Origin of the sequence: Prosthecobacter fusiformis, from assembly GCF_004364345.1 — a bacterium.
Lineage (GTDB): Bacteria > Verrucomicrobiota > Verrucomicrobiia > Verrucomicrobiales > Verrucomicrobiaceae > Prosthecobacter > Prosthecobacter fusiformis.
The window spans coordinates 403,699-461,369 of the sequence record NZ_SOCA01000001.1; the positions used below are offsets into that span (position 1 = coordinate 403,699).

50 protein-coding genes and 2 pseudogenes (2 of these 52 only partly in view) are annotated in these 57,671 nt (G+C 57.7%); 35 read left to right on the plus strand and 17 right to left on the minus strand.

Annotation, left to right across the window (positions count from 1 at the left end; genetic code table 11):
• A protein-coding gene (locus EI77_RS01335; protein ID WP_166646956.1) for a caspase family protein crosses the window boundary here: on the plus strand, positions 1-1,345 show its 3' portion. Its footprint begins 14 nt before the window's first position; the window shows 1,345 of its 1,359 coding nt (coding positions 15-1,359); its start codon lies beyond the left edge, outside the window; the stop codon is at positions 1,343-1,345.
• A gap of 19 nt (positions 1,346-1,364) precedes the next feature.
• Here the strand turns inward: EI77_RS01335 and EI77_RS01340 are convergent, their stop codons facing one another.
• The gene (locus EI77_RS01340) at positions 1,365-2,687 is read right to left on the minus strand and encodes an ABC1 kinase family protein (protein WP_133792957.1); all 1,323 of its coding nucleotides are present in this window, start codon (positions 2,685-2,687) and stop codon (positions 1,365-1,367) included.
• 2 nt (positions 2,688-2,689) lie between these two features.
• Positions 2,690-3,352, minus strand: coding sequence for a TetR/AcrR family transcriptional regulator (locus tag EI77_RS01345; RefSeq protein WP_133792958.1), 663 nt, complete (start codon positions 3,350-3,352; stop codon positions 2,690-2,692).
• A 153-nt stretch (positions 3,353-3,505) separates the two neighbouring features.
• Here EI77_RS01345 and EI77_RS01350 point away from each other — a divergent pair, with 153 nt between their 5' ends.
• On the plus strand, positions 3,506-3,841 hold the full coding sequence (locus tag EI77_RS01350) for a hypothetical protein (RefSeq protein ID WP_133792959.1): 336 nt from the start codon (positions 3,506-3,508) through the stop codon (positions 3,839-3,841).
• The gene (locus EI77_RS01355; RefSeq protein ID WP_133792960.1) at positions 3,813-4,364 is read left to right on the plus strand and encodes a DUF6036 family nucleotidyltransferase; all 552 of its coding nucleotides are present in this window, start codon (positions 3,813-3,815) and stop codon (positions 4,362-4,364) included. Before EI77_RS01350 ends, EI77_RS01355 begins: the two co-directional genes overlap by 29 nt.
• Positions 4,365-4,442: 78 nt before the next feature.
• On the opposite strand, the gene EI77_RS01360 is transcribed toward EI77_RS01355, so the two are convergent.
• Positions 4,443-6,290 (minus strand): GreA/GreB family elongation factor, encoded by a 1,848-nt coding sequence (locus tag EI77_RS01360; protein WP_133792961.1) that lies wholly within the window; start codon positions 6,288-6,290, stop codon positions 4,443-4,445.
• 140 nt (positions 6,291-6,430) lie between these two features.
• Here EI77_RS01360 and EI77_RS01365 point away from each other — a divergent pair, with 140 nt between their 5' ends.
• From EI77_RS01365 to EI77_RS01470, 22 genes and pseudogenes are all read left to right on the plus strand, one after another.
• Positions 6,431-7,465 carry a hypothetical protein gene (locus EI77_RS01365; RefSeq protein WP_133792962.1) on the plus strand — a complete coding sequence of 345 codons (1,035 nt, stop codon included), beginning with the start codon at positions 6,431-6,433 and terminating at the stop codon, positions 7,463-7,465.
• Positions 7,466-7,501: 36 nt separating this feature from the next.
• Entirely contained in the window at positions 7,502-8,668 is a 1,167-nt protein-coding gene (locus EI77_RS01370; protein ID WP_133792963.1) for an aminotransferase class V-fold PLP-dependent enzyme, read from the plus strand.
• A gap of 109 nt (positions 8,669-8,777) precedes the next feature.
• Positions 8,778-9,401 (plus strand): hypothetical protein, encoded by a 624-nt coding sequence (locus EI77_RS01375; protein WP_133792964.1) that lies wholly within the window; start codon positions 8,778-8,780, stop codon positions 9,399-9,401.
• 156 nt (positions 9,402-9,557) lie between these two features.
• A complete protein-coding gene (locus tag EI77_RS01380) occupies positions 9,558-10,223 on the plus strand; it encodes a c-type cytochrome (protein WP_133792965.1) in 666 nt (221 codons plus the stop codon).
• Between the two features lie 18 nt (positions 10,224-10,241).
• Positions 10,242-11,615, plus strand: coding sequence for a hypothetical protein (locus EI77_RS01385; RefSeq protein WP_133792966.1), 1,374 nt, complete (start codon positions 10,242-10,244; stop codon positions 11,613-11,615).
• A gap of 8 nt (positions 11,616-11,623) precedes the next feature.
• Positions 11,624-12,100: a hypothetical protein gene (locus EI77_RS23520; protein ID WP_208300236.1), complete on the plus strand. Its 477-nt coding sequence runs from the start codon at positions 11,624-11,626 to the stop codon at positions 12,098-12,100.
• Between the two features lie 18 nt (positions 12,101-12,118).
• On the plus strand, positions 12,119-13,597 hold the full coding sequence (locus tag EI77_RS01395) for a cbb3-type cytochrome c oxidase subunit I (protein ID WP_133792967.1): 1,479 nt from the start codon (positions 12,119-12,121) through the stop codon (positions 13,595-13,597).
• Positions 13,594-14,280 (plus strand): cbb3-type cytochrome c oxidase subunit II, encoded by a 687-nt coding sequence (locus tag EI77_RS01400; RefSeq protein WP_133792968.1) that lies wholly within the window; start codon positions 13,594-13,596, stop codon positions 14,278-14,280. The genes EI77_RS01395 and EI77_RS01400 overlap by 4 nt, the downstream gene beginning before the upstream one ends.
• A 27-nt stretch (positions 14,281-14,307) precedes the next feature.
• Positions 14,308-15,030: a c-type cytochrome gene (locus EI77_RS01405; protein ID WP_133792969.1), complete on the plus strand. Its 723-nt coding sequence runs from the start codon at positions 14,308-14,310 to the stop codon at positions 15,028-15,030.
• Between the two features lie 245 nt (positions 15,031-15,275).
• On the plus strand, positions 15,276-17,231 hold the full coding sequence (locus EI77_RS01410) for a cytochrome c oxidase subunit I (RefSeq protein ID WP_133792970.1): 1,956 nt from the start codon (positions 15,276-15,278) through the stop codon (positions 17,229-17,231).
• Positions 17,232-17,270: 39 nt separating this feature from the next.
• Positions 17,271-17,600: pseudogene (locus tag EI77_RS24155) on the plus strand (cytochrome c oxidase subunit 3); the annotation flags it as partial.
• An 816-nt stretch (positions 17,601-18,416) separates the two neighbouring features.
• A pseudogene (locus tag EI77_RS24160) lies at positions 18,417-18,680 on the plus strand (cytochrome c oxidase subunit 3); the annotation flags it as partial.
• Between the two features lie 36 nt (positions 18,681-18,716).
• Positions 18,717-19,046, plus strand: coding sequence for a cytochrome C oxidase subunit IV family protein (locus tag EI77_RS01425; RefSeq protein WP_133792971.1), 330 nt, complete (start codon positions 18,717-18,719; stop codon positions 19,044-19,046).
• 14 nt (positions 19,047-19,060) lie between these two features.
• Positions 19,061-19,267, plus strand: a complete 207-nt coding sequence (locus EI77_RS01430) for a hypothetical protein (RefSeq protein ID WP_133792972.1) — start codon at positions 19,061-19,063, stop codon at positions 19,265-19,267.
• 21 nt (positions 19,268-19,288) lie between these two features.
• Positions 19,289-19,480 carry a hypothetical protein gene (locus EI77_RS01435; RefSeq protein ID WP_133792973.1) on the plus strand — a complete coding sequence of 64 codons (192 nt, stop codon included), beginning with the start codon at positions 19,289-19,291 and terminating at the stop codon, positions 19,478-19,480.
• A gap of 20 nt (positions 19,481-19,500) precedes the next feature.
• A complete protein-coding gene (locus EI77_RS01440) occupies positions 19,501-20,298 on the plus strand; it encodes a cytochrome c oxidase subunit II (RefSeq protein ID WP_133792974.1) in 798 nt (265 codons plus the stop codon).
• A 169-nt stretch (positions 20,299-20,467) separates the two neighbouring features.
• A complete protein-coding gene (locus EI77_RS01445) occupies positions 20,468-21,499 on the plus strand; it encodes a COX15/CtaA family protein (RefSeq protein WP_133792975.1) in 1,032 nt (343 codons plus the stop codon).
• Positions 21,500-21,511: 12 nt separating this feature from the next.
• Positions 21,512-22,456 carry a heme o synthase gene (cyoE, locus tag EI77_RS01450; RefSeq protein ID WP_133792976.1) on the plus strand — a complete coding sequence of 315 codons (945 nt, stop codon included), beginning with the start codon at positions 21,512-21,514 and terminating at the stop codon, positions 22,454-22,456.
• 14 nt (positions 22,457-22,470) lie between these two features.
• A complete protein-coding gene (locus EI77_RS01455; protein WP_133792977.1) occupies positions 22,471-23,187 on the plus strand; it encodes an SCO family protein in 717 nt (238 codons plus the stop codon).
• 22 nt (positions 23,188-23,209) lie between these two features.
• The gene (locus tag EI77_RS01460; RefSeq protein WP_133792978.1) at positions 23,210-23,644 is read left to right on the plus strand and encodes a DUF420 domain-containing protein; all 435 of its coding nucleotides are present in this window, start codon (positions 23,210-23,212) and stop codon (positions 23,642-23,644) included.
• Between the two features lie 70 nt (positions 23,645-23,714).
• Positions 23,715-25,118 (plus strand): ATP-binding protein, encoded by a 1,404-nt coding sequence (locus tag EI77_RS01465; protein ID WP_133792979.1) that lies wholly within the window; start codon positions 23,715-23,717, stop codon positions 25,116-25,118.
• A 5-nt stretch (positions 25,119-25,123) separates the two neighbouring features.
• On the plus strand, positions 25,124-26,416 hold the full coding sequence (locus EI77_RS01470; protein ID WP_133792980.1) for a tetratricopeptide repeat protein: 1,293 nt from the start codon (positions 25,124-25,126) through the stop codon (positions 26,414-26,416).
• Positions 26,417-26,442: 26 nt separating this feature from the next.
• Here EI77_RS01470 and EI77_RS01475 read toward each other — a convergent pair whose 3' ends face one another.
• From EI77_RS01475 to EI77_RS01490, 4 genes are all read right to left on the minus strand, one after another.
• Positions 26,443-29,472, minus strand: a complete 3,030-nt coding sequence (locus tag EI77_RS01475) for a DUF7133 domain-containing protein (protein WP_133792981.1) — start codon at positions 29,470-29,472, stop codon at positions 26,443-26,445.
• Positions 29,473-29,693: 221 nt separating this feature from the next.
• The gene (locus EI77_RS01480; RefSeq protein ID WP_133792982.1) at positions 29,694-32,624 is read right to left on the minus strand and encodes a M28 family peptidase; all 2,931 of its coding nucleotides are present in this window, start codon (positions 32,622-32,624) and stop codon (positions 29,694-29,696) included.
• Positions 32,625-33,143: 519 nt separating this feature from the next.
• A complete protein-coding gene (locus EI77_RS01485; RefSeq protein ID WP_133792983.1) occupies positions 33,144-33,764 on the minus strand; it encodes a phosphatase PAP2 family protein in 621 nt (206 codons plus the stop codon).
• 25 nt (positions 33,765-33,789) lie between these two features.
• On the minus strand, positions 33,790-35,358 hold the full coding sequence (locus tag EI77_RS01490) for an ArnT family glycosyltransferase (RefSeq protein WP_133792984.1): 1,569 nt from the start codon (positions 35,356-35,358) through the stop codon (positions 33,790-33,792).
• Positions 35,359-35,472: 114 nt separating this feature from the next.
• Between EI77_RS01490 and EI77_RS01495 the strand changes: the two genes are divergently transcribed.
• The gene (locus tag EI77_RS01495; protein WP_166646957.1) at positions 35,473-36,027 is read left to right on the plus strand and encodes a YqgE/AlgH family protein; all 555 of its coding nucleotides are present in this window, start codon (positions 35,473-35,475) and stop codon (positions 36,025-36,027) included.
• Positions 36,028-36,128: 101 nt separating this feature from the next.
• Here EI77_RS01495 and EI77_RS01500 read toward each other — a convergent pair whose 3' ends face one another.
• Positions 36,129-38,363, minus strand: a complete 2,235-nt coding sequence (locus tag EI77_RS01500; RefSeq protein WP_243838633.1) for a heavy metal translocating P-type ATPase — start codon at positions 38,361-38,363, stop codon at positions 36,129-36,131.
• A 111-nt stretch (positions 38,364-38,474) separates the two neighbouring features.
• Between EI77_RS01500 and EI77_RS01505 the strand changes: the two genes are divergently transcribed.
• Positions 38,475-39,125: a Uma2 family endonuclease gene (locus EI77_RS01505; RefSeq protein WP_133792986.1), complete on the plus strand. Its 651-nt coding sequence runs from the start codon at positions 38,475-38,477 to the stop codon at positions 39,123-39,125.
• 104 nt (positions 39,126-39,229) lie between these two features.
• Positions 39,230-40,567, plus strand: a complete 1,338-nt coding sequence (locus tag EI77_RS01510) for a DUF1552 domain-containing protein (protein WP_133792987.1) — start codon at positions 39,230-39,232, stop codon at positions 40,565-40,567.
• A 33-nt stretch (positions 40,568-40,600) separates the two neighbouring features.
• Here EI77_RS01510 and EI77_RS01515 read toward each other — a convergent pair whose 3' ends face one another.
• The 3 genes from EI77_RS01515 to EI77_RS01525 all read right to left on the minus strand — a co-directional run bounded on the left by EI77_RS01515 (position 40,601) and on the right by EI77_RS01525 (position 42,666).
• Positions 40,601-40,930 carry a type II toxin-antitoxin system RelE/ParE family toxin gene (locus EI77_RS01515; protein WP_133792988.1) on the minus strand — a complete coding sequence of 110 codons (330 nt, stop codon included), beginning with the start codon at positions 40,928-40,930 and terminating at the stop codon, positions 40,601-40,603.
• Complete coding sequence (locus EI77_RS01520) at positions 40,914-41,126, minus strand: addiction module protein (RefSeq protein ID WP_133792989.1); 213 nt, start codon at positions 41,124-41,126, stop codon at positions 40,914-40,916. The genes EI77_RS01515 and EI77_RS01520 overlap by 17 nt, the downstream gene beginning before the upstream one ends.
• Before the next feature lie 94 nt (positions 41,127-41,220).
• Entirely contained in the window at positions 41,221-42,666 is a 1,446-nt protein-coding gene (locus EI77_RS01525) for an ATP-binding protein (RefSeq protein ID WP_166646958.1), read from the minus strand.
• 233 nt (positions 42,667-42,899) lie between these two features.
• On the opposite strand from EI77_RS01525, the gene EI77_RS01530 reads away from it, so the two are divergent.
• Together EI77_RS01530 and EI77_RS01535 are read left to right on the plus strand one after the other, a co-directional pair.
• Positions 42,900-43,844: a helix-turn-helix transcriptional regulator gene (locus EI77_RS01530; protein WP_133792991.1), complete on the plus strand. Its 945-nt coding sequence runs from the start codon at positions 42,900-42,902 to the stop codon at positions 43,842-43,844.
• 109 nt (positions 43,845-43,953) lie between these two features.
• Entirely contained in the window at positions 43,954-44,325 is a 372-nt protein-coding gene (locus EI77_RS01535) for a VOC family protein (protein WP_133792992.1), read from the plus strand.
• A gap of 45 nt (positions 44,326-44,370) precedes the next feature.
• On the opposite strand, the gene EI77_RS01540 is transcribed toward EI77_RS01535, so the two are convergent.
• Complete coding sequence (locus tag EI77_RS01540; RefSeq protein WP_133792993.1) at positions 44,371-45,819, minus strand: FAD-dependent oxidoreductase; 1,449 nt, start codon at positions 45,817-45,819, stop codon at positions 44,371-44,373.
• 80 nt (positions 45,820-45,899) lie between these two features.
• Here EI77_RS01540 and EI77_RS01545 point away from each other — a divergent pair, with 80 nt between their 5' ends.
• Positions 45,900-47,081 (plus strand): cysteine desulfurase family protein, encoded by a 1,182-nt coding sequence (locus tag EI77_RS01545; protein WP_166646959.1) that lies wholly within the window; start codon positions 45,900-45,902, stop codon positions 47,079-47,081.
• A 70-nt stretch (positions 47,082-47,151) separates the two neighbouring features.
• Complete coding sequence (locus EI77_RS01550) at positions 47,152-48,738, plus strand: sulfatase-like hydrolase/transferase (protein ID WP_133792995.1); 1,587 nt, start codon at positions 47,152-47,154, stop codon at positions 48,736-48,738.
• A gap of 15 nt (positions 48,739-48,753) precedes the next feature.
• Here EI77_RS01550 and EI77_RS01555 read toward each other — a convergent pair whose 3' ends face one another.
• Positions 48,754-49,668 carry a dihydrodipicolinate synthase family protein gene (locus EI77_RS01555; protein ID WP_133792996.1) on the minus strand — a complete coding sequence of 305 codons (915 nt, stop codon included), beginning with the start codon at positions 49,666-49,668 and terminating at the stop codon, positions 48,754-48,756.
• 93 nt (positions 49,669-49,761) lie between these two features.
• Here EI77_RS01555 and gpmI point away from each other — a divergent pair, with 93 nt between their 5' ends.
• Positions 49,762-51,312 carry a 2,3-bisphosphoglycerate-independent phosphoglycerate mutase gene (gpmI, locus tag EI77_RS01560; RefSeq protein WP_133792997.1) on the plus strand — a complete coding sequence of 517 codons (1,551 nt, stop codon included), beginning with the start codon at positions 49,762-49,764 and terminating at the stop codon, positions 51,310-51,312.
• A gap of 140 nt (positions 51,313-51,452) precedes the next feature.
• Here the strand turns inward: gpmI and EI77_RS01565 are convergent, their stop codons facing one another.
• Positions 51,453-52,340: an AraC family transcriptional regulator gene (locus EI77_RS01565; RefSeq protein WP_133792998.1), complete on the minus strand. Its 888-nt coding sequence runs from the start codon at positions 52,338-52,340 to the stop codon at positions 51,453-51,455.
• Between the two features lie 112 nt (positions 52,341-52,452).
• On the opposite strand from EI77_RS01565, the gene EI77_RS01570 reads away from it, so the two are divergent.
• Positions 52,453-53,313, plus strand: coding sequence for a phosphoenolpyruvate hydrolase family protein (locus EI77_RS01570; protein WP_133792999.1), 861 nt, complete (start codon positions 52,453-52,455; stop codon positions 53,311-53,313).
• Positions 53,314-53,392: 79 nt separating this feature from the next.
• Here EI77_RS01570 and EI77_RS24165 read toward each other — a convergent pair whose 3' ends face one another.
• A complete protein-coding gene (locus EI77_RS24165; protein ID WP_425606503.1) occupies positions 53,393-53,995 on the minus strand; it encodes an REP-associated tyrosine transposase in 603 nt (200 codons plus the stop codon).
• 170 nt (positions 53,996-54,165) lie between these two features.
• Complete coding sequence (locus EI77_RS01580; protein WP_133793000.1) at positions 54,166-54,378, minus strand: YHS domain-containing protein; 213 nt, start codon at positions 54,376-54,378, stop codon at positions 54,166-54,168.
• Between the two features lie 156 nt (positions 54,379-54,534).
• Between EI77_RS01580 and EI77_RS01585 the strand changes: the two genes are divergently transcribed.
• A complete protein-coding gene (locus EI77_RS01585; protein ID WP_243838634.1) occupies positions 54,535-56,697 on the plus strand; it encodes a RecQ family ATP-dependent DNA helicase in 2,163 nt (720 codons plus the stop codon).
• Positions 56,698-56,760: 63 nt separating this feature from the next.
• Here EI77_RS01585 and argS read toward each other — a convergent pair whose 3' ends face one another.
• On the minus strand, positions 56,761-57,671 hold the 3' portion of the coding sequence (gene argS / locus EI77_RS01590) for an arginine--tRNA ligase (RefSeq protein WP_133793001.1). The gene runs 850 nt beyond the window's last position; 911 of the gene's 1,761 nt are visible here — the last part of the coding sequence; the start codon falls outside the window, past its right edge — the gene reads right to left on this strand; it ends in the stop codon at positions 56,761-56,763.

Consider the following 57,671-nt stretch of genomic DNA (forward strand, 5'->3'; position numbering starts at 1 on the left):
GCACATTCTTTCCTGGCTCTGTCTGATGGTGATGATGGCACCAGGGGAAACGCTAACCAAAAACCGTACTGCCTTGGTTATTGGCAATGCTCGCTACGAACCTCTCGTGGGTCCACTGCGCAATACGGGCAACGATGCCAAAGCCATGGCCAAAACCCTCCGCGAGTTAGGATTCGCCGTCATCGAAAAGCACAACGTCACACGCGACCAGTTGCTCAGCTCAGTGCTGGAATTTCGCAGCACACTGGCGGGTGCCGAAGTGGGTTTATTTTACTTTGCCGGTCATGGCATCTCCCTGGCAGGGGCTAATTACCTCATTCCGCTCAAGTCAGGCTATGCCCCCGGTGAAGCAGATGATGTCACCCTGCGCCTGCTGGCGGAGACCCGGCTTTTTAATGTGGAGCAGGCCGTGGCCGATATGAGCGCTGCCGGGGCCAGGTGCAATCTCGTTATCTTGGATGCCTGCCGCAATACCGCCGTGGCCCGCACCAGCCGCACCCGCGATGCAGCAAGCGCTGGCGGTCTGAGTGAAATGAAACCGCCCGCTGGCTCTCTCATCGCCTTTGCCACGGATGCAGGGCAGACGGCTCTGGACGGAGATACCGACAACGGACTTTATACCGAAGAACTGCTCAAGAACCTGCGCACGCCTGGCCTCACCATCGAGCAAGTCTTCAAGCGCACACGGGCCGGTGTCCTTGATCGTTCCGAAGGCGGCCAGATCCCCGCAGAATACTCACGGCTGGTCGGCGATGATATCTTTCTCGCAGGCCCTGTGGCGGAAGATACACCTGTCCCGGTGATGAAAGCTGAACCTGTCACCCTGCCCACTCAGGCACAGATTCTCGATCTAGCCAAAGCCGGGCTGGCAGAAGAATGCGCCGACGCCCTCCTGGCCGTGGCCGAGGAAAAGGGCACCGGAGACTATGCCACCGAGCCGCTGTCCCTTCTCCTGGACCAGGTGAAAAACGACCTCAAGGAAGCAGCCCACGGCAGTCGCCAGGCGGAGGTGTCCGCCATTACTTGTGAACAGGTTCTCCGCGCTCTGCCTGGCTGCCTTCCACCTAACCACAAAGATTTCAAACAGCTCAACGCGAAAGCCCACAACCGCCATGGCGATGCTCTTCTTTTGCAAGGTCGCACCGAGGAAGCCCTCACCGCTTTCGACGCCGCCATCGCATTCACCCCAGAGGATTCTTACATCCTCTATAACCGTGGCCGGGCCTTTTCAGCCTTGGGAAAAACGGAGCAGGCACACCTTGATTTCACCGAAGCAAGCTCCCTCAAATACAAACAGCCTGGAGCCAGGAAGCTGGCACTCGAGGCCCTGGCAGAGCTGCGTTAAACGGCTGCGCAGCGATACCTTACACTGCCGGTGGCGACTTTGTTTCCACCGTCGCTCGCAGACGATGCAGCAGGCTGAACAGGCCAAAGAAAGCACGGTTTAAATACACGCTTTCCGAGCGGCCACGGGCTCCACGCAATGAGCGCAGGCTGCGGTCCTGGCGGTTGGCATCCCCCATGAGATAAATGGCCTGCATGAAGGCTGGATCGCCAAAGTCAAAGCGCTCTGTCTGGAAAGGTCGCGTGAGCAGTTCAATGGACTGGCGTGCTAGATCCATGATTTTTCCTCGCTGGGCAGGACCATCCGCAGGCAGCAATACATCCATATCACGAAGTGCCGCCTCCAATGCCGCATCGGATTCCAGCAGCGCCGGATTGAGGAAGGCAAATTGCTTCTCATGAAACTCCGGCGTGATAGCACGTGTGCAGCCAAAATCCAAAACGATCAGTTCTCCATCCACCACCAGGAAGTTCCCCGGATGTGGATCCGCATGGAAGAGATGCAGGACGTGAATTTGATACTGATAAAAATCCCACAGCGCCTGACCGATGCGGTCGCGTTCTTCTTGGGTGGCAGAACTGGCGGCAAAGCGGTCCAGCGTCACCCCTTCCATCCAGTCCATCGTCAGCACTCTGGCAGAGCAGCGGTCTGGATAAAAAGCGGGAAAGCGTAACCCTGTCAACCCGGCACAGGCAGCCGCGATCTCCTGACTGCGCTTCAATTCAGCCACATAGTCCGTCTCTTCCAGCAGGCGGGTTTCCACCTCGGTAAAATAATGCGCGATGTCTTCCTCACGCAGGCCCAGGATTTGCAGCGCCACAGGTTTCACGACTCGCAGATCACTGCGCATGGAATCCGCCACGCCAGGATACTGGACTTTGACCGCCAGTTTTTTTCCATCTCGCGTCGCTTGGTGCACTTGGCCTATGGATGCACCATGAGCCGCTTCAGGTGAAAACGAATCGTAGAGCGCCTCGACCGTTTGACTAAATTCACGCTCCAAAGTACGCCGAACCAGCGGCCAAGACAGCGGCGGCGCGGAATACTGGGCCTGGGAAAACTGGGCAGCATAGGCAGGCGGCAATAAATTATCATCGATGCTGAGCATCTGCGCCAGCTTCAACGGACCACCTTTGAGCCGGCTAAAGGAGGCATAGACATCCCGGGCATTCACCTCATCCAGTTCACGGCGCAACGCAGGCTTGGATGCATCCGAACTAACGGCGCGCTGACCATAATATTTGAGATAGTTCATCCCCACACGCGCCCCGGTGCCAGCCAGATCCGCCATGCGGGTCAGCGGGGTACTGCGGATGCTTTCTTGGGCAGGTTGAGCAGCCATGATCAGGCCCGTTTCAATCCCCCAGGTAAAAGAAAGCGCATGAGGTCAAATCCAGAGTCCAGAGCCTGACGTCCCATCAGGTCAAAAAGCACCGTGACCGATTTTTCGATGAAGGCATCCGTCCGCTCAAACTTAGGACTGTCATCCTTCAGGTGAAAGGCAACGACGCTCCTCAGGAGCAGCCGCAACACTTTTGGATAGGTCGAAGAGAGAGGCCCGCGTGCCATGATCTCCCCCCGGTTGCGACCATGCATGAGAATGCCATTCACAAATTCCTCATACCGCTCCTCCAGGGCAGTCCATTCAGGCACCGGCTTGATCGGCATCACCTGGCCAAGCCTCAGGAAAAGAAGACTACGGTGATCCAGAGACGCTTCCGCGAAACCGAACATGAAGGCGAGCATCCGCTGGCGGGCACTGAACTCCTGCCACTCCGGGCCGCTTTCCACTGAATGGATGACTTTATCCATCACCCCACGCCACCATTGACGCTCCACAGCCTCCAATGAGGAATACTCACCAAAAAACTCCCGCTCCGTGATGCCCAGCCCCTGGCAAAGACGGTAAACAGAAACCGGCGGTCGGCCTTCCGCGCGGAACTCATGCAGATAGGCTTCCTCAATGCGCTGACGCAGAGGCGGTAATTCGTGAGAATGTTCGTCCATGACGGCATGAGATACGCCCCACGCAAAAAGGGCGATGCTTTAGTAACCACCCGATTCTCACCCGAGAGAGCCTGTTGATTCCGGCAGGACCGAGTGCATACTAGCTGCATGTCCGCCCTGGCACCACCTGCGACTCCGCCTCGGGAAATGCCCATGTTTCCTGATTGGCTGGATCTACCAGAGGGTTATTTGATCCAAGACTGGATGCAATGGCAACGGGGCAAATTGATCGCTGAGAGATTAAGAACTCAGCCGGAATTAGTTAACACGGCCATCGGACGGTTAAAAGATCGCCACGGGGGACTTTATGCGGCCGAACAAGAATGGCTGGACCTTCTACAAAAATTGGACGTCCAAGAAATAGCGTCTCTTCTGGAAGATGCCGGCGATGAAGGTCAACGACTGCGTTCCTCATCCCCTTTTCACGGCTTTCCCTTTATCACCCAACAAGAAAACGAAGATGTACGGCAAAGAGCTTACCCTTGGTGATCTTGAAACTGTAGCCAAAAAGCTAAAATGGTGCGTCCCGGCTCTGATGGAGGCCTACGTTATAGGGACGGGTGCGGTGGCTGCTGCGCACGAAAAGCTGCCTGGTTCACTCCGTTTTTCCGTCGATTTTGATTTTGTTCCCAAAAACCTTCCCATTTTATATTACGACAGCTTAATGGTGGATCGATTCATTGGCCCGGAAAGTGAGTTCCGTGATGAAACCAAAGTTTACGCAGACTATGCGACGCCTGAAACTGTCCGCTGCACACCGGCTGGATGGCTTGAGAGAACTTGGGTCATCAATGTCACTGATGGATTAACTTTGTATTGCCTCAGTGCCCACGATGTCGCCTACAACAAGCTCTATGCGGGACGGCCCAAAGACATTGTCTGGGTGCGCGAGCTTTTAAAAACGGAGATCATCACTTGGGAAAGCTTGAACGAGCTGCATGCAGGCAACCCTCTGGCAACGGTTGATCGGGAAAAAGTAGAGCGTTCCATGTCAGCGGTACGCGGCCAGTAATTCAATAATTAGTTAACAAAAAGGGCGACGCTTTCGCATCGCCCTTCTTCAAATGAACTTCTGGAGTATCCCTGCGGATTATTCGCCAGTGTTATACGCGCGGATCGCCGTGACCTTGACCTTGCGGCCGCCGCCTTCATCCGTTGGGATTTCGGCTTCTTCACCCACCGTTTTACCGATGAGGACTTTGGCGATTTCAGAGAGGTAAGAAACGATGCCTTTTTCGAGGTCGCCGTCCCAGGCTCCCAGGATGCTGTAGGACTCAGAAGCGCCTGTGGAGACGTCTTCAAAATCCACAATGGTGCCGATGCCCACTTTATCCGTAGCCACGTTGGCGAAGTCGGTTCCGCGGGAAAGTCCCACTTCACGTTCAAGCTGTTCCTTCATGCGGTTCAGTACGGCCTGCTGGTCACGGGCCGCTTTGTATCCGCCATTTTCACGAAGGTCACCTTCTTCTTTGGCGATCTGGATCTCGCTCTTGTTATGAGGGATCTTGACGTTAACCAGGTCATCCAGTTCAGCCTTCTTCTTCTCCAGGCTGTCCCAGGAAACGATGAGGCGGTTGTCTTCACGGGACTCCGCACTCTCAGAAGTCATTGCTTCCATTTCAGGGCGTGCCTTGATGACGCGGGCCAGCAGAGACCGGCGGGTCAGCTCGTCAAGGACAGAGCTGTTCATCAGACGCTTGGCAAAGTTACGCAGAGATTCGTCATCCGTGTCCACCACCAGTTCATGGACCAGTGTCTTGTCATCGGAAAGCTGGTCAGCCAGACGGCCGGTGCGCTTTGGTCCGCCCTGCACATGGTCGTCTTCGCAGGCGTCCAGGATGGCGTTTCCAAGGTCGATGCTGAAGACGGAAGAGGCCAACCCCTTGCGCTCCTTGCAGATCCAGATCAGCAGATCCGCGCTCAGCGTACGGTTACGGACAGACTTCTTCAGGAACTCGGTCAGTACTTCCAGCTCGCCATTGGCATCCAGCACCACGGCAATTTCAGCCACAGCACGGCCACCCGTGCGGGTAAGGTGATTCAGGATTTCAGGCACCCAGACGCGCTCAGGGAAGGCTTCCGGGAAAGCACGGTACATGCGGCCAAGCTGGCTCACAGGCAGACCGCCAATATTTTCAGCCAAAAGTGGTTTAGCCTCGCAGACGAGGTCCGCCACTTTCATGGAGCCCATCGGTGCAGAAGCTCCTTCGATGGATTCGATGAGTTCATCGCGGGCCAGGAGAAGTTGCAGACTGTCTTTGAGATGGAGCTTCCAGGCCTTGCGGACGGTATCGGAGATGTCTTGGAAAACAGGCACCAGTTCCACGCCGGGATTTTCAAAAAGGTCCAGATCCTTCTGGATGAGAGCCAGCACACCCAGCTTGCCTTTCAGGTCGCGCTTAGCCAGGAAGTTCTGCACCATCACACCACCGGGCTTTTCAGCACTGTCACGCAGCACCAGCGGCTCTGTCCGCTTGGATGGGACCACGATGTGACGGGCAGTCTTGAGGGTCTTCTTGGCGGATTCCCACCATTTTTTATATTCACCTTCCGTGATGATCCGGGGCTTCAGCAGCCTTTCCAGATCATCCAGGGACATCGAACTGCCGGAGGACTTGAGCGCCAGCTCCACCAATTCCGTGACCTTGGTTTTCGCCAGGTTTTTGAGACCTTCAAGATCGGAAAGACGGCGGCTCAGCAAATGCTCAGCGGATAGAACTTCCAAAGAGGTGATGGCAAAGGACAGCTTCAGACCATGCCCAGGCTTGTCTTCGAAATCCAGGATGATGCGATCACCCAGCAGATCCCACTCCACCACTTTTCCCACTCCCCAGCTTTTGTGCAGGCAGAAGGTGCCGGGTTCGAGTTTAGATAATTTTTCGCCGTCAGCGGAGGCAAGTTTGCCTGCCGCGACCAAGTTTTGGACCTCAGAATTCATGGGAGGTTGATGCTAGCGCGCTGCGACGGTGTAGCAAAGGAAACATTTACCGTATGCTGCCATGAGCAGTTTCCGGCAGATTTTGGGGTAACTTTGACTGCAAACTTGCCTTCTCGCTTAAAATCTAGTGTGTTTTACCCATGCGCACCTTTGCTCTTGGTCTGGCTTTACTCTCCTGGTCCTGCTTCTCCCCAGCGGCCTCGCCGGAAGACGCGGCTGACTATTATGACGAGGCCACTAGGCGTTACCTTACCCTGGAAAAGGGAGAATTTGGACAAACCCGCCTCACCGTCCGCTTCGCCGGGGACCCCGGATCCGGCGCACTTTGGATGGGGCAGGGGCAAAGGACGGATAAGGAATTGATCTTCACCCGCATCGTCGGTGAGGGCGAGGCCCAAGGCACCGCCTTCATTGCGAAGATCAGCGAATCAAGAATCGAAATCGATTATAAGCCCCAGCAAAAAACACCTCAAGATGCAGGCATCAACGGCACCTACCGCCGTTTGAATGAGAGCAAACTGCTCCAGCTCGCCAAAAAAGAGTTTCAGGCTGCCGACGAACGCCTGCAAAATTCCCTCCGCACGGCCGCTAAAAACTGGGACCGCAAAGACCGCCCCGCGCTGGATCTTTGGAAGGATCAATGGCCCTCAATTAGACAGCGCTGGCTAGATGTCTTTACCGCTCAGGCCAAAGGCACCACACTCTCCCCGGCCGAAAACCAGCCCACCGCCCCAAAAACAGCCAAGGACTGGGTCGTCGCCGCCCAGGCCACCGCACGGGGTTATTACTTCGTCGAAGCCATGCCCGATTCCAAAACTGGCCTGGGCTGGGACGGTGAATACGATGACCTCGGCGCCGGACACGCCAGCCTTCGCCTGGGTGCAGACGGTCGCCTGCGCGTCAGCCTGGCCAGCTACCGCGTGCCGGGAGACGAAGCCGCCACCTTGGAAGGCACTGCCAAGCCTGAAAGCATCACCGAAAATAAAGACGGCTCCCTCACCGCCCAATTCACCCTCGAAGATCCAGAGGTGAAAGACCCCTCCAAACAGGCTCAGGTGCGGCTGACCAAAATCGGTCGCTACCTGCATGTGGAAACCCAAAATGCCGAGCGCTACGCGGGACGCGGTTGGTTCAGCGGCATTTATCGCGGCTCTCCAGTCCCCGCCGCGCCATAACCTTGCACGCCTGCATTTCTCAGGCGTAAATCAGGCATGTCTCTTTTCCCCGACGAAGCCTCCCGGCTGGCAGAATTCCCCATCGCCCGTGAAAGCATCTTCCTGGCCCATGCTGGCGTGACCATTCTACCCCGTCGGGTAACACGGGTCATGCAGGAATACCTGGAGGAAAGCTGCACACGCATGCAGGAATTCCCCGAAGCGTGGCGCGCCGTCAATGAATGCCGAGTCGTTGCAGCCCAGATGATCGGGGCCAAAGCTAGCGAAATCTCCCTCCTCGGCCCCACTTCCCTGGGCCTCAGCCTCGTCGCCAACGGCCTGGACTGGCAGCCGGGAGATGAAGTGGTCTGCTATCAGGATGACTACCCAGCCAATGTCTATCCCTGGACGGATCTCGTCCGCCTGGGCGTCACCGTCCGCCTCTTAAAACCCCAGGCTCCCGGTGCCATCACTCCAGAACTGGTGGAATCCATGCTGACCCCCAAGACCAAGCTGGTCGCCCTCGCTTCCTGCCATTTCCTCAGTGGTTACCGCATCCAGATAGATGCCATCGGCCAGATGCTGCGGGCTCGCGGCATACTGTTTTGCCTGGATGCCATCCAGACACTCGGTGCTTTTGAAACGCGGGTGGACCATGTGGACTTTCTCTCTGCCGACTCTCACAAATGGATGCTCGGCCCCATGGCCGCAGGCATCGTTTACGTTCGTGAAGAGGTGAAGGAACGCCTCCGCCCGACCCTGCTTGGCTCCTGGAACGTCCAAAGCCCCAATTTTATCGCCCAAGAGCAGATCACCTTTGAAGAAGGAGGCCGTCGATATGAACCCGGCGTCCTCAACGTAGCAGGCATTCTCGGCATGAAAGCCGGCCTGGAACTGCTTTTGGAAAAAGGCATCCCCGAGGTCAGCGCCCAGCTCCTCAGGCTGAAAGCTCGCCTGTTGGAGCGGCTGACCCCGCTGGGCTTCCGTTCCCTTGGCCCCACGACGGGCCCCAATGCCTCCGGGATCACCACCACCTGGAGGGAGGAAGGCAGTGGCCCGTCACTGGCCAAGGTATTCGATCATCTGACCGCGCAAAAGATCAGCCCATCCCTGCGTTATGACCGCGCAGGCCAGCCGTTCATGCGTTTCAGCCCCCATTTTTACAATACGGAAGCTGAGATGGATCGGGTGGCCGAGGCCATCGCCTCAACACCTGAGGCATAGGTTTTCCATCCTGCCTTACAGAGCGGACGGGATTCCCATGCCCAAGACGGGACTCGACACTTTAGGCCGTTCTCGCATAGCCTAACCGGAAATCTGAAAATTCCGCGCCATGGCCAAATCCACCACGCCCAAGAAAGCGGCAGCTAAAAAATCCGCCGCCGTCCTTTCAAAAAAGCCGGTTCCCCAGGCTAAAGTCGGCCCTGTCGCCAAAAAAGCCCTGAAACCAGCCTCGAAAGCTGCGGTCAAGCCTACCCTTGAGCGCCCTTCTCCCGCCAAGAAAGCTGCCATCAAAGCCACGTCACAGGCCGGAATCCCCCTTCCGGCCGTCTCCTTGCCACCGCCGCTCGAACTGCCGCCGGAACCATTCATCCCTGCGAGTCCGCCGAAAACCATCCCCCTGACCGTCAATGTACAGACCTCTCAGGGAATGGCTGCCAACGGCAATAACCAGCCCGCCAACCTCCTCGTCATCGTCACCTGCGCAGGCTGGCCTGTCACCGAGCTGGATAAAAATCATTTCACGCTCATGGAGCATTTTGAGGTCCCTGGACAGGAAGCTTCCTTCAGCAACAGCATCACCACTTTCCGCAATGCGGGCACTGGAGCATACCTCATCCAGACCAAGCCCATCAACGGTGCCCCCTGGCGCACCGGGCATCATCTGGGGCAGCTTCTTGTCTCAAATTCAGAGGATCAGCAGGGGCAGGCGGCATTCAAAATCATCATCCGCTGATAAAGCCTGCCGGAAATTCTCAGTTTTTTTTCACCTTTCAAATAGGCCTGAGAAAATCGAAATCGTCCTTGCAATGTGACCGCGAGTTTTTAATCTTCGCGTGCTTGTGAAATTTTTCACAAGCCCCTGTCCAGGCACACCCTGCCAGCTCGCTCCATGAAATATTTTTTCCTCAGCTACCTCTTTGTTGCCGCGATCATCGTCGCCGCATTTGGCTCTCGTGGCAGCAAGTCCGAATTGCCGCCCCTGGAAATCTTTCAGGACATGGATCACCAAGCCAAAGTGAAGTACCAGGCCCACAGTGACTTTTTCGCCGATGGACTCGGCGCACGCCGTCCTGTCAAAGGCACCGTACCTATTGGTTTCGAAGTCCCCGCCAAAGCTGCCTCGGCCCCTGACTTCAAGCCCCCGCAGTACGGCTTCGCCAATGGCCTGGACTATTACAGCACAGGTAAAATCGGCGATTATTACGGCGACGGCCTGCCCAAGGAAGTGACGCTGAACAAAGCCCTTCTTGAGCGCGGCGAGCGCCAGTACAACATCTATTGCGCCGTCTGCCACGCTGCCTCCGGCAATGGCAAGGGCATCACTTCGAAGTACGGCATCATGACCGCCTTCAATTTCCACCAGCCCGGCAGCACCGATCCCGCCAACGCTGGTGCCTACCGCGCAGACGGAGCCATTTACGATGTCATCACGAACGGCAAAGGACTCATGGGTCCCTACGGTGGCAACATCATCGTTCAAGACCGCTGGGCCATCGTGGCCTACATCCGCGCCATGCAGGTGGCGGTGAAGGAAAACAACGTGTCCGTCCAGTAACAGCAGGCATTTCAAGGCATGAGTCACCACGTCACATTCAATGATCTGCCTCCGGGCGGTGAGAAATTCGAAACCGCCAAGGGCAGCAAGCTCATCGGTGCCTTTGGGGCCACCGGTGCGGTTGGCCTCCTTGGCTCCGCCTATCTGTTCTTTACCCAGACGGATGTCTTTGCTTATAGCTGGCTGTTCGCCTTCTTCTTTGCCTTCACATTCGTGTGCGGCGGCTGCTTCTGGATTCTTCTCCATAGCGCTTCCAATTCAGGCTGGGGCGTTGCTGTCCGCCGTTTGTGGGAACAGTTGGCCAACATGGTCCTTCCTCTGGCTTTCCTTGGCCTTCCCCTTCTCGTTCCGCAGGTGCAGACACATCTTTACGAGTGGATGAACCATCATCGTGAAGCGAAAACACAGCTTCACGCTGCTGATCATGGTGACTCCGCTCACAAGGCCGAAGCGACGGACGCCACTCACGCAGCCGATGCAGACCATCACGAAATGCACAGTGTGAAGGACGCCCTCCATCACATGTCCCTTTCCAATCCTCATCTTCACATCCTTGTGGAGAAATATGGGTATCTGAATATCAACGGCTGGTATCTCCGCTTCGCTTTCTACTTCTTCATCCTCTGGCACATCGCCCGCACCCTCCGCAAGAAGTCGGTAAAACAGGACGGAGATGGTGACATCCAGCACACCATCAAATCCCGCACCTTCTCCTGCCGCTGGCTGCTTTTCTACGCTTTGACTGTCACCTTCGCCGCTGTGGATTGGCTGATGACCCTGGATTACTCCTGGTTCTCCACCATGTGGGGTGTTTACATCTTCGCCGGTTGCGCCTGGGCATCCATGGCCCTGACCATCCTTCTCGTCACTTGGCTCAAAGGCCTGGGCTACCTGAAACTGGTCGTCACACAAGAACATTACCACTTGATGGGTAAGCTGCTCTTCGCTTTCACGGTGTTCTGGGCATACATCGCCTTCAGCCAGTATTTCCTCATCTGGTACGCTAACATCACAGAAGAAACTCGCTTCTACCTCACCCGTAACACTGAAGGCTGGCGCTGGGTTTCCATCTTCATCGTCATCGGCCACTTCATCGGCCCCTTCGTTCTTCTCCTGTCCCAGCCCCGCAAAAAGAATCCGGCCGTCATCTCCCTCGTCTGCCTTTGGATTCTCTTCATGCACATGGTGGATATTTATTGGAACGTCATCCCTGAGCGTGGCCCTTCCCTCGGCATCGGCTGGTGGGTGGATGGTGCTTGGATCGGCGACATCGTTGCCCTCCTCGCTGTTGTCGGCACCTCCGGCTTCATCTTCCTCCGCAGCCTTTCCCGTTACAGCCTCTATCCCTGCCGCGACCCGCGCCTGCTTGAGTCCGCCAACGTCATCAACTGATTCCCTTCATGTCACCGACCGTTCCATCTTCGAGAGCCGGAGCCACCTTTCTTTGGGTGCTGGCCGCGTTTGCGAGTTTCGCCGTCCTCTTTTACCTCATCCAGGTCACCTTTGCCACCCAGGGTGCCGTTGACCCGCGCATCCCCGACCGCCTAGCCAACAAGGAAGAAATCCTCAAGGCTCAAAGCGAGATCATCGCCAAGATGGGCCTCAATGACGGCAGTAAAAAAGCCGCCATTTTCGACAAAACGCTCGAGACCCTGAAGGCCAAACCCGAAGGCGTCAGCCCGCAGGTCGTTCCAGGCTCTCCCACACAGTTGAAACTGGCCGCTGCACCAGCCCCTGAAGCTGCGGCTCCCGCTCCAGCCCCTACACCGGAAGCTTCGATTCCAGCCGCTGCTGCTCCTGAAGCACCTGCCGCTCCAGCTCCGGCTGCCCCAACCGCTCCCGCCGCCCCGGCACCCACCCCTGCTCCCGCGAACTGATTTTTGCCCTTGGACCCTATGCAGACCTCCCCAGCATCCACGGACACCCAGGCTGACAACCTTCGCCGCGCGGCGATTGACAAGTCGGTCAAAGGCCCGGTGCTCTTCCTCTTCCTGAACGGTGCCTTCTGGCTCATGGCCTCCACCATCCTTGGAGTCATCGCCGCCATTACCCAGTTCGCTCCTGATTTCCTCGGCCCTTGCAGCGTATTTCAATATGGCCGCATCCAGCCCACCCACATCAATGCTCTTGTTTACGGCTGGGGTGTCCAGGCAGGCCTTGGTGCCATGCTTTGGATCATGGCACGGCGCTCTGGACAGGAACTCCGCAGTGGAAAAAGCATCCTCTATGTTGCGGCCATTTTCTGGAACATCGCTGTCACCATCGGCCTCGTTGCTATCCTTCTCGGCAAAAGCACCTCCATGCAGTGGCTGGAAATGCCCTCCTTCATCTGGCCCGTCCTGTTGATCTGCTTCCTCGCTTTTGCCTGGCCCATGGTATTCATGTTTGGCCGCGCCTTCCGTCCTGAAGGATTCATGGTCAGCACTTGGTATATCCTCGCTGCCTGCTTCTGGTTCCCCTGGATCTTTGTCACCGCCAACGTTGCCCTGCATTGCCTTCCTGGTCTGGGTGCTCTTGGCGCTGGTATCAATGCCTGGTATGTGCACACGGTCATCCTTCTCTTCTTTGCCCCTGTTGCCCTCGGTGCCGCTTATTACTTCATTCCTAAAATCACGGGTCAGCCCATCGCCAGTTCCCAGCTTTCCCAGATTGGTTTCTGGCTCCTGGCAGTTCTCGGTGGCTGGACGGGTATGCAACAATACATGGGCGGCCCTCTTCCCGCCTGGATGCCTGCCGTCGGCGCCGCCGCCAGCATGCTCCTTCTGATTCCCGTTGGTGTCGTCGGTCTCAACCATCACCTGACCACCCTGGGTAAGCACAGCATGGTCGCCTCCAGCCCGACTCTGCGCTTCGTTTTCTTCGGTGCTCTGTTCTATCCCGTCAGTGGTGCCATCCTGGCCCTGATCTCCAATTTCTCCACCGGTGCCGTCCTCCAGTTCACGCAGGCCTCCTACGGGTTCCAGATCGTCGCAGTCTATGGCTTCTTCAGCATGACCATCTTCGGTGCGATTTACTACATCGTGCCACGCCTCACCGGCTGTGAATGGCTCTCCGTCAGCCTTATCCGCAACCACTTCTGGTTCTCCGTTTACGGCATCGGTGCCATCGTCGTGACCAGCCTCGTCGCAGGTGCCCAGCAGGGCGGCGACCTCAACTCTCCAGAAATGTGGGACCAGGACTTCATGCAGCTCGCTCTGAACCTTCGCCCTTACATCATCGCCCGCGCCATCGCCTGGGCCTTGATCACCTGGTCCAATGTTTGGTTCCTCATCCATCTCATGCTCATGGTGGCCGGTCTTGGCCGCCGCAGCTCCTCCCCGACGCTGCTTGAACATGACCACGACGAAGCCCTTTCCCACGCCGCCCACGCATGAGCCAGTTCCGCACGTTTATCCTCGCCCTCGTCGCCAGCTTCGGACTCCCCTGGCTGTGCCTGATCGTCATCCCGGCGGTCAAATATCAGGCACTCACCCAGGTAGCCTATGACAAGGACACCGATGGCATTGAAGGCCTCTATCCTCCCGCCCCCATCAACCGCCAGGGACAGCTCGTCTATGCCCGCGAAGGTTGTGTTCAGTGCCATACCCAGATGATCCGCCCGACCCAGCTCGCCCTGGATGGCTGGCGCAAAGGATGGGGCATGGACCAGGACGCACGTCCACCGGCCCCTGTCCGCTCCAACAACATGCGTGATTACCTCGGCGAGCCTTTCGCTTTCCTCGGTGTCCAGCGCAACGGTCCTGATCTTTCCAATTACGGCTGGCGCGCCCCTGAGCGTGCTCTCATCCATCAGATGCTCTATGCTCCCCGTACCCTTCACGACTGGTCCAACATGCCCGCCTTCACGCATCTCTACAAAGAGCGTCTGGCTCAAGGCCCTGTATCTTCCGTAGCCCTGAAGCTGCCGAAGAAGTTCCCTCTGAAAGAAGGTTATGAAGTCATCCCCACACCTGAAGCCGAAGCTCTCGTGGACTACCTGCTTTCCCTGAAAAAAGACTATCCCGTCCCTGGTGATCCCGCCGCCGTCGCAGCCGCCCCTGCTGCAGCCAAGAAATAACCCCCGGAACACTCGAGACCCCCGCCCATGAGCGCTCCTTCCTCCTTCCCCAATCCTGACAGCAATGATCTGGACCGCCTCCACGCCGCTGTGAAGCGTGAAAAGGCCGATCTGGAACCCGGTCGCGAACCCGCACCCATGTGGGTCCTCTTCCTGTTCATGATCATCGCCATCATAGCTGGTGGCCAGCTCGGCCCCATGGCTGGTGGCTTCAGCTTCGATGTTAGCAACCCATTTGCAGCCAGCAACTTCGGCGATCCCCGTGGTAGCAACAAGGATCCAGGCGCAGGGGCCGATCCATTCCAGGTCGCCATGAAAAAAGGTGCCAGCGGTTATGCCGTCTGCGGCGGTTGCCACCAGGGCAGCGGCCTCGGCTTGGCCGGTCAGTATCCTCCTCTCGCAGGCTCCGAATGGGTCCTCGGCGGCACAGAGCGCCTCATCCGCGTCGTCCAGCACGGTCTCGTCGGTCAGGTCACCGTCAAAGGTCAGAACTACAATTTCCCTGGTGGGATGCAGGGCTTCGGAGCTGCCATGTCCGCTGGAGATCTAGCCAACGTCCTGACCTACATCCGCAATAACTGGGGTAACGAAGGAACCATGATCACAAAGGAAATGGTCGAAAAAGTCCGCGCTGAAGAAAAGCGCGCTACCCAGTGGACCATGGCCGACCTCGAAGCTTTCAAAGATAAAAACGTCCCCGGTGATATTCCAGCAGGCCCGGGCGCGACAGCCGCCGCTCCGGCCCCGTAATCGAGATTCCCTTTTCAATGTTCCGTTCATGGCAATCTGTTTCCCGCAAGGCTCCTCCGGCAGCCTCTGAGGCAACATTGCCTGACCTCTCGTCATCACTGAAAAATTCGGCCTTCCCCGCTCTCATCATCGAGAGTTCTGGAGCGCCGGATTTCTTTTCATTCCAGTCCCCTTTTTGATCGTCAATCCCACGACCTTCACCCCCTTTCTCACGTAGCTTTCAAGGTCCCTTTTCAATTCAATCTATGAGCGCCGCCGCCACCACCCACGATCACTCCCATGGAGCCGATCATGCGCATGATCACCACGAGCCGGGATTCTTCGGCAAGTATATCTTCTCCTGTGACCACAAGGTCATCGGCATCCAATATGGTCTCAGCGGCCTTCTCTTCCTTCTGCTCGGCTTCTTCCTGATGCTGCTCATGCGCTGGAGCATCGCCTTCCCTGGCCAGACCGTCCCGGGACTGCTGTTTGTAGAAAACCTCCCGCTCATTGGCCCCTTCTTCCACGATGCCATCGGCCGTTGGGCCCCAGGCGGCATCGTCAATGGCGAGCTCTACAACATGCTCGGTGCCATGCACGGCACCATCATGGTGTTCCTCGGCATTGTGCCTCTCGGTTTCGCTGGCTTTGTGAATTTCGTCATGCCACTTCAGATCGGCACGATCGATATGGCGTTCCCGAAACTGAACATGTGGAGCTTCTGGCTCTTCTTCGTCAGCGGCGTCATGATGCTCGCCAGTTTCTTCGTTGGCACCGGCTCCGTCCAGACCGGCTGGACAATGTATTCCCCCCTCGCCTCCACCACCACCCTCGCTGTCACCAACATTTGGATGCACGGCCACACTTGGTGGTTGATGGCCATGGTCTTCAATATCTCCGCCTCCCTTCTCGGCTCCGTGAACGTGATCACCACCGTGATCAACCTCCGCGCCAAGGGCATGACCTGGATGCGCATGCCCTTCTTCTGCTGGGCCATGTTCGTCACCAGCTTCCTGCTTCTGCTCGCCTTCCCTCCTCTTGAAGTCGCCGCCATCCTCCAGCTTGTGGATCGCGTCTTCGGTGCCAGCTTCTTCCTCCCGACCGGCCTCATGGAAGGCGGCCAGCACCTGGACATCTCCGGTGGTGGTTCTCCTCTCCTTTACCAGCATCTTTTCTGGTTCCTGGCCCACCCTGAGGTGTACGTTCTCATTCTCCCCGCCTTCGCCATCCTGGCTGAAGTCATCCCGGCCAATACCCGCCGCCCTCTTTGGGGATACAAGTCCATGGTCTATGCCGCCCTCACACTCGGCTTCCTCAGCTTCCTCGTCTGGGCTCACCACATGTACCTGACCGGCATGGGTACCATGATGTCCACTTACTTCCAGATCACCACGGTGCTCATCTCCGTCCCTTCCGTGATCCTTCTGACAGGACTCATGATCTCCCTCTGGGGCGGCTCCATCCGCTTCACCCCACAGATGCTTTTCGCATCCGCCTTTCTGCCCATGTTCGGTATCGGCGGTCTCACCGGTCTGCCTCTGGCCTTCACCTTCATTGACCTTGCCCTTCACGATACCTATTACGTCATCGGCCACTTCCATTACGTCGTTGCCCCCGGCACCATCTTTGCCCTCTTCGCAGGCATTTATCACTGGTATCCGAAGATCACAGGCCGCTACATGAGCGACTTCCTCGGCAAGCTCCACTTCTGGCCTTCTCTGCTGGGTATGAATCTGATCTTTGCTCCGATGTTCATTCAGGGCATGGGCGGCTTCCACCGTCGCTGGTATGATGGCGGCAAATACTTCGAACAGACCAGCGGCGCTTCCAACTGGGTCACCAAGCTCACCTCGGACTTCTTCGGCATCTTCGGCATGGATGTCCCGAATAACCTCCTCGGCCTGAACGTCCTCATGTCCGTCGGTGCATTCATCCTCGCCCTCGGCCAGGTGCCGTTCATCCTGAACGTCTTCCTCAGCATCAAAGGCGGCAAGAAGTCCAACAGCGACAACCCATGGAATTGCACCACGCTCGAGTGGGCCACTCCGACACCGCCTCCGCACGGCAACTTCCTGTTTGAACCCGTCGTCGTTCGTGGTCCCTACGAGTATAGCGTCCCCAACTGCACCCAGGACTTCCTGCCACAGTGGGAAAGCGAGCCCGGCAAAGCCGCTGTGGCCCCTGCTTCCACCACGCCTGCCCCCGCCGCTCATCATTGATCTGAGCCTGCCCTGAAAACCTGAGCACTCCCTTTCGCAATGGATATCCCCTACACAGTCACCGCCCGCCCAGACACGGGCCTATACAATGCCAAAGTCGGCATCTGGCTTTTCCTCGCCTCTGAGGTGATGCTCTTCGGCGGCCTCTTTTCTTCTTACATCTTCCTGCGCGTCGGGGCCGACTACCACTGGCCTGTGCATGAGCTGAACGTCACCATGGGTTTCATCAATACCCTGGTGCTTATCTTCTCCTCCGTCACGGTCCTTCTGGCTTGGGCTAACCTCAAGTTGCGCAAAATTGGTAAATTCAGGCTCTACATGACCCTCACGGTGCTCTGCGCCATGACGTTCATGGTCATCAAGGCCTTCGAATACAAATCCAAGTTTGAGCATTATGCCGTCAAGCTCACGGATGGCACCTTCCTCACCGGCCACCTTCCTCACGGCTACGAAATCACCTTTGGTGAAGCCACCGATTTCACCATGACCATCGCAGGTGAAAACAAGGCCATTGATGCAGACCCAGCGGACTACATCCTTCCTTACATCGTCGGTGAAGCCCCCACCTTTAAGCTCGCTTCCGGTGAAGAACTCTCCCTGGATTCCTCCAGCTTCGGCGACTTCCAGAAAAAGACCGTCAAGGCTGCTGAAGACGCCCTCGAAAAACGACGTGCTGACCTCCGTGCCAAGGGCAAAGAGGCTGAAGCCAAAAAACTCAACATCGTCCCGGACACCACCGTCAAACTCACCGCCTCCCAGCCGATCACCATCAAGGTCAAACCTTCCAAAATTCTCGGCTATTCCGCATCCACCATCACCTTTGCTGACGGCACCACCGCCACCGGCAAACTCCTGGATGACAAAATGGTCCTAGAAGTGGACGGAGTCGATGCACGTTCTGTCCCCGATGCTGAAAACTCACTCGCCTGGAGCAGCAACTACCTCGGCGAGGGCTGGAAAAAAGCCTTTATCGAAAACCGCGACCACGCCCAGGCTGAGTTCAAAGAAAAATATCCTTCTCGCGATCCTCAAAAGAGTGCAACCCACCAGAAGGAATCTTTCTATCTGCATATCAAATCCGCCACCCCTCCTGCAGCCCACGCTGAAGGCGAACACAAAGCGGAAGCCGCAGCCACAGAACATGGCGATGACCACGCTGGTCACGGTCACCATCCTGAAGTGACCCTGGAGAAAAAAGACATCGCTTTTTACTCCAATTACACGCCAAAGCTGAACACCTATTACGCCATCTATTTCACCCTCACGGGTCTCCATGGCCTTCACGTCGTCGCCGGTGCTCTGGTCCTCACCTACTTCCTGCTTTTTGATGGCAAGATGCTTCGCAACGACCCTGAGCGCCTCGCCAACCGCGTCGAAGTCGGTGGTCTCTTCTGGCATTTTGTGGACTTGGTCTGGATCTTCCTGTTCCCTCTCCTTTATCTCCTTTAATCGACGGCTCTCCCTTCACCTCTTTTCCTTACCGTTATGGCCGACAGTCACGAAGAAATTTACAAGTCGATCAAGAAGATCAAAATCATTGGCTGGGTGCTGGCCGTGTTTACTGGCATCACAGTGGGCCTTTCCTATGTGGAGCTTCCCACCCATAGCATGAACATCCTGGTCGGCATGATCGTCGCCTCATTCAAGGCCGCCCTCGTCGCTCTAATTTTCATGCACTTGAATCACGAGGCCAAGCTGATCTACAAAATCCTCGCCTTCACCGCAGCCTTCGCCATCGCTCTCTTCTTCCTGTTCGTATTCTCTGCACACGATCCTCTCGTCTTCAGCGGATTTTACGACAACAACAACGAGTAATCGACACCACGCTCATGTCACTCAAGCACTTCCACATCGTCTTCCTGTTTTTCGCTATCCTGAGCGATCTTGGGTTCTGGCTGTGGACCCGCATGCTCCCTGAGCAGGCGGCTGCACTCGGAGTGGCTGGCTTGGGTTCCTTCGCCGGTTGGCTCAGCATCGTCATGACCGCCTATGGCGTGTGGTACATCTTCAAAAAGAGCCGCACCATCATTGTCTGACCCCTGCCCCTTGCACTTCTTATGAACACGCACCTCTTCCAGCTTGCCTGTGCCACCTGCCGTCCAGATCCGGGCAGCCTCATGGCCCAGGCTCAGGACATGGCCGTGCTAGTCATGCTTGGTTTCCTCGTCCTCGGCATGGGTGCCGTGGGCCTCATTTTCCTCAACTTCGCCCGCAAACAAAGCCGTCTCTCCGCTGACGTGCAGCTTTAATATCTCCCCCTGAATCTCTCATGAGCGTCTCTGACATCAATACCTGGATCGGCATCACCCAAAACGCCTCCGAGCACGGCGGTCTCGTGGACCACATGCTCGGCTTCGTCCACTGGTTCATGCTCGCCCTCTTCGTCGGCTGGTCCATCTTCCTCATCATCGCCTTCACTCGCTTCCGCCAGACGAAGAACGCCAAGGCTGACTACTACGGCGTGCGCGGCCATGCCTCCACCCATATTGAAATCGGCGTCGTCGTCGTGGAAGCCATCCTCCTCCTCGGTTTCGCCTTCCCTCTCTGGTCCCGTCAGGCCGATGACTTCCCGACTAGCCCGGACACCATCAAAATGCGCGCCCTTGGCGAAAAATTCCTTTGGAATTTCCAGTATCCTGGCGATGACCTCATGCTCAGCACCTGGAACATGAAGGGCATCTCTCCAGCCAACGTCACCGGCCGTGACCTCCTGGACCCCAATGGCAAGGACGACTTCATCAACCCCGGCACGATGAAGCTTCCTGTCGGTCGCCCCGTCATTGTCGATGTCGCCAGCAAAGACGTCATTCATAACCTCGCCCTCGTCCCCATGCGCTCTGCACAGGATGCCATCCCTGGTGTCAAAGCACACATGTGGTTCAAGCCAGTGAAAACCGGGACTTGGGACATCATTTGCGGTCAGCTTTGCGGCCCAGGCCACGCCCAGATGAAGGCCGTGCTTGAAGTCGTCGAAGGCAAAGAATTCGACGAATGGGCCAAGGAGCAGTCCGCCAGTGCCGCCGCCAAATCAGCCGCCCTCAATGCGCCTGTGGCTGCTGCTCAGTAATTTCAGCACCCACCTGCTCAGACTCTTTCGGGATGTCCCGCTTCTGATCAGGAGCGGGACATTTTTTTTTTGCCCCGCTTTTGAGAAAACCACATCCACTCATCGCCCCCCATACTGAGCACTGAGCACTGAGCACTGAGCACTGAGCACTGAAGACCGCACCTCTCCCATGACCTGGACCCGCTTCCAACGCCTCGCCCTCATCGCCTTCATCACTGTGGAAGTGCTGATTTTTGTGGGTGCCGTCGTGCGCGCCACAGGCTCCGGTCTCGGGTGTCCCGACTGGCCTTTTTGCTACGGATGTGTCGTCCCGCCCACCAGTGCCGAGGACATCGACTTCACCAAGATCGATCTGGAAAAATTCCGCGCCAAAGCCGCCCGCCACGGCCGCGATCCCGCCACCATTACCCCGGAAACCCTCAAGGCAGAGTTCGACCCCGTCGCCACCTGGGTGGAATACATCAACCGCCTCACCAGCCTCCCGGTGGGGTTCTCCATGCTGGCCCTACTCATCGCCTCCTTTGGCCAGATCCGGCTGCAGAGAAAACGCGTCTTCCTCGCCTCCGTGACAGCCTTTGCCCTCGTCCTCATCAACGCCTGGCTGGGTGCTCGTGTCGTCTTCAGTGGATTAAAACCCGGCATCATCACCCTTCACATGGCCTTAGCCATTTTGTTGCAGTGTGTCCTCGTTTACACAGCTTGGCGTGCCAATGACCGCCCCTGGACCCTTCCCTGGAAAAACTCCCTCCCCTCCTCCAGGCTGCGCTGGCTGGCCTGGGGCTTGTTCGCCCTCATCGTCATCGAAGGCGTCATGGGTTCACAAGTGCGTGAATTGACCGACCACCTCGCCCACACCCATGCTGGCGAACCCCGCAGCCAGTGGGTTATTGAGCTGGAGAATAGCTGGGTGTATCTCGTCCACCGAAGCTTTTCCTGGCTCATCCTCGTCGCCGGTATCGCATTCCTACAGCTCAGCCGCAAGCACCTCACCCGTGCAGGCTGGTTGGAATGGAGCATCATCAGCCTCATCTTCAGCCAGATGATCCTCGGCATCGTTCTCGCACATGTCGGCATCGTCGGCATTGCCCAGGTCCTTCACATCGGGCTCTCCTCCCTGCTCGTCAGTGCCCTCTTTCTCTGGCTGCTCGGTTCCTCTCGAAAGCCAGCGACTGTCTCTGGCATAACGCTGCCAGCGCGTTAAATTAGATTCCCCATGTCTGATAGCCCCCTTCCCACCGCCGATCCCATCTCCAAAAACTGGAGCATGAACGATCTGCTGGTGCTGACGAAGTTCCGCCTCAGCGCCCTCGTCATCGTCTCCACCTTCGTCGCCTTCTGGTTGCGGGCAGGCACATCGTTAGACGGCTGGCTGCTTTTCCACACCCTCCTGGGCAGCAGCCTCGCCGCCTTCGGAGCCGCCGTCTTCAACCAGCTCATGGAGATCGAGCCGGATTCCCGCATGACCCGCACGGCGGATCGTCCCCTGCCCTCTGGCCGAATCAGCCCCAGCGCTGCCTTCGCCATCGGCTGGCTGCTCAGCGCCTTCGCTCTCATTCACCTCATGGCCAAGGTGAACTTTGAAGCCGCCGCCCTCACCGCCCTCACCCTGGCCACCTATCTTTTCATCTACACCCCGCTGAAAAGACAATCCCCCACCAACACCCTCGTCGGAGCCGTTTCCGGTGCCCTTCCCCCGCTCATCGGTTGGGCCGGTGCAGCAGGTAAGCTGCCCGGGGATGAAGCCTATGTCCGCTGGGAATTGCTGCTGGAACCCGGTGCCATCTACCTCTTTATCCTCCTCTTCCTCTGGCAACTCCCCCACTTCCTCGCCATCAACTGGATGTATCGGGATGAATACCGCCGGGGCGGCTTCATCATGCTCGCCAACGATGACGAAGCCGGAGTACGCACCTCCAAGCACGCCCTGGCTTATTCCATCGCCACCCTGCTGCTCATGTTTTACCCCGTCTTCATGGGCCTGGTCATCACCTGGATCTTTCTCCCCCTCGCCCTCGCCCTCGCCGGCTGGCTCTGCAAACTCGCCCTCGACTTTCAAAAGAACCCGGAGCGCCCCACCGCCCGTAAACTCTTCCTCTGCACCCTCATCTATCTCCCCGCCATCTTCCTCATCACCTCCCTCGCCTGGAAGCGCGCCTAACCTAATTTTCAACCATGTCTGACCAGCACACCGACCCCAAGCCCAACCTCACCCCCTGGGCCATCTGGATTCCCATCATCATCGCCGTGCTTGGCGTCGTGGTGTTTTACAATTACCTCCTGGCCATGCAGCAGCAGGCCGCCAGTGAGGAGAAAGACCGCCCCGCTATTCTTGGACGGCTTGAGCGGGATCTGGAGCTCACGGAACGCACCGGCAAAAAAGTCCATCTGGATGACCTGCGTGGAAAAATCATCCTCGCTTCCTGGGTCTATACCCGCTGCCCACGCGGTTGTGCAGGTGTCATCGCCAAACTCAAAAAATTGCAGGAGGAATATCGCGGCAATCCCGACATCCATTTCGTCTCCTTCACCCTGGATCCCGAAGACACTCCGGAAATGATGAAACTCTTCGCCAGTGGCATTGATGTGAAGGACACCGATCCCTGGTGGTTCGTGCAGGGGGACAAGGAAGAAGTCCGCCGTTACATGACCCAATACCTCAAGTTCCGCCCCGTGCAGGACCTTCCTGAAAAAGACCGCCTCTCACCGGCAGACAAATACATCCACGACCTCCGCGTCGCCCTGGTGGATCACAAAGGCCACCTTCGCGGAACCCTCTACGACCTCATGAACGCGGACCCCCAGTTCGCCGAACATTTCGACGCCCAGCTCCGCAAGGACCTGGATTTCATCCTCAAGGAAAAGCAAAAGGAAGTCAAAGAGGCTCTTTAATCTCCACATCGCCGCTCCCCAAATGACTGTTTACGACCTGCCTAAGCTGTACACCATTTTTAACGCCTGCGCCCTGCTGCATATCATCCTCGGCCTGGTGCTGATCAAGATGAGTCGGCAAAAAGGCCATATCGTTTGCATGACGATTGCGCTGCTTTTCTCCACCGCATTTTTGGGCTGCTATCTGTATTATCATTACACAGTCGGGCATGTGCAGTTTGCCGGCACAGGGCTCTCCCGGCCCATTTATTTCACTATCCTATTCACCCACATCCCGCTCGCAGTGGTGAATGTAGTGCTCATCATCATGACCGTCATTCCGGCCCTTCGCCGACGTTTTGATAAACATAGGCGAATGGCCAAATATTCTGTTCCTATCTGGTTGTATGTCTCCGTCACCGGCATCATCATCTATCTGATGTGCTATGTCTGGTATGGCCCGCCGATCCGGTCATAACGGCAGAGGGTATTCATATACAGATAATATCCCTTGCGCCACCCGATGTCGCACGCTGGACTCAAGGGGTATGGCCCAAAACCTTGATGCCCTCCGTCTGGCACTGCAACATTCCCCCGACAATGTGCCTTTGCTGCTCCTGTATGCAGCAGGCTGCATGGAAGAAATGATGCATGATGAAGCGGAGCAGGCCTATACCACCGCCCTGAAAAGTGATGCCTCCCATCCTGAAGCCCGGGCAGGCCTGGCCCAGGTGGCCTTTCTCCAAGGCCGTCTCTCTGAGGCTGCGGTGCGTGCCGAACAGCTCATCTCTGAAAAGCCCGACTACGCTCCTGGTTACCTCCTGCTGGCACGCATCCTGGTGACGGAGGGAGACATGAGCCGGGCACGGAGCCTCTACGACAAGGCCCTGTCCTTGAACAAATCACTCTCCGATCCCGGCCTGGAAAAAGCCCTTCAAAACATCAAGCCGAACGACGATGAAACCGGCGGTCGCAAACGCGCCGGGGTAACCTCCAATGGCAGTTTCATCGAAGCACCTGAAGAACAAGAAGATGATGACGGCCATCCTCGCGGTGGTGCCGCCTTCGACCTTGGTCTGGCCGACTTTGAAAAGCCCAAGCTGAACTTCTCCAACGTCGGCGGCATGGATGCATTGAAGGAGGAGATCCGCATGAAGATCATCTATCCGCTGCAACATGCGGACCTGTTCAAAGCCTATGATAAAAAGGTCGGCGGCGGTGTGCTTCTATACGGCCCGCCTGGAGTCGGCAAGACCCTCATCAGCAAAGCCACCGCAGGTGAGATCAAAGCGAACTTCATCGCCCTGGGACTGCATCAGATCCTGGACATGTGGATCGGTAACTCGGAGAAGAATATGCACGAGGTCTTCGAACTGGCCCGGCAGAACGCCCCCTGCGTCCTGTTCTTTGACGAGGTGGACGCCCTGGCTGCTGACCGTCGTGATCTGAGGCAAAGCGCAGGCCGCAACTTGATCAACCAGTTCCTCTCCGAGATGGATGGTGCGGAGTCCCAGAACGACGGTGTGCTTATCCTCGGTGCGACGAATGCCCCCTGGCATATTGACCCGGCCTTCCGCCGTCCGGGACGCTTCGACAGAACTCTCTTTGTGCCGCCACCGGATGAAGCCGGACGTGCTGCCATCATTGATGTAATGGCGCAAAAGAAACCCATCGGTGAGCTGGACCCTCGTGCCCTGGCCAAGAAGACACCGGACTTCTCAGGGGCTGATTTGAAGGCCGTCTTCGACATCGCCACCGAGGATGTTCTGACCGAGGCCATGCGCAATGGCAAAGTCGTACCCCTGACCACCAAGGATCTGATCAAAGCCGCAGGCCGCCATAAACCGACCACCAAGGCCTGGTTTGAGAGCGCCAAAAACTACGCCATGTATTCCAACCAGAGCGGCTTCTATGATGACGTGCTGAAGTACCTGGGTCTGATCAAACGCTAAGCACCATGTCCGATTCCGACTTCTCCAGCGCCAGCACCCACTTTGCCCGTGGCCGTCTTTTGCAAACGCAGCACCGGCTTCAGGATGCCATTCAGAGTTATAAACAGGCGCTGGAACTGGACCCTGAACACACTCCCAGTTATGTCATGCTGGCTCTATGCTGGCTAAATGATGAGAGTACTTCCGCCAATGCCGTGGATGCCGCCGAGCGTGCTGTCGGGCTGGAACCTGAGGATGCCTTTGCGCGGGGAGTACTGGCCCTTACCCTCAATGCCAAGGCCAAGGACGGCCAGACGGCGATGATCAAAGATGCACTGAAGCATGCTGAAGAAGCCGTGGGGCTTGACCCTGACAGCGACTTTGCTCATGCCGTCACAGGCCGCTTGCACCTGCGCCTGCGTGACTATGCCAAGGCGGAAGAGTCTGCCCGCAAAGCCCTGGAACTGGATACCGAGAGCACCATGGCTGCCGAAGTCCTGTCCGCCGCGCTGCTGATGCAGAAGAAAGATGGAGACCACAAGAGCCTCATCGAATACCAACTCCAGCGCGATCCCAATGATGACAGCGCCCACACCAGTGCAGGCTGGCAGGCTTTGGCGGAGGGAGATCACAAGCGCGCCAACCATCACTTCATGGAGGCCCTGCGCCTGAGCCCTAACAGCGAAAGCGCACGTGTAGGGCTAGTGGAATCCTTTCGCGCCCGCTCTGCCATCTACCGCCTGCAACTGCGCTTCTCTCATTGGATGAGCCAGTTCACGGAAGGGCGGCAGAACATGATCATGATCGGCGGCTTCGTGGCTTATAGGGTCGTCAGCACTTTGCTCAAGGGAGTATCACCGCTGTTGAGTTCACTGGTCATTGGTGCCTGGCTGGTCTTTGCCTTATGGTCACATCTGGCCCGGGGTTTCGGCTCCTTCTTCATTGTCTTGGACCGCTTTGCCAGGCAGGCGCTGCGGCCCCGTGAGTATTGGGAAGGCGTGGTGGTTGGAGGACTTATCTTTGCCTCACTCGGCAGTGTCATCATTGGTTATGCCTTAGGCGTGGCTGAGAGCGGATACGCAGCCCTGGTCTTCCTGCTGGCTGCTGTGGCGAATGCGGCGGCCTTCACGAACAACCATCACCTGGGCCGCCATGTCTATGCCGTTGCGGCAGGCATAGCAGGCTTCGGAGCACTCTATGTTGGCACAGCCATCTTCAGCGGCATCAATCTCCCCTTTGCAGCGGAGCTTGGCGTCGTTGCCTTATTGACCGGGGTGGTGATTAGCTGGTTGAGACCCTTTAGGGTGTTGTATGCATAAAATGCCTAACTATGAGTTGAACAAATTCAAAGCTTCATGAGATAGGCGAAGAAGTCCTTGAGGTCGGCATCAGTCATGCCGGTGGTGAGGGCTTCGGGCATGAGGGAGATGGGGGAGGCTTCGAGTTTTTCGATCTCGGCCTGCTTAACGGGTATTTTGTTACCAGCGATGTCCTTCAACACGATGCCGCTGGCGTCCTGGGCATCCATGATGCCGGTGAGCATCTGGCCGTTCTTGAGCTTGACGATGTAGTTGCCAAAACCTTCGCGAATTTCGAGGCTGGGGTTGAAGATGTTGTCGAGCCAGAAGTCGGCATTGGTGCGGTCATAACCGGTCAGCTCGGGGCCGATGATGTTACCCTCACCAAAGAGCTTATGGCAGATGGCGCAGCGGCCGGCGAACTGGAGCTTGCCTTTGTCCGCATCGCCCAGGCCTGTTTTGATGACGGCCTTGATGCGGGCCATCTCCTGGCTCTTGGCTTCAGTGGGACCGGTGACGAGCAGGCCTTTCCAATGATTCTCAATGGCGGCATCAATCTCAGGATCCTTGTAGAGACTGAGCTGGCGCACTGTATCAATGCTGAAGTGCTTGGCGGGAACCTTCCATTCATTGACGAAGGAGACTAACAGCAGCGCCCACTCTTTGCGCCCGGCAAGCACACGCAGGGCATCTTCACGAAGAGCCTTATCTCCGGCGATGTATGTCTCATAGCCAGTGAGGAGAGTTTCCGGCAGGCGCTTGTCATCATACTTGGCGGCAGCCTGTAGAATGCCACGTTTGAGGCTAGGGGTATTCGCCTTGTTTTTCAGGATGGCGACCATGGGCGCGATGGCATCCGGTTTGCCTAGCTCGGCCAGGGTTTTGGCAATGGCGATGCGCTGGGCATTCGAGGCCTTGGCATCTCCAAGAACTTTGAGGCTTTGCTTCAGAGCTTCCTTGCTGCCGGTCCGAAGAGCCAGCGTGAGGTCACCACCCGATTGTTTAAGCAGATAATCCTTCAGAGCATTGGACAGAGTATCCGGCAGAGGTGGCATTTCGGCTCCTTCAAAAGCGGCAGCAATGCCGGCGATGACGTTGGCTCGGGTATCCGCATCGGTGGCGAGGGAGAGAAGATCTGCACAGGACTCGAAGTTTTCTGTGCCGCCCGCCGTGGCATAACGTTGGGCGAGTTTGCGGGCCAGGTGATCACGGAAGACAGTGGTCTTGAGGAACGCCGGGTCGGATTTAAAGAATGCGAATACGGAGGCCCGCTCTTTCTCCGCTTTGGATTCGAGCGCCCACCAGGCGAGGAGCGGGATGTGACCACTGGAGTCTTCATCACCCACTGCACTCCACAGAAGAGGCAGGGCGGACATCGCACCAAGACGTTTTGCGGAAGCGAGTATCTGGGCGCGGACTTCGATGTGCTTTTCACTTTTGGCCAGGCGGACGAGGGCGTCCGCACTCCGCCTTTGCTCGCCGATGATCTTCACGGCCCAGCGGCGCACGTAAGGATCGGCAGCGCCTAACAATGAATCCACCAAAGCATCATCCGCTGCACCCAGCATGTCCAACGTCCACAAAGCGTCGAGAGCGTGGGCATCGCTGCTTTGGGCGAGCGCGAGAAGAGGCTCCTTGAGATCACTGAGGCCGCGCCAGCCAATCTCAAGAGCGGCCTGTTTGCGGAACCATTCGTTGGTGTGGCTGAGGTAACTGAGCAGTTCCTCGGAAGAAGCTTTGCCAAGGTCGAATGGCTTGAGTTTGGGTGCTCCAGAAGCAGGGCGTACGCGGTAGATACGTCCACTGGTCTTGTGCCAGTCATCCACTGGGCTGACGTGGCTGAGGCGGGTATCATACCAGTCGGCCATGTAGAATCCGCCATCGGGACCGACACCGGCCCAGACGGGACGGAACCAGCGGTCGGGGGCACTCATGAGGTTTTCCTCATCCTTGGTACGGAAAGTGGAGCCTTCAGGAATGAGCTTGCTGACATACACCACATTGGCGAGAGAATTGGGGGCGATGATTTTGCCCTCATAGGCACTGCCAAGCAGTCCGCCTTCATAAATGGTATAGGCCTGTGGGAAACGTTTGTTATCCCCTTCATGGTTCATGTGCTCGAACCAACCAAAGGCATAAGGGTTAGTCAGGGGGCCATGTTTACCCCAGCCTTTGATGCCATAGCTGCCCTGCTCATAGTGCATGCCGCGGGTATTGCCGTTATTGGTGCCGGAGAAGACGCGGCCCTTGCTGTCCATATCCAGACTGAAGGTATTGCCACCGCCTTCGGCATAGATTTCGAAGAGCTTGGTTTTCGGCTGATAGCGCCAGATGCACTGGCCTTCCCAGCGGATGTTTTTACTGTTGGCGCTGCTGACATTGCCTGTGGTGGTGCTGCCGTTGGCCCCATAAAGCCAGCCATCCATGCCCCACATAAGGCTGGTGGCCACCGCGTGGGTATCCTCCAAACCAAAGCCACTGAGTTCCACTTCTGGGTCACCCTCAGGCATGCCGTCCTGATCGGCATCGGCATAGCTGAGCAGGTAAGGCGGATTGAGCACCCAAATGCGGCCCATCCCTGTGAGGGCGGCACTGGCGATGTTCAGGCCGGTGATCACGTCCGTATGCTTGTCGAAAGAACCGTCGCCATCGGTGTCTTCGAAGACCGTGATCTTGTCAGCACCTTTTTCTCCACGCGGGGGTGGCTGGGGGATCTTGTCAAATTTGGCGCGCAGGTGCTGATCGTAACTGACGATTTTTAACCCGGCTGGAAATTGATACTGTCGATACTGCGTGACCCACATGCGGCCTTTGGAGTCCCAGCTTACATAAAGCGGCTGCTCCACGGAGGGTTCTGCGGCCATGAGATCCACAGCGACATCACTGCGCTTGGTGAAAAGTTTGACAGCCTCCAGAGGTGGGGTGGGTGGGGTGTCATCGGCCATGACACCGCGACCGGCGCGAGTCTCCATGATCTTTTTGACCTCTTCATTGCCAGCGACTGCCTCTGGGGTCTGGGCGTGGAGGGGCAGCGATAAGCCGAGCAAGGCGGGGAGAAGAATACGGGCGGTGGTCATTGAAGATAGAACAGAGGATGAGGTGAGCTTTCCGGCGGGCTTATTATGTGAGGTGGTATTCCTGTGACTCTTGAAGGGGGAGATGGAAGGAAGGGCCCTCAAGTTTGATATTTTGGCCGGGGAGGCTTTAAGACCGAAGCATGGCAGTTGGAGAGAGTAAGCGGGCAAGGGGGCTGCGGAGGCTATAGATGCTGCACTCGGAGAGTGCAGGGTACTGTACTTTATTCGCGGGAGCCGGGGGTGATTTTGAGGACTTGTTCTTTGCCGTCGCGGATGATGGTGATGGTGGTCTCGGCACCGATTTTTAGCTCGCCCATGAGGGAGGTGTAGTCATAGATGTTGAGGACGTCCTTGCCGGAAAGCTTGATGATGATGTCGCCGCCTTTGACGCCGGCTTTGCCAGCGGGGCCGATGGGGGAGACGCCGCTGAGTTTCACGCCTTTGGTATCGCCCTGGGCATAATCAGGGATAGTGCCGAGGTAGGCGCGGAGGCCGCCACGGCTGTCCTTGTTCTTCGGGGCCTCCATGGCGACGAAGTCGGGGTTGGTATCGGCGGTGGCGATGCCGCGTGAGATGAGGCCCATGAGGCGGGTGATCTTGGCGGCGTTTTCATAATCAATCTTGTCAGCGGTATCGCTGGGCTTGTGGTAGTCCTCATGGCTGCCAGTGAAGGCATTCAATGTGGGGATGCCACGTTGATAAAAGATGGTGCTGTCCGTGGGCAGGTAGGCATCGGTCTGGGTGGTGATGGGGAGGCCAATGGGGGCATTGCGTTTTTCGATTTCCTTGGGCCACCAGGTGCTGGAGCCGACACCCTGGAGGACGAGGGTCTTTTGGAAACGGCCGATCATGTCCATGTTCAGGCAGGCAGCAAACATGCCCGTCAGCTTGCCATTGGGATCACCCTTGAACATTTTGGCCAGGACCTCGACATAATGACTGCTGCCTAACAAACCGAGTTCTTCACCGGACCAGGCGGCAAAGATGACATCGCGGGTGAGTTTGATCTTCCCCTGCTTCTTCTGATCTGCGAGCCATTGGGCGATCTCGATGACACCGGCGACACCGCTGGCGTTGTCATCGGCACCGTGGTGGATCATGTTGGCTTCATCCCCTTTGGCGCGGGAGTTATTGCCACCCTTGCTGCCGAGGTGGTCAATGTGGGCGCAGACGATGAGCGGGGCGACATGGGGATCTGGCTTATCGCGAGCGGGCAGGACGGCGATGACGTTGCGGCCGATTTTCTTTTCTTGCCGGATGTCAATTTGGGCACTGAGCTTGAGCCCCTGGCAGTCAATGCCGCCCATGAGGTCGCCAGTGTCCAGTTTGTCCTGGAGTTCTTTGAGGGTCTTGCCTGCGGGTTTGAGCAGGTCATCGGCAACGGCATCGGTGACACTGATGGCGGCGAGGCCAGAGCTGGCGAGAGAGGCATCAAAAGACATGGGGACAAGCTGGCCGACCACCTTGCTGTTAGGCCCGCTGGCGATGATGAGGCCGCGTGCGCCTTTCTGGCGGGCGACGAGGGCCTTGTGCCGGAGGCTGGCGTAACGGGTGAGCTCATTGCGGCGCTCCTGGGTAATGCCTTCCGGCAGATAGCGGAGGACGAGCACCCATTTGTCCTTCACGTCCAGATGGGCATAGCTACTGTAGGTTTCCATCTTCTTGCCATCCTCGCTGGTGGCCTCCTCTGGCGTTTCAATGCCGTAACCGGCGAAGACAATGTCGCTGGGGGTGACCTCGCCTAACTCAGAGAATGACAGGGGACGCCAGTCTTTATCCGTGACGAGACTTTTGCCTGCGGGTGCGAGGGTAAGGCGGTTGCCATCGCCAAGGGCTACACCGGCCGTGAATTCGAAGGGATCGAACCACTCTTCATCGCCATAAGGAACGAGGCCGATGCCTTTGAACACATCCGCCACGTACTGGGTGGCCAGTTTTTCCCCCGGTGTGCCGGTGAGGCGGCCATCCATTTCATCACTGGCCAGATAGGTGACGTGCTGGCGAAGGTCGGCAGGGGTGATGTCTCCCTGAGTGGCCGAGAAATCTGGCTGGGTGGCAGGCGTGGCCGCTTGGACTGGGGTGGTAATTTCGGAGAGACCGAGGGATTTTAATGCGGCTTCATGATTCCAGTCGGCCATGAAAATCTGGCTTTGTCCATTGCTGGTGCGACCGGTGGTCCAGGAGAGTTTTTTGCCATCGGGGGTGAATACGGGAAGGCCGTCAAATCCGTCCGTGGTGGTGATGCGGACAGGCTCGTGCTTACTAGCGGCATCGACAATGTAGAGTTCGAAATTGGCGAAGCCGTTGAGGTTGGTGGTGAAGATGAGGTATTCACCACTGGGATGAAAATAGGGTGCCCAGCTCATGGCACCGAGCTTGGTGAGCTGGCGCGGGTCGCTGCCATCGGTATTCATGGTCCAGACTTCAGCGACATCGCCTTTCGGCGTAAACCGCCGCCAGCAGATGCGTTTGCCATCCGCACTGAAAAAGCAGCCGCCATCATAACCAGGGGCATCGGTCAGTTGCTTCACATTCTGGCCATCGGCATCGGCAATGTAGATGTCCATGAAGTACTGCTTGTCCACCTTGAGCCGCGCGGTGTCTTCTTTGGAAAGTTCCTTTTCATAGGCAGCGCGATTGCTGGCAAAGATCATCTGGCGGCCATCGGGGGAGTAGGCGCCTTCGGCATCGTAGCCGAGTGTGTTTGTGAGGTTTTTGAGGCTTTTATCAGCCAAGGTGTATTCCCAGAGGTCGTAATGCTCATCGTAGTCCCAGGAGTATTTGCGCACGCGGCTGGTGGCACGGTCCTTGATTTCGGCGTCTTGAAGTTCCTTGGACTTAGGATCGGTGTGGGTACTGGCGAAGAGGATGCGTTTTCCATCGGGATGGATCCAGGCGCAGGTGGTCTTGCCCATGCCGGGGGAGATGCGCTCCTGGTCGCCTGTCTCGAGGTCCATGAGGTAGATCTGATAGAAGGGGTTTCCTTCCTCACGCTCAGACTGGAAGACCATCTTGCTGCCATCGGCGCTGAAGTAACCTTCCCCTGCCCTGCGGCCATCGAAGGTGAGCTGGCGGATGCTGGTAAGATAATCCGCCTCCGTCTGGGCGAAGGCGGTGGAGAGGGTCAGGCAGAGAAGGACGAGCAAGCGCATGATGTGAGGATTAGAACATACGCAACACGCGGCCTATTGCAGTCAACGGAAGGAGGGACAGATGGGGAAATGGGGAGAAATTGCAAAATTTCCCCATGTGGGGATTTTGGCGGGTAATAGCCTGATTATCAATGAGTTGTCGATGGGGATGGATTTCCCCATGGTTTCCCCAGACTTCCCCATGGGGGAAAGGGTGGGGCGGGCGGGGGCTTTGAATTTGGACAGAATTGCAGGATTGGCAGGATTTACAGGAAGGAGGTTAATTATGTTTTATGATGTTTTTGGATGATTGCGTAAGGGTGGAGACGCCGAGTTTTGAGGGGAGTTAAACTTAACACGTTAGACGGAAATGAAAAGGCGCTGTAGAGGGTAAGTGATGTATGCCGACGAGTCGTCGGCGCTCCATGGTTATGGGGGCGAACGAGGGCTGGAGAACGGTTCCTTACGAGACGCGGGAACTGCACGCGGGACAGGCGTTTACGCGCCAGGACAGAAGGGCAGGCAAGAGTGCCCACCGTACTAGGGGAGCGGCATCTCTTGCTTGGAGAATCGCTGGCGGATGCGGTCCACGGTCCAGACGGTGGCGAGGGCGATGAGGATGCCGAGGGCGGCGGAGGGCGGTATATCGCTGGGCCAGTGGGCGGCGACATAGAGACGGGAATACGCCACCGAGGCGGCAAGGCCATACATGAGAAGACCCCAGCGGCGATGAAAGAGGGCGATCACGGTGGCGAGGGCAAACATATTCACCGTGTGACTGCTGGGGAACGATTTTCCGCGAGTCTCTCGGCGGGGCTTGCTGGGGGACTGGACGGGGGTGGTGAAAAGGCGCAGAAAATCAGGCTTCCCGGGACCGAGGTCACGGACGATGAGGCCGGACATGGCATCCCGAGGGCGAACGCGACCCACAGTTTTTTTGAGCGTATTGGAGACGATGCCATCCCCGATGCCCACAGCGAGGCCGATGCAAAGGAGCATGAGACGCCCCTGCCTACCCCCGCGCCACGCGACGAGAATCACCACCAGAGCCAGGAGGGGAACCCAGGCATTGATGGCGGAAATGGCGGGCATTAACCAATCCAGGACGGGGTGGGTCCAGTGAAGGTTGATGCGCTGAAGGAGATGGAGGTCCCAGGGCATGGGGAGGGTGGGCGGTGACTAGTGCTCAGTGCTCAGTGCTCAGTGCTTTGGGCTTTGGGGTGCCGGGTTTTTCCCAAGAGAGGAGTTTGTGGCCGAGGAAGACATCGAAGATGCGGGTGTTGCCCTCGCCCAATTTTACTTCGACACGCCCTAGGCTTTCGATTTTTTCAAATCGCTGGGTGAGGGGGGCAAAAAGAGGTCTGGGTTCGGCATTGCCATTTTTGAAGATGAGGGCGTCATCGCCAATGCGTTCCTCGGGACCGGGCCAGACTTCGTATTGGGAGAGGACACGCCCGGAACGCTCCCAGCGATATGTGCGAGGATGCTGGGGCATGGTGAAGGCGAGTTGGGCGGCATCGTAGCGGTAACCGGTGGCCAGGACGAAAGTATTCTCCGGACGCGGGACGCGGTCCAGGAACTGGCCGGCCTGGATGCCCGTTTCGGCCCAGCCACGCATTTCATTGAGCTTTTTATGGCCTTTGAGATCTGTGAAGAAGACGATGAGGAGAACGAGATGAGCGAGCGCGACGATGGTGGCACCGACACGCAGCGACCAAGTTTTCCAAAAAGGCCGAGCGACAAAGGGGAGCTGGCCAGTGAACCAGGCGGCGAGGAGGATGAAGGCGGGAACGTAAAAGACGGCGGGCCAATTTGGATTGATCTTTTGACGAAGGGAGAGGGAAAAAAAGCCGAGAAGCGCGGGCGCAGAGAAACGGATGAGGTAGTGGGCGCGGCGGTCCATGCGAGACCAGTGTTTGACGCTATAGAACAAGACGACCAGAAGAGCCGCATAGGTGATGGGGGAATAGACGAGGGCCTGGACGGCCGGAAACTCGAGGGTGCGTGAAAGCCACTTTGAGAAGCTGAGGCTCTTAGTCTCGAAATGATGTTTGGTATGCTCCAGGGTGATCCATTCATGCTGGGTATTCCACCAGAGGACGGGAGTGATGAAGGCGGTGCCGATGAGCATGGAGGCCCAAAAGGGGACATTGCGGAGGAGGTGCCGATCCGGTTTAGAAGTCAGGACAAAGGCGATCATGAGGCCGGGAAAGGCGAGCATCATCTGCTTACTCAAGGTGCCGAGGCCAATGGTGAGGGCGAGGGCGGCCCAGCGCCAGAGGCAGGTGGGCTTGTCCAAAGCGAACCAGAAAAGCAGCAGGGCCAGGGACCAGCATAGCAACAGGGGAGCATCAATGGTAAAAAAGAGATTCAGCCCTGTATTCGCAGGGGTGAGAAGGATAAGCAGAGCCGCCAGGAAGGCGGTGGCAGCACCAAAAAGACGACGAGCCAGGGCGAAAAGAACGGCCAAGGTGGCGGTGCCGAAGATGAGCGGGGCGAGACGGATGCCCCACTCCGCATTTCCCGTGAGCCAGCCAACGAGGCCCATGAGCCAGCCAATCATGGGCGGCTTGCTAAAGTATCCCCAATCTGGACGGCGGCCCCAGTCCCAATAATAGGCTTCATCCCCTGCCAGATCCATATTGGCGGTAAAAAGCAGCATGAAACCGAGGCGAAAAACGAAGACGCCCGCGAGCAGCCAGGCAAAACGGCGGACCCAGAGTGAGTCTGAAGGGGAGGTGGTCAAAGAGGTCAAGGTGTCAGGCTAGACGGGGAATGGGCGCTGGCAAGATGTGGCATGTTGCAGACCCGATGAATTTCCATGCAAAAGTGCAACGTTGGCCCTACCTATGCGGTCTGTACATTCATCATGCCAACCACCCCTGATGCATCCCCCCTCGCCGGGAACCTGCTGCTGGCTGTGCCATCCATGCGGGACCCGAATTTCAAACGCACCGTCATTTTTGTGGCGGCACACAACCAGGAGGACGGGGCCTTCGGATATGTACTGAACCGTCCGCTGGACCAACGGGTGGCAGACCTGCTGCCGGACCAGGACCTGGGCGCGCTGGGACAGGTGCCGGTGTACATCGGCGGGCCGGTGGCGACGGACAAGCTGGCCTTTGCCTCCCTGCACTGGAACCGGAAAAAGAGTACGCTGCGCTGCCAGACCCACCTTTCCGTGGCTGATGCGATGCATGAGCTGAGCATGGGGCATGAGGTGCGTGGCTTTGTGGGCTACTCCGGCTGGACAGGCGGGCAGATCGAGGGGGAGATCCAGCGGAAATCCTGGATCATCGCACCCGCGCCGAAGGTGATTTTGACACTGGAACAACCGACGACGCTGTGGAGCGCTGTTTTGGATGAGATGGGGCCCATTTTCCAACTGATGGCGAATACGCCGGAACGGGTGGATTTGAGCTGAGAGAGGAGATGCTGGAGGAGTTTTGGGGTCCCTATTTGTGTGCGACTGGGACATCGTGGGAAGGATGAGCCGCCTGAAGGCGGGACTACAAAACGAGGCTGCTATTCTTGGGCGAATAGGAGGCGGAGGCTGTTCAGACAGACGACGACGGTGCTGCCTTCGTGAGTGAGAACGCCGAGGGTGAGCGGGACGATGCCGAAGAGTGAGGCGATGGCCATGATGATGACGGAGCCGAGGGAGATGGCGAGATTTTGCCGAATGATGCGGCGGGCCTGCTGGCTGATGTGGCGGGCAGAGAGGAGCTTTTCGATCTTGTCCTGCATGAGGACGACATCGGCCTGCTCCAGAGCGGCATCGCTGCCACGGGCACCCATGGCAATGCTGACATAGGCTGCGGCAAGACTGGGAGCATCGTTGACTCCATCCCCCACCATGGCGACCTTTTTACCCTGGAGTGTGAGCTCGCGAATGGCGCTCACTTTATCCTCAGGATGGAGACCTGCGCGGACATCGGCGACGCCGAGTTCCTCCGCCACCTGGATGGCGGCGGCGCGGCGGTCGCCCGTGAGCATGATGGTACGGACATTTTCCGAGGCGAGGGCGGCGAGCACGGCCTTGCTGCCACTGCGGATCTCATCTTTCAACAACACGCGGCCCATAGTATGAGCATTGAGAACCCAGACTTCGGAGAAGCCAAGAGGAGCATCGGGGACGTCTTTGAGCCACTGCGCAAAATCCCCCTGGTTCATGAGCTCGCGGCGACCGACGTAGGTGATGCCATCTTTGGTTAGGCCACGGAGCCCCTGGCCGGGGATGGAGTGAAACTCCAGAAGGGTGCCCGGCTCGATGCCCTGCTCTTTCGCATGGCGGGTGATGGCGTGGGCGATGGGGTGATTGGAATTGGCATCCAGGGTGACGCAGAGACGGAGAACCTCGGTTTCCCTGCCCGGCGGGAAACTTTCCACCAGAGCGACGCGGAGATTGCCCTCAGTGAGGGTGCCGGTTTTATCCATGGCGATGACGTCCACCTCGGCCAATTTTTCGATGGCGGCACCACCCCTGAAAAGGATGCCGCGACGCGCGCCCCAGGCGATGGCGGCGAGGATGGCGGAGGGGATGGAAAGCACCAGCGCGCAGGGGCTCATGACGACCAGGAGCGTCATGGCGCGGTAAAAGGCGGACTTGGAGGAGTCGGTATTTTCGAAGGGAGGAATGCCGATGGCGAGCCACCAGATGAAGAACATGAGGAAGACGCTGGCGAGGGTGAAGAGGGTGTAGTTTGTACCAAAGCGGTCTGTAAACCGCTGGCTGGGAGCACGCAGGTGCTGGGCGGTCTGGATCATGGAAATGATCCGCGCCAGGGCGCTCTGCGTGGCGGGGCGATCCACACGCATCTGGACGAGGCCCCAGAGATTTAAAGTGCCGCCGAAGACCTCTGCGCCGATGCCTTTATCAATGGGCACGGCCTCGCCTGTGAGGGTGGATTCATCCGCAGCGGACTCGCCATGTGTAACGGTGCCATCCACGGGAAAAAGCTCCGACGGGCGCACCTGGAGGACATCGCCGATGCGCAGGCCGGCGACGGCGCGTTCTTCTGTCTTGCCATCGGGCAGCACTACGCGGGCCTGCTTGGGTGCGGCCTTGGTGAGGGCATTGATCTCGCGATGAGTACGGTGGAGGACATAATGCTCCAGGGCACCGGAGGTGGAGAAAAGGAAAAGCAAAAGAGCGCCCTCCTCCCAGGCTCCGATGGCGACGGCACCGGTGGCAACGGCGAGCATGAGGAAGTGCACGTCCAGGCGCTTTTCCTGGATATTTTCCCAAGCGTCCTTAGCGGCATCCCAGCCGCCGCTGATGAGGGACACGCCAAAAAATCCGCGCACGAGCCATTCCGGCGCGGCGAAGAATGTTTCAGCAAGGTATCCGGTCACTAGGGCCAGACCGCAGATGGCGGCCTGAATGGCCATCATCCGCCATTCTTCGGCGCTCTGACGCTCCATTTCCTCCGCCTCAGGCCATTCAAAATCTCGCCATTTCCAAAATCGAGGTGCAGTGATGCAGCTTGGTTTTTGCAGGGTGAGCTCGCCAGCATGGCTGCTCATTTTCAGACCGCTGACCGTGCTTTCCGGGGATTCCCCCAGCAGGCTGGCATCCAGGGAACGGAGCACTTCATTTAACTGCGCCTGCAGAAGTCCGGCATCCACCTGCCCCAGGGTGGCGATCTGGACGCTGCGCTCTTCCGGATTCAGGCGGATGGCCTCGACGCCTTGCTGCTCCAAAAGGAAATCTGCCAGCGCCTGGCTCCAAGAGTTTGTAGGAGGGGCGTCGGGCATCATGCAGCATACGATGCAATGCTGCGAACACTGCGCGTTTTTTGGGAAATTGATCTCCTTGGGGAGAGGTGGCATTTTACTGGTAAACCGGATCTTTCAGAGTAGCTTGGTCTCATGATAGCCTCCGCCGTCACGCCGCAATCCCGATCCCTCGGCCCGATTCCGCCGTTGGAAAACGCGGAGATGCTCAACCTCGCGGAATTCCTGCGCCGCTATGAGGATATGCACGACGTCAAGAAAGCCGAATTGATCGAAGGAATTACCCACATGCCCTCTCCCGTCCGCATCGATCTGCACGCCAAGCCTGATGGGATGATCCACGGCTGGCTTTTCACGTATGCCATTGAGCATGGCCTGGAATTTTATCCCAATGCCACTTTGCTGCTGGATACGGAAAACTCTTTTCAGCCGGATGCGATCCTGTGCTCCAAACCACGTAAGGGTGGCCGGGTGTGGCTGAATGCCAAAGGGTATCTCTGCGGTGCGCCCGAACTGGTGGTAGAAGTAGCGGCCAGCACGGCGAGCATCGACCTGCGGGACAAGCTGCGGGTTTATCGCAGGAACGGCGTGAATGAATACATCGTCTGGCGCACCCAGGACAAGGAAGTGGACTGGTTTGTCCTCAAGGACGGGGAGTATGTCCCACAGAGCCTGGGGCGGGATCATAAACTCCGCAGCAGCACTTTTGCCGGCCTGGTCCTGGATGTGAAAGCCTTGCTGGCTCTGGATGGGGCGAAGCTGGTGGCAGCACTGAAGAAGGGATGAGCGGCTTGGGGGCGAGTCTGCCCACACTCTTGCTCAATGCACCTGCTGCGCGTAGATTGGCCGAAATCTTGTACCTTTTGGTGCCGTAGTACTTCCACCCCCCAATGAAAAATTCTTCCCAGTTTTCCCGTCGGCAGTTCCTGCGTGGTGCAGGCATCATGCTCGGCCTGCCGTGGTTTGAGTCCGTTTCGTCCTTTGGCGCACCGGTCATCAAAGGCACACCGCAGGCTCCACGGCGCCTGGGGATCTGCTTTTTCGGCAACGGGGTGAACCCTCATCATTGGGGTGCGGCGAACGGCCCTGGCGGCCTGGAGTTCCTGCAAACGCTGAAGCCGCTGGACCCGGTGAAGAACAAGGTGATGGTCTTCAAGGGACTGTGGAATCCGTCCACGGTGGCAGGCCCAGGCGGGCACTATCCGAAGATGAACATTCTCTCCGGGCTGAAGGTGAAGCAGACGACCACGGATGTGGAAGTGGGCCTGACGATGGACCAGATCATCGCCAACAAAATCGGCCAGCAGACACCGGTGGCCAGCTTGGCCATTGGCACAGAGGGGCCCAAATACAGTACCGACAGCGGCTACACCTCCCTTTATTCCGCCTACCTTTCCTGGAGCAGCCCGACGACGCCTGCGCCGAAGGAGATCTACCCGCAGCAGGCCTTCGACCAGCTTTTTGATGACGGCAGCAAGCGTGCCCGTGACAAGAGTGTGCTGGATCTGGTGATGCAGGACGCCAGCAGTCTGCGTGGAAAGCTGAGCCGTCGCGATGGCCAGAAATTGGACGAATACCTCACCTCGGTAAGAGACCTGGAGCAGCGTATCGAGCGCTCTGAAAAGCTCAGCACGGCCGAGGCCACGACCCGTGGCTGGCAGCCGAGTGTCACCAAGCCCTGGCTGGCCCGCCCCGCCTCTGGCATCCCTGCACAGCAGGAGGAGCATGTGAAGCTGATGCTGGACATCATGGTCCTGGCTTTCCAAATGGACCGCACCCGTGTGGTGACGAACATGCTGACGAATGACCTCTCCAGCATGAACTTCGGTTTCCTAGGCGTCAAAGGCGGGCAGCATGAGCTTTCCCACCACGCCAACGATGCTGACCGCCTAGCCTCCTACCAAAAGTCTAACGAATACATGGTCAAGGTCTGGTCCGAGGCCCTGCAGAAGATGGAAGCCACCCAGGAGGGTGAGCGCACGCTTTTAGACAACAGCATGATCATGCTGACCTCCAGCCTATATGACGGCAATGCCCACGACTCCACCCAGCTTCCCTTGATCCTCGCAGGTGGTGGCGGCGGCACCCTCCGTGGCGGACGTTACTTTGACTACAGCAAGGATCCAAACCGCAAGCTCTGCCGCCTGCATCTGGCAATGATGGACCGCATGGGCGTGAAGACAGAGCACTTCGGCGATGCGGACAATCCGCTGCCGGATCTGGTGTGAGGCGAGGGCTGTATGCTGATACAATTCCGAGATTTACTCGTTGCTGCGTGCACCCAATATCCTGCGAATCCTCGCAGGATGCCGCTTGCCACTCACTACCGCGAGAACAAAGCGCACATGGTCTCCGTCCGGTTCAAAAAAAACTTTGTGGGAGAACCGTTTTAGTTTTACCCAGCGGAGCTGATAACCTTCGGCATACAAAGTGCCGGATGCACGTCCTGTCGTCAGTCCCAGAAGAACAGCTTTAAAGTCATCTTTAAACAGGTTAGCCAAATCCTCATCTAACTCTCCAAAATACGCTAAAGCATCCTGGTAATCAGCAGAAGCTTCGGGGTGGTGAATGAGCTTATAGCGAAAAGCCATAGGCCTCTTCCGTCGTCATTCCTTTGACAGTGCCTTTGCGAAGTTGTTCTGCCCTTTTTGACAAATCCTGCAGAAGATTTTGATCAAATTCAGAGGCGTCATCCAAGCTTTCCAGCAGCAACGTGGCCAATCCCATGCGCTGCTGAGGAGGCAGTGCCAGAGCTTTACGGCTAACCGGATTTATCACATGTGCCATATCAAAAGGATAACTCTTCCGAGCCAGCCGTCAAGCTCCCCTCTATCTGCCCGAGAGGGCTAGTAAGCGATGGCCCAATTGAAGGGCCACCTCGTCACTTCCCCAGCAGCGGTCCCTCAAAAAGGAGGATGGATTCTTTCTTGGCAAGGCGGGTAAGCTCGGCGGTGAAGCCGGATTTGGAGAAAAGGACGAAGTGTTTTCTCCACTTCTTCAGGCGGGGGAAGGTCTCCGCTTTGACCTGCAATTCTGTCAGCACTGAGACGTCCATTTTACGGGAGGTCCAGCGGCATTCGCCAAAGAGGGCGGCTTGGGATTTGCGATTGAGGGCGAAGACATCCACCTCGGAGCGCGGGGTCCAGGCACGGCCGACTTTGTCGGGTTTGAAGGGCAGTTTTCCTGCGGCACCCAGTGCTTCCAGATGGCGCCTGGACAGTTCTTCATAGCCCGTTTTGCCCACGTAGGAATCGAAGCGAGCGGTGATCTTTTCCATGTGCTCGGTCATCCGGTTACGCTCGACGAGATCTGGGTGCGGATGGATGAATTCAAAGTGGAAACGCATGAACGGATCGCGGATCTCATACCGGCTGAGGCGTGTTTGTGAGGCGTTCGGAGCCTCGGCAGACTGCACGCGGCGGACGAGTTTCAGGTCCAGGAGATGGTTTAGATATTTGCCGATGTGGGTGATGGGCAGCCCGGTGGTTTTAGCGATGGCCACGGGGGTGCGCAGCCCACCGCCGATGGCTTCCAGCAGGCCCAGGTAGGTTCGTGGCTCAGCGATTTCATCATGGATGAGGAAGACGGCCTCATGCCGGAAAAGGGTGGAGGGGGACAGCAGCAGATCCCGGATGTTGTTCATCACGGGTGCGCGGTCATCCCACATCTCCAGGTACTTCGGCACGCCGCCGAGTACGCTGTAAGTCTCCACGATCTGCTGGGGGCTGTAGCGCGGCAAAAACTTGCCCAGATGCGCGGGCGAAACTTCATCTAGCAGGAGGGAGGCGGTGGCACGTCCGTAGAGGGGCTGCCTCGGGGTGAAGAACTGCTCATGCATCATGTGATACTGCGAACCGCAGAGGATAAGCTTGATCTGGGAGCCCTGCTTCTGCGCATCCCAGATCTTTTGCAGCAGGGAGGCCAGCCCGGGGACGCTCTCGAGCAGATAGGGAAACTCGTCAATGCCCGCCACGAGGGCTTCCGTTTTGGCGAGGGCAAACATCTGTTTGAAGGCATCCTCCCAGGTGGCAAAGCTGAGCCGTGCGGCAATCTCCGCATCCAGGCAGGAGGCGAGCGCTTCCGAAAAACTGCGCAAAAGGATCTCCGGCGTACTGCGGTGAGCCACCCAGTAAAAGCCACGGATCTTGGTCCTCGGCCTACCGGACATCCAGTGGGTAATGAGGGCGGTCTTGCCAATGCGCCGCCGTCCATACACCACCATGAACTGCGCCCCAGCTTTGCGGCGAAAGGCATCCAGCAGGGCGACCTCATCCTGCCGGTTGACGAACGGTGGCCGACCTGGCCCAGGATCTTCTTCAAATGACATGATGAGTAATATACTAACCTTGTCACTTGTTGCAATATTATTTCCACTCGTTTGCCCCAATCCAGAACTGAAAATGAAGAATCCTTCATTCATTAAACAAGTGACATGATGAGTAATATACTAACCTTGTCACTTGTTGAAACATGATTATTCACCGATTTGGCCAAGCCCTGAAACTGCGGCCTTGTGCAGCGTTGAATCCACCGCATTTTCCAGGCTGACTTTTTCCGTTCATGAACCGCATTGACCGCCTCACCGGCATGATCCTGCTGCTGCAAAGCCACCGTGTCATCACGGCGGAGCAGATTGCGGGGCATTATGAAATGAGCGTGCGTACGGTTTACCGGGACCTGGCGGCACTGGGGGAAGCAGGCGTGCCCATCGTGGCGGAAGCGGGTGTCGGCTACAGCCTGATGCGGGGGTATCACATCCCACCCGTGATGTTTACGGAGCACGAAGCAGCCGCTTTGTTTATGAGCGGTGAAGTGACGGAACAGATCGCCGATGACTCCCTGCGGGGAGCACTTCGCTCTGCCCTGCTGAAGGTAAGGGCTGTGCTGCCGAAGGAGAGACAGGATCATCTAAACAAGCTCAAAAAATCTGTCGGTGTGTGGATCAGTTCGAGGACGAAAGAGGATGAAAAGAGGTCACTGATGCCACTGCAGCAGGCCTTGGTCCAGAGACGCTGTGTGGCCTTATGCTACAATGCGGGTGGGCGCGGGGAGCACACCACCCGTACAGTGGAGCCGCTGGGCATGATGTTTTATGCCCGTGAATGGCACCTCATCGCCTTTTGCCGACTGCGGAAGGAGTTTCGTGATTTCCGCCTGGACCGGGTGGTGAGCTGGGAGGTCTTGCAGGAGAGTTTCAGTGGCCATGAAGACTTCTCGGTGAAGAGCTTTCTCGCCGGAGTGCTGAATGAACAGGAGGCCATCACTACCATCGTCCTTTTCCAGCCTGCGGCCCTAGACCGGGTGCGGCGGGAGATGATGTGCGCCCAGGTCACGGAAGAAACGCTGCCAGATGGTCAGGTGCGCATGGAGATGCTGGCTTATTCTCAAGACTGGCTGCTAGGATGGCTGCTCAGCCTGGGCCCCCATGCCCAGGTGCTGCATCCGCCAGAGATGCGCCATGCGATGCATGAAAGGGCGGTGAAAATCGCTCAGGCGCATGCCTGAATGTTTTTTCGTCTGTCGAAGTACTCTCCTGACATAGGGCTGTCAGCAGTCCGTGCTTACATACCCATGTTCTTCCAAAAACCGGAGAGCTTAAACCACACCTACCTTTATGAAAACCAACGCAATCAACTGGTTCGAAATCTACGTCACTGACCTCGGCCGTGCCCGGACCTTTTATGAAACGATCTTGGAGGGCAAGCTCCAGGATGCAGGCATGGACGGCTGCGAGATGGCCATCTTTCCTTATGACAATATGGCCGGGATCGGCGGAGCACTCACCAAAATGGAAGGCTGCAAACCCGGCCCAGGCGGCACGATCGTTTACCTGAATGTGGAAGGAGACCTGGATGGCGTGCTGTCCCGCATTCCTGCCGCAGGCGGCAAGGTGATCCGTGATCGCCTAGCCATCCCGCCGCATGGTTTCATCGGGATCTTTGAGGATCCTGAAGGCAACGTGGTGGGATTGCACAGCATGGTCTAAAGCCAACAAAAGCCTGGAGTGCAATGAGCGCTCCAGGCCGGAATTTTAGGCGCGATGGCCGATCTCCTTCAGCTTTGCCTCGCCCTCACTCCAGGCCACGTCATGCGGCATGCGCTTGGTCGTGGCAGCAATGGCGGCTACCACACCGGCGGCTTCGCCCATGGATACGGCATTGCCGGTGACGCGATAGCTGGAATGGGAAATGAAATCGCCGCTGATGCAGCGCCCGGCCATCATGAGACCATCCACATCTTTGGCGATCAGGGCACGCAGCGGGATGTCATAAGGCTTCACCTTGATGTTGGTGACATGGATGGGGGCTTTGTTTTGGTTATGCTCGGCGCTCGTGGCGTGAACATCCACGCCGAAAGTGGCGCGAGTGACGCCGTCATCATAGCGGGCTCCTTTCACCAAGTCCTCCTCCGTGACGGTAAACCGGCCCATGATGCGTCGGCCATCCCGCACACCGATCTGCTCCGCCGTGGCAACAATCTGGATGCCCTCCCAGGGGCCGCCCAGGCTGCGGAGACCATTCACCATCTTATTCATCTCCGCCCGTGCGCGCACGGTAGCGGCGGTGATTTCGGCAGCGTCCCAAGGCTTGATGCCATACTCATGGTTCAGCATTGCAAAGATCAGATTGCCACGGATATGCCACAGCGTGGAGCCTGCATAGGAGGGGAAATGCCCTGTGCTGACGATGACGTCCTTGATGCGTTTTTTCTTCTCGCTGTCCGTGTTTTCTCCTTCATTCGGTTTTCCAAAACGGACAAATTCACGCAGGGCTTCCACATCCTTCACCATCAGCAGGGCATTGAGCGACATGGGCTGGCAGGGGCAGTCTTTGGCTTCACCGATTTCAAAATTGCACCCGGCATGAGCACCCAGGTCGCCATCACCGGTGGTATCAATAAATACAGGCGCACTCCAGGCCTGGCGGCCGGATTTGGACTCGGTGACCACCGTGGTCAATTTCCGCCCTTCACGATAGGCCGCAGCCACCCGGGTATGAAATTGGAACTTCACTCCAGCCTCCACACACATCTCTTCCAGCAGCATTTTCAGCGCCTCCGGGTCATAGCAGAAACGCCGGGCACTGGTGGAATTCGCGCGTGCATCCCGAGCATCCAGACGGTCCCGCAGTTCCTTAGCGATACCGGGTTTGTCGAAATCCAGGAAGTACCCCAGCAGACCCGCCGTCCACACTCCGCCCAGGCAGCCGCGCCATTCGAATAAACGCACTCGCGCCCCCGCCCGCGCTGCCGTGATGGCTGCGGCGATCCCCGCAGGACCTGCGCCGCAGACGATGACGTCCGTATCTTCCACCAAAGGCAGGTCGCGGGCCGGTTCATTGAAGGAGTCATCACTCTGTGCGATCACTTTTTCCACTTCAGCAGCCGAGAGGATGCCGGGGGTAATGACCGCCCCAGTGAAAGCAGCACGGAGGAAGGAACGGCGTTTGAGATCGGCAGAAGAAAGGGGTGTCGTGGACATAAGTAGCGAAAGGAGTTAACGCTGCTCACCCGTCCATTCTTTGGAAGAGTTTCCCTTATCCCATCATCGAAAACTGGAACTTGCCCGGCCTACGACGTATCCCTTTGACTGTGCCAGCTTACTTCGACCACAACGCCACCACCCCACTCTGCCCAGCCGCCCGGGAGGCCTGGCTACACGCCAGTGACCGGCACTGGCACAATGCCTCCAGTCTATATCGAGAAGCCGGCCTCACCAGCCAGGCGCTGGAAGCCGCCCGCGAGGAACTGGGTGACCTGCTGGGCGTGGAGCCGGAGCGTGTGGTCTTTACCTCTGGAGCGACGGAATCTAACAATGCGCTTTTTGCCGGACTGTCAAAATGCCTAGCTCCTGATGCCGTGGTAGCGATTTCCGCCATTGAGCACCCCAGTGTGCGGGAGGCCGCGCGGGCCTGGTTGGGCAGAGGCCGGGTCATCGAGATTCCAGTGGACCCACAAGGTCTGGTGCAGACAGGGGTCTTGCACACTCTCGTGCAGCAGTATGCACCCGCTCTCGTCTCCGTGATGGCAGCTAACAATGAAAGCGGCGTCATCCAGCCCTGGCAGGAGCTTTTCAAACTGTGCCAGGAAAACGGTGTCCATTTCCACACCGATGCAGCGCAGTGGATGGGCAAGCTGCCAGCGGAGGAGCTGGGGGCCTGCAACTACATCACGGGCAGTGCGCACAAATTTGGTGGCCCCAAAGGCATCGGTTTTTTAGTCTTGGCCCATGCTGCCGAAAGTTTTCCCCTGCTCCATGGCGGTCCTCAGGAACATGGACACCGCGCAGGCACAGAAAATTATCCCGCCATTGCAGCCATGGTGGCGGCGCTCAAAGCAGCGAATAAAGGCCTGCCTGAAATCGCCTCCGCACAAAGCCATCATCGGGATGCATTCCTCACCCAAATGAAACTGGCTTTTCCGGGGCTGCGAGTGATTTCAGAAAGGGCACCACGACTGTGGAATACCGCGCTCATGGTCATGCCCCGACACGATAACCTCAAGTGGCTCACGCGTCTGACACGCCGTGGTTTCGCCATCTCCACCGGCTCCGCTTGCAGTTCTGGAAAGGAAGGCTCCTCAGTCGTCGTCCAGGCCCTGGGAGCGAGCTGGGAGGAACTGAAACGGGTGGTGCGCGTCAGCGGTGGCTGGGATACGACAGCTGAGGCATGGCAGGATCTCGCGACGGCTTTTGAGGAGGTAGGCACAGAGCTGGATGCCGGAGGCAGACCACAGGATAAGTGATGCCAGATATCCCCCTGCTTGAAGGATCTCCCCGCCATTAACGTTCCCAGGCCAGCGTCCTGATCCATCCATGAAGAACTTGCTCCTGTCCGCCCTCTTCCTCGTCACCCTCAACTCTCTGCATGCGGAACGGCCTAACATTGTATTCATCTATGCGGATGACTGGGGCTGGGGAGATCTGGCGTGTCATGGACACCCTGAACTGAAGACGCCGAACCTGGACCGGCTGGCCAAAGAGGGGACGGATTTCCAGCAGTTTGTGGTGTGCAATCCCGTGTGCTCACCCAGCCGTACAGCCATCGTCACCGGACAGTATCCAGCGCGGCACGGAGTGCATCAGCACTTCGCCAGTCATGAGCAAAATGCGGAGCGTGGCATGCCGGACTGGCTGGACCCGAAGGTCACTCTCCTGCCCCGTTTGATGCAGCAGGCGGGATATAAAACGGGCCATTTTGGCAAGTGGCATCTTTCCGGCGGTGGTCGTGACATGAGCCCGCCGCTACCAGCCGAGTATGGCTATGATGAAGCAGCAGTGTGGACGGGCCCCGGACGCAGTGTCTTCGATGATACGGACATGAAGAACCAGCTAGGACGCGGCGAGGAAAGATCCGTAGCCTGCTTTCAAACAACGGCGGCGACGGAGCATGCGCTGCGCTTTATCCAGGCTGCCAAGGACCAGCCTTTTTATCTGAACCTGTGGCTCCATGAGGCGCATCATTTGGTCGCCGCGACTGAGGAGGATAAGCAGGCGTATCCTGACACGGCAGAGCCACAGCGCACCTACTTTGCTTCACTCACCCGGGCGGATAAACAGATCGGCCGGGTGCTGGCCCTGCTGGATGAACTGGGGCTGACCAAAAATACTCTCGTCATTTTTTCAAGTGACAATGGCCCGGAAAACTCAATGCCCGATCCCGGCCAGAAATTCTACTACAGTGTGGGTGATACGGGCGGTCTCCGTGGGCGGAAACGCAGCCTTTACATGGGCGGGGTAAATGTACCCTTCCTCGTCCGCTGGCCGGGCGCGGTGCCTGCAGGCCGGGTGGACAAAACGAGTGTCCTGGCGGGCGTGGATGTGATGCCGACGGTGCTGGCTGCCTGCGGGATTCAGGCCCCCACAGACTGGCAGTCTGATGGCACGGACATCATCGCGGCTCTAAAAGGTGAAACCTTCACGCGGCCTGAGCCCCTTTTCTGGGAATGGCGTGGGCCGAATGTCACTGAGGCCAACTGGCCGCAACTGTCCATGCGCGATGGTTTTCACACCCTGCTGATGAGCTTTGATGCCAAACGCATCGAGCTGTACGATCTGGCGCATGACCGGAAGCAGGAAAACAATCTGGCAACAGCCCAGCCGGAGCGTACAGCCAAAATGGTACAAGCGATCCTCGCTTGGCAAAAAACGCTCCCCTCCCCCAAGCCCCCGGTAGCGGCCAAGACACAGGCACGCAAGCCTGCCAAATCTGGCTCAGCGAAACCGTCCGCTGATTTGCAGGCCGTCTTTGGCCGCTGGGACAAGGACGGAAATGGCAGCCTGACGCTCGCCGAGTACACCGATGGTCTGTCAAAGAAGGACAATGCTCCTCAACGCTTCAAAACCTTCGACAAAAATGACGATGGCTTGGTGAGCGTTGAGGAATTCAGCATCCGGAATTAGCGGTGTCCGCAGCCTTTATGCCGCATTTACCAGCAGTTCCTTGGCGGCGGTTTCAATGCCGGGGAGGAGTTCATCCGGCAGTTCTGTGAGCAACGGCAGAGCCGGACCGGTCTGGGCGATGCCAGCCAGGGCCACGGCGTGATGCAGCACCAGGATAGGGCTGTGGGCATTGCGCTGATCTTCCAGCGGGAGGAAGACTTCGCGGATCTGCTCGGCACGATCATAATCCTTGGCATCAATGGCGCGGAGCAGGTCCATGCTGAGGCGGGGGGCGATGCAGACGCAACCAGCGGTGAAGCCCGTGATGCCGAAATCACGCAGGTGGATGATGGCTGGCTGCTCGCCGATACCGCTGACGATGAGGTCTGGATTCACCATGGAGACGAGTTTGGTCAGGTAAAGGTCATCGGCCGGGTTCGACTTCACCACCGCGTATTTGATCCAGGAAATGAGGCCGTCATTGACGAGGGAGGCGGCCAGCTCAGGGGTGATGTAGGATTCGTCCTTGATGTAGAGGACGATCTTCATGCCCGCTTTTTCCACAATCTGTCGTACTGCCGTGGCCACGCCTGCTGGCTTGGAAGGGAAAAGTGTAGGCAGCAGCATCGCTGTGGGGAATTTGTGGTTTTTCAGGATAGCCGCCTGGTCCATGGCCGTGCCATACATGGGGCCGAAGCTGGGCACCATCCAGAGGTCCTCAGGAGCCAGCTCTGCGAGCATGTTCAGCAGTGAATCATATTCAGACAGGGCGATGTTATAAAGGTTGGCGTTGCCTCCATAAAGCAGGGTACGGATGCCACCGGCATACATGTGATCGATCAGCTTTTTGTTCTCACCCGGATTGAGACTGAGGTCGCCATTTCGGCACAGCGGGGGGACGGCAATGACGGAGCTGCGGAGGTCGGCGGTGGTGACGGGAGTGGTCTTCATGAGATGGGGAGCAGGAAAGAGGTGGCAGGCGGCAGGTCAACAAGAATCACCCGAGGTTGCAGAATCACCGATTCTGATGGATTAAACGGCTTTATGGCCAAAAAACCCGTTGTTCTGATTATCCGTGATGGCTGGGGCATCAACCCCGGCGGCAAAGCCCAGGCAGAAGCCAATGGCGATGCGACCCTGCTGGCGAGCACGCCTTTCCATGATCACCTGTATGCTACCTACCCGCGCGGGACGGTGAGTGCCAGCGGCGAGGACGTAGGCCTGCCAGACGGCCAGATGGGCAACAGTGAAGTGGGCCACCTGAACCTGGGTGCCGGGCGTGTGGTTTACCAGGACCTGACCCGCATCAACAAAAGCATCCGCGATGGCGAACTGGCCCAAATGCCAACGCTGGTGGAAGCCTTTGAAAAAGCCAAAGGAAAGCGCCTGCACTTCCTGGGCCTGATCAGCGATGGCGGAGTGCATTCCCATCAGGAACATCTGGTGGCCCTCTGCAACGCCGCCAAAATGGCCGGGGTGGAGGACATCATGGTCCACGCCATCACCGATGGCCGTGATACGGATCCGAAGGGCGGTGCAGCTTATCTGGCGAAGCTGGAAATTGACCTCACCTACAGCGGGGCAAAGATCGCCACTGTCATTGGCCGCTATTATGCCATGGACCGCGATACCCGCTGGGAGCGGAACAAGCTTGCATGGGATGCCATTGTACTAGGCCGGGGTGAAGTCCGCACAGATACCCCCAGCGCTGCCGTGCTGGCCGCCTACCCGAGCGACCCACGAGGCGATGAGTTCATGCAACCCATGATCTTCTCCAACTCGAACGAGCAGCGCATCCGTGATGGTGATGCCATCATCTGGTTCAACTTCCGCGCTGATCGCGCCCGCCAGCTCAGTGAGGCGTTTTTGAAAACTGGCTTTGAAGGCTTCGACCGTGAAGTCCATCCTCTGGTGAACTACTACACCCTCACCGAATATGATGCGACCTACTACAAGCTGGGTGCTCAGGTGATCTTTGGCCCGGAAAGCCTCAGCAACAACCTCGGCCAGGTGGTGGCCGCTGCCGGGCTGACCCAGCTCCGCGCTGCCGAAACGGAGAAGTACCCTCACGTCACCTTCTTTTTCAACAGCGGCATTGAGGAACCAAATCCGGGCGAGGATCGCTATCTGGCCATCAGCCCGAAGGAGGTGCCCACCTACGACAAAAAACCGCAGATGAGCGCCCCGGACCTCACCTTTGAGGTACTGCGCCGTCTGGATAAATACGACCTCGTCATCATGAACTACGCCAACCCCGACATGGTGGGCCACACTGGCGTCGTCGAAGCGGGCATCCACGCCTGTGAAACGATTGACTTCGGCGTGAGGCTCATTGTCGAAAAAGTGCTCGAACTCGGCGGACAGCTCTTCATCACCGCCGACCACGGCAACTGCGAGCTCATGCGCAATCCCGACGGCAGCCCGAACACAGCTCACACGACCAACCTCGTCCACGGCATCTATGTGGCCGCAGATGCGGGTAGCTACACCGTTAAGAACGGTCGCCTAGCTGACATTGCCCCGACACTTCTTGACATGCTCGGCGTGGAGAAATCTGCCGAGATGACTGGGGAGAGCTTGCTGGTGAAGAAGTGATTGAAGTGAGGCAGGCACTCTTGCCTGCAATCTTTGCGTTTCTCCATTCAATATCATCCCGAGTAATGTGGACAGCCTCGCTTGCAATCGAATGTCTCACGGCCTTCGAATTGCAGGCAGGAGTGCCCGCATTACCTCCATCACACCGCCATCTTCGATCGATGCTCGCTCGGCCGCCAGCCGATCCATTTTTTGAAGGTGTTGCTGAAGACGAAGGGATTCACATAACCAACTGTGTTGGCCACGGTTTCCACTTTCAGATTCGTCGTTGAGAGAAGCTCGCAGGCCTTGCGCATGCGCAGCCAGGTCACGTGGTGCATGGGCGTGCGGCCCAGGGCGCGGCGGCACAGGCGGCGCAGATGCTCAGCGCTCACATGCGCTTGGTGGGCGAGCTCGTCCAGGGTCCAGTCACGCCCCACATCGGCGGCCACCATTTCCCAGACACGCCACAGGCGGTCATCCTGCTGCCAGGGCTGCGCAAAGCGCTCCACATAACTCTGGATCAACTCCACCCAGTGAAACATGGCGGCAGGTTTGGGATCGTGCCCGGCTTCATCAATGAGGCCATCAATGGCATTCCACAGCACCTGCCCATGAAAGGCAGCCATCTGCGGAGAGCTGCTGTTGAGGATGGGCTTCTGCTCCGGCTGCTGCTCATACCGCACCCAGCAGCAGCGCCACTCCTTTCCCTTCACCGCCTCAAAGGCATTCACCATGAAAGGCGGCAGGGCCACCGCCATGCCCGCACTGCATTTCTGCCAGCGCCCATCCACCAGCACGCGCCCCTCCCCTTCCACACAAGCCAGGAAGTACAGGCCGCTCTGGTGCATACGCACCACCCGATAGGGGGGCCGCGCAGTCATCACCCCTGCATGGCAGATGCGATGGGTTTTCAGGGTGCCACAAACAGGGGCACCACGCAGCCAGGGGCGCTTGTCCGCCTCACTGGCCCGCACCACGCGAAATTCCGTGTCCGCGCCGAGCGTGTGCGTTTCGGATAGTTCAAGGATGGAAGAAGGACCGTGCATTGCGGAAGGTTATACGGTTGGATAGTGCGGCTTGTGCTTCGCACGTTGGCCGCAGTTATCAAACGGCGGCAACCCACAGGCAGCTATCGCAAACCATCGCTCACTTTACTTTATGCCCAATCCCTGGACCGGAACCGGAAATCCCTACACGAAGCAGGAAGTCGTGGACCGCCTCAAAGCCACTTTGGCCAAAGGTGAGCCCATTATCGCCGCCGGCGCAGGCACGGGCATCAGCGCCAAGTTCATCGAAAAGGGCGGCGCGGACCTCATCATCATCTACAACAGCGGCCGTTTCCGCATGATGGGGCATGGCAGCACCTGCGGCCTGATGGCCTATGGCGATGCCAACGCCATCGCCATGGAGATCGGCGAATACGAGGTGCTACCCGTCGTCAAAGAAATCCCCGTCATCTGCGGCGTCCATGCCACAGACCCACGCCGCCGCATGTGGCATTGGTTAGGCCGGGTGAAGGAGATGGGCTTTTCAGGAGTGAACAACTTCCCCACCCACACCATCGTGGACGGCCACTTCCGCGGTGTGCTGGAGGAAACTGGCATGAGCGTGCAGAAGGAATTTGAAATGGTGGGCCTGGCCACACGGATGGACATGTTTAGCATCGTCTATGTGGCCACCCCTGAGGAAGCCATCGAAATGGCCAAAAACGGGGCCGATGCCATCATTGCCCATGTCGGCACCACCGTGGGTGGCAGCATCGGCGTCACCAATGCCGTCGTCAGTTGGGATCACACAGTCAAGGTGACCCAGGACATCATTGATGCCGCCAAAAGCGTGAACCCCAATGTCTTCACCCTTACCCACGGCGGCCCGATCAATACGCCGAAGGATGTCGAATTCATCCTCAGCAAAACCAGCGCCGATGGTTTCGTCGGTGCCAGCAGCCTGGAACGCATGGGCGTGGAAGATTCACTGACCACGCTGACACGTGAGTTCAAGAAGGTGCCGAAGCCTTGAGGTTTTATCGTTTTGTAGTCCCGGCTTCAGCCGGCTCATCGGATCCAATCCGGCTAAAGCCGGGACTACCAAACAGGACTCAGCTATCGTCCCACCCCGTTCCATAATCGCCCAAAGGGTAAGCCCTCCACAAACGCACGGCCTCTTTCCGTCCCACATTCTCAAGATAATCATGTGCACTGGACCATGGCCAGTCCGTCCATTGGCTCACATAGCCATGCTTCACAGGATTGTGATGAATATAATTCACGGTCGCCCATAGATGGGCCTCGCTTCGCATGGCGCGATCTGAAACCCGATGCCAGCATTGGCGGCCGATGGCACCATCCTGGAGATTCCATTGCCTGGACACTCGACCATGCAACCGCCCCAGTGCAGATGCCAAGCCTCTCAAATCATCAGTGATACAGAGCACATGGTAATGATTCGGAAGCAAGCACCACGCATTGATGAAGGCTCCATGGTCTGAAAATGTCTGTTGTAAAACAATGGCAAACTCACTTAGCCGATCCAAAGACTGGCCAATCACCGGAGCATGTTCATAGCAAGTGCCTGTGATGATGTATTGATTCGTTTGCTGTCCGGTGAAGTGGGGTGGCCCATGCCAAGGACGCTGCTGGCGCTGGCGAAAAGCCAAAACCTGGTCCCGCATCTCCACAGTCCACTTTCTCCAAGCATACATCCCCTCTAAAAAAATCTCTTCTACAGCACAGGGCAACTGCTTTCGTTTTGTAGTCCCGGCTTCAGCCGGCTCATCGGATCCAATCCGGCTAAAGCCGGGACTACAAAACACCCCCCAAAAAAAGCGAAGCCAGTCACCCGGCTTCGCTTTTTAAAAACACGTTCCCAAGATTACTTGAGATTTTTTTCGTACTTTTCAGGATCGGCCTTGAACTTGTTGACGCAGCCTTTGCAGCAGAAGGCGATTTCTTTGCCTTTGTGCGTGGTGGTCAGCTCAGCCTTCACAGGCTTGCCTTCTTTCACGGGGCATTCGGTATTGACGGGGGCGGCAGCGGCGAAGCTGGCCATCGCGCTCAGGGCGAGAATGGAGAACAGAGTTTTCATAATGACAGGTGCTAGTTTTGCTTGTTACGGGTGAACACCAAGCCCAGGACGACTTGGCCACACAAGAACGTACGAATTCGCCCTCTTCTTGTCCCTCTTTAAATTTCGTGATCCGATGGACAAAACCGCTCTCCCTTGCAAGGGAATAGCAGCCACGTGACCGAAACCGACTCCATCGCCAATTCCACCCCCATCCATGACGCCCGCGAGGCGTTGCGGAAGTACTTTGGCTTTCGTGAATTCCTCGACGGCCAGGAAACCGTGATGGCCAATGTGTTGAGTGGGCGGGACACCATGGTCATCATGCCCACAGGCGGTGGGAAATCCCTCTGCTATCAGCTCCCGGCTTTGGTGATGGAGGGAGTCACCATCGTCGTCAGTCCGCTTATCGCCCTGATGAAGGACCAAGTGGATGCGCTGGAGCGGCGCGGCATTCCCGCCACCCTCATCAACAGCACCCTCTCCCTCAGCGAGCAGCAGGAGCGCATCGCCGCGCTAAAACGCCGGGAATACCGTCTGGTCTATGTGGCCCCGGAGCGGTTTCGCAGCCGCATGTTTCTCAATACCATGCAGCAGGTGGAAATCGCCCTGTTTGCGGTGGATGAGGCGCACTGCCTGTCCCAATGGGGGCATGATTTCCGCCCTGATTACTTCCGGTTAGGCGAGGCGCTGGAGGCGCTGGGCCGCCCCCAAGTGGTCGCACTCACCGCCACGGCCACACCTGAAGTACGGGATGACATCTGCCGCGTGCTGAACCTGCGGGATCCATTCATCACCATTCGCGGATTTCAGCGGCCCAATCTCAGCCTCCACATCACCCACACCAAAAAAGGCGATGACAAATACACCCGGCTGAAAAGGATCATCGAGGACTTCAAGACTGGCATCATTTACTGCTCCACCCGCAAGCGCGTAGAAGAGGTGGGCGATGCGTTGCGCGAATTTGGCATCCGCGCCATCCAGTATCACGGCGGCCTGGATGACAAGGAGCGCGAGGATAGGCAAAACAAGTTCATTTCCAAAAAGCACGATGTCGCCGTGGCCACCAATGCCTTCGGCATGGGTATCGACCGCTCCGATGTACGCTTCGTCGTTCACTACGATATCCCCGGCAGTGTCGAGGCCTACTATCAGGAAGCTGGACGCGCCGGGCGCGATGGAGAGCCGTCACACTGCGAGCTGTTTTTTAACTTTGCCGATACCAAGACGCAGGACTTCTTCATTGATGGCAACAACCCCACCATCGACACCATCCAGAGCATCTATCAGACCCTGCTCAATGCGGCTGATGAGCGTCATGAAGTCGAACTGAGCATTGACGACATCACGGACCGCTCCGGTCTCAAAAACAGCATGGCCGTCGGCTCCGCCCTCAGCCATCTGGGCCGTGCGGGTTACATCGAGCGCTTTGACATTCCCGGCAAACGCATCCGCGGCACGCGATTGCTCCAGCCTCAGGTCCTGACGCGAAACCTCAAATTCGATGTGGATGCCCTGCGTGAAAAAGAACGCCGCGACCGCTCCAAGCTGAAGTCCATGGTGGACCTCTGCTATGACGAGCAGCGCTGCCGTCAGGAGCAGATCCTGGCCTACTTTGGCGAGACAGAAAGCCAGCCCTGCGGCACCTGCGATGTCTGCCGCCGCAGCGGTGTGCAAATCGCCCGCGAGGGAGATGCGGCGGAGGTCACCCTGCTGCGTCAGGCCCTCAGCGGCATCGCCCGCATGTCCACCCGCCGTGCTGATGGCACCTGGGAGGGTCGTTTTGGCAAAGGTCGCATTATCCAGATGCTCGTCGGCAGCAAGTCCAAGGAAATCGTCGATGCCGGGCTCGACCAGCTCACCACTTACGGCCTGCTCAAGCACCTGGGCATCAACGCCCTGCATCCCCTTTTTGCCGAACTGGAAAAGCAGGGCCTCATCGAAACCAGTTCCGGGGAATACCCCATCGTCACCCTCACTGTCAAAGGTGCCGATGTGATGAAGCGAGGCGCCAACGTCAGGATGATGTGGCCGAATACCACGCCTAAAGTGGAGCAACCGCTCAAACCCGGCGCAAAGCTTACTCCAGCCGAAATTTCTACCCGCGAACTAGGATTCGATGACGTGCTTTTTGAAAAACTAAAACGTCACCGCAATGTCCTCGCCATGGCAGAAGGCGTGCCCCCATATGTCATCTTCAGCAATCAGACCCTGGAGTTCCTCACCCGCCTCAAGCCCATGAGCATTGAGGCCGGATTAAAGATCCGCGGCGTCGGCGACAAGAAAGCTCAGACCTACCTGCCCGAGTTCATCCAGGTGATCAAGAAGCATGGAGGATAAGGTGATGAGGGCACTCTTGCCTGCAAAACGAAGGCCTAAAAATATCTGGCAGGAGTTCCCGCATCACATCCTCTCCGTGGTCTGAATGCCCAGCAGCCCCAAGCCCGTCTTCAGCACGCGACTGGTCGCCTCGCACAAGGTTAGACGCGTATTGCGCACCGTGCCTTCGCTGTTCAGCACGTGGCAGGCTTCATAGAAGCTGTGATACGTATTCGCCAGTTCATACAAGTAGTTAGCCAGGGTATTCGGGCGATGATCAATGAGCACGTCATGCGTCGCTTCGGCAAACTGAGCCAGCTTCATCGCCAGGGCGATTTCCGCCGGTTCCGTTAGCTCCACATCAGTCGTCAGCGTGACATTGCCACCTTCCAGCTTTCTGAAAATGGAACGCGTGCGCACATACGCATTGATGAGATAAGGCGCAGTATTCCCCTGTAGTGACAGCATCTTGTCCCAGCTAAACTTATAGTCCGTCAGGCGGTTCTGGCTCAGTTCCGCATACTTGACCGAGCCGCCGCCGATGATGCGAGCGATCTCGTCCTTCTCCGTATCTGAAAGGCCCTGCTCTTTTTCATCCGCCGCCGCACGGGCGCGTTCGATCGCCTCCTCAATGACCTCGAGAAGCCCCACCGTTTCACCACTCCGCGTTTTGAACATCTTGCCGTCCGGGCCGAGTATGCTGCCAAAGGCGATGTGCGTCATCTCGGTGGTATGACCCATCCGCTTCGCTGCGGCGAAAACCTGGCGAAAATGGAGCTGCTGCGGCGCACCCACAACATACCAGATTTCATCCGCCTTCCATTCCTGCACACGGTAGTTGATCGTGGCTAGATCGGTCGTTCCATAGAGGAAACCGCCGTCGGATTTTTGGATGATCAAAGGCAGCGGCTTCCACTCCTTCGTCTCCCGGTCACGGGTCATGAAGGGATCGTCATCCACTCCCACGGTTCCATCGCTGAAGATCACTGCCGCGC

What these genes read in the sequence shown, in the direction of transcription:
- EI77_RS01340 (WP_133792957.1), bottom strand. Translation starts at nt 2,687, where the DNA reads ATGGCTGCTCAACCTGCCCAAGAAAGCATCCGCAGTACCCCGCTGACC.
- EI77_RS01345 (WP_133792958.1), bottom strand. Translation starts at nt 3,352, where the DNA reads ATGGACGAACATTCTCACGAATTACCGCCTCTGCGTCAGCGCATTGAG.
- EI77_RS01350 (WP_133792959.1), top strand. Translation starts at nt 3,506, where the DNA reads ATGTTTCCTGATTGGCTGGATCTACCAGAGGGTTATTTGATCCAAGAC.
- EI77_RS01355 (WP_133792960.1), top strand. Translation starts at nt 3,813, where the DNA reads ATGTACGGCAAAGAGCTTACCCTTGGTGATCTTGAAACTGTAGCCAAA.
- EI77_RS01360 (WP_133792961.1), bottom strand. Translation starts at nt 6,290, where the DNA reads ATGAATTCTGAGGTCCAAAACTTGGTCGCGGCAGGCAAACTTGCCTCC.
- EI77_RS01365 (WP_133792962.1), top strand. Translation starts at nt 6,431, where the DNA reads ATGCGCACCTTTGCTCTTGGTCTGGCTTTACTCTCCTGGTCCTGCTTC.
- EI77_RS01370 (WP_133792963.1), top strand. Translation starts at nt 7,502, where the DNA reads ATGTCTCTTTTCCCCGACGAAGCCTCCCGGCTGGCAGAATTCCCCATC.
- EI77_RS01375 (WP_133792964.1), top strand. Translation starts at nt 8,778, where the DNA reads ATGGCCAAATCCACCACGCCCAAGAAAGCGGCAGCTAAAAAATCCGCC.
- EI77_RS01380 (WP_133792965.1), top strand. Translation starts at nt 9,558, where the DNA reads ATGAAATATTTTTTCCTCAGCTACCTCTTTGTTGCCGCGATCATCGTC.
- EI77_RS01385 (WP_133792966.1), top strand. Translation starts at nt 10,242, where the DNA reads ATGAGTCACCACGTCACATTCAATGATCTGCCTCCGGGCGGTGAGAAA.
- EI77_RS23520 (WP_208300236.1), top strand. Translation starts at nt 11,624, where the DNA reads ATGTCACCGACCGTTCCATCTTCGAGAGCCGGAGCCACCTTTCTTTGG.
- EI77_RS01395 (WP_133792967.1), top strand. Translation starts at nt 12,119, where the DNA reads ATGCAGACCTCCCCAGCATCCACGGACACCCAGGCTGACAACCTTCGC.
- EI77_RS01400 (WP_133792968.1), top strand. Translation starts at nt 13,594, where the DNA reads ATGAGCCAGTTCCGCACGTTTATCCTCGCCCTCGTCGCCAGCTTCGGA.
- EI77_RS01405 (WP_133792969.1), top strand. Translation starts at nt 14,308, where the DNA reads ATGAGCGCTCCTTCCTCCTTCCCCAATCCTGACAGCAATGATCTGGAC.
- EI77_RS01410 (WP_133792970.1), top strand. Translation starts at nt 15,276, where the DNA reads ATGAGCGCCGCCGCCACCACCCACGATCACTCCCATGGAGCCGATCAT.
- EI77_RS01425 (WP_133792971.1), top strand. Translation starts at nt 18,717, where the DNA reads ATGGCCGACAGTCACGAAGAAATTTACAAGTCGATCAAGAAGATCAAA.
- EI77_RS01430 (WP_133792972.1), top strand. Translation starts at nt 19,061, where the DNA reads ATGTCACTCAAGCACTTCCACATCGTCTTCCTGTTTTTCGCTATCCTG.
- EI77_RS01435 (WP_133792973.1), top strand. Translation starts at nt 19,289, where the DNA reads ATGAACACGCACCTCTTCCAGCTTGCCTGTGCCACCTGCCGTCCAGAT.
- EI77_RS01440 (WP_133792974.1), top strand. Translation starts at nt 19,501, where the DNA reads ATGAGCGTCTCTGACATCAATACCTGGATCGGCATCACCCAAAACGCC.
- EI77_RS01445 (WP_133792975.1), top strand. Translation starts at nt 20,468, where the DNA reads ATGACCTGGACCCGCTTCCAACGCCTCGCCCTCATCGCCTTCATCACT.
- cyoE (WP_133792976.1), top strand. Translation starts at nt 21,512, where the DNA reads ATGTCTGATAGCCCCCTTCCCACCGCCGATCCCATCTCCAAAAACTGG.
- EI77_RS01455 (WP_133792977.1), top strand. Translation starts at nt 22,471, where the DNA reads ATGTCTGACCAGCACACCGACCCCAAGCCCAACCTCACCCCCTGGGCC.
- EI77_RS01460 (WP_133792978.1), top strand. Translation starts at nt 23,210, where the DNA reads ATGACTGTTTACGACCTGCCTAAGCTGTACACCATTTTTAACGCCTGC.
- EI77_RS01465 (WP_133792979.1), top strand. Translation starts at nt 23,715, where the DNA reads ATGGCCCAAAACCTTGATGCCCTCCGTCTGGCACTGCAACATTCCCCC.
- EI77_RS01470 (WP_133792980.1), top strand. Translation starts at nt 25,124, where the DNA reads ATGTCCGATTCCGACTTCTCCAGCGCCAGCACCCACTTTGCCCGTGGC.
- EI77_RS01475 (WP_133792981.1), bottom strand. Translation starts at nt 29,472, where the DNA reads ATGACCACCGCCCGTATTCTTCTCCCCGCCTTGCTCGGCTTATCGCTG.
- EI77_RS01480 (WP_133792982.1), bottom strand. Translation starts at nt 32,624, where the DNA reads ATGCGCTTGCTCGTCCTTCTCTGCCTGACCCTCTCCACCGCCTTCGCC.
- EI77_RS01485 (WP_133792983.1), bottom strand. Translation starts at nt 33,764, where the DNA reads ATGCCCTGGGACCTCCATCTCCTTCAGCGCATCAACCTTCACTGGACC.
- EI77_RS01495 (WP_166646957.1), top strand. Translation starts at nt 35,473, where the DNA reads ATGCCAACCACCCCTGATGCATCCCCCCTCGCCGGGAACCTGCTGCTG.
- EI77_RS01500 (WP_243838633.1), bottom strand. Translation starts at nt 38,363, where the DNA reads ATGATGCCCGACGCCCCTCCTACAAACTCTTGGAGCCAGGCGCTGGCA.
- EI77_RS01505 (WP_133792986.1), top strand. Translation starts at nt 38,475, where the DNA reads ATGATAGCCTCCGCCGTCACGCCGCAATCCCGATCCCTCGGCCCGATT.
- EI77_RS01510 (WP_133792987.1), top strand. Translation starts at nt 39,230, where the DNA reads ATGAAAAATTCTTCCCAGTTTTCCCGTCGGCAGTTCCTGCGTGGTGCA.
- EI77_RS01515 (WP_133792988.1), bottom strand. Translation starts at nt 40,930, where the DNA reads ATGGCTTTTCGCTATAAGCTCATTCACCACCCCGAAGCTTCTGCTGAT.
- EI77_RS01520 (WP_133792989.1), bottom strand. Translation starts at nt 41,126, where the DNA reads ATGGCACATGTGATAAATCCGGTTAGCCGTAAAGCTCTGGCACTGCCT.
- EI77_RS01525 (WP_166646958.1), bottom strand. Translation starts at nt 42,666, where the DNA reads ATGTCATTTGAAGAAGATCCTGGGCCAGGTCGGCCACCGTTCGTCAAC.
- EI77_RS01530 (WP_133792991.1), top strand. Translation starts at nt 42,900, where the DNA reads ATGAACCGCATTGACCGCCTCACCGGCATGATCCTGCTGCTGCAAAGC.
- EI77_RS01535 (WP_133792992.1), top strand. Translation starts at nt 43,954, where the DNA reads ATGAAAACCAACGCAATCAACTGGTTCGAAATCTACGTCACTGACCTC.
- EI77_RS01540 (WP_133792993.1), bottom strand. Translation starts at nt 45,819, where the DNA reads ATGTCCACGACACCCCTTTCTTCTGCCGATCTCAAACGCCGTTCCTTC.
- EI77_RS01550 (WP_133792995.1), top strand. Translation starts at nt 47,152, where the DNA reads ATGAAGAACTTGCTCCTGTCCGCCCTCTTCCTCGTCACCCTCAACTCT.
- EI77_RS01555 (WP_133792996.1), bottom strand. Translation starts at nt 49,668, where the DNA reads ATGAAGACCACTCCCGTCACCACCGCCGACCTCCGCAGCTCCGTCATT.
- gpmI (WP_133792997.1), top strand. Translation starts at nt 49,762, where the DNA reads ATGGCCAAAAAACCCGTTGTTCTGATTATCCGTGATGGCTGGGGCATC.
- EI77_RS01565 (WP_133792998.1), bottom strand. Translation starts at nt 52,340, where the DNA reads ATGCACGGTCCTTCTTCCATCCTTGAACTATCCGAAACGCACACGCTC.
- EI77_RS01570 (WP_133792999.1), top strand. Translation starts at nt 52,453, where the DNA reads ATGCCCAATCCCTGGACCGGAACCGGAAATCCCTACACGAAGCAGGAA.
- EI77_RS24165 (WP_425606503.1), bottom strand. Translation starts at nt 53,995, where the DNA reads ATGTATGCTTGGAGAAAGTGGACTGTGGAGATGCGGGACCAGGTTTTG.
- EI77_RS01580 (WP_133793000.1), bottom strand. Translation starts at nt 54,378, where the DNA reads ATGAAAACTCTGTTCTCCATTCTCGCCCTGAGCGCGATGGCCAGCTTC.